The organism is Vibrio methylphosphonaticus, assembly GCF_023634655.1.
GTDB lineage: Bacteria > Pseudomonadota > Gammaproteobacteria > Enterobacterales > Vibrionaceae > Vibrio > Vibrio methylphosphonaticus.
The window spans coordinates 1-42,819 of sequence record NZ_JAMKMS010000027.1 but is presented as its reverse complement, the minus strand read 5'-3'; the positions used below and the strand labels follow the sequence as shown (position 1 = coordinate 42,819).

The following is a 42,819-nucleotide window of genomic DNA, read 5'->3' as shown; positions in this document are numbered from 1 at the left end:
TCACGTGATGCTACGGCATGAATTCGCTCTAAATTATCGTGATCACAGTGTTGACCTAATTTGGTAGAGAGAGGGTTACCGTTATATGGGCACTGTTTTCGCCTTGTATAGCTCGTTCGCCAAATGAAATCCGGATTTAGTATGAACTGTAAGGTTGCACCAGGTTTTGCTCTCTTCTCAATTAAGCCAAACTCTATTAGAAACTTGATTGCTTGATGAACGCTGGATTTGCTTACATTTAGGTTTTTTTGAATATCGACTTGTTTGATATGGACGACATTTTTGTAGTTGGTGTAACTACAGAGAAGAATAAGTACTTGAACAGCGATGGCACCACTGTGTTTTGCAACCTCTCGGATCGCTCTCAGTCCATAGTCGCTTTGGACTTGGTGAAAATTCCTGTTTTTTTCTTCGTATTCTAGCTGCTCTTTCTCTTCTTCTGCTTTGACTCGTAAGTCTGCTTGTTTTGCCTTTGTATCGGCGACTTTGAGGATTTTTTTAAAATCACTTTCCATAATATGCTCCTGATATGACGGAATGTTACAAAAGCTGAGCAGTCTTATTCAATTGAAATTTAGTTTTTACTTCTGAAGTTGACCTGGTTTGAAAGTGAGTTGCGATCACGGTCGAAAAGCTTTTATCGAATGTAGGTGAAGTAAAAGTTAGGAAAGTGCGGTGGCGAGGAGATAGTAGAAGAAGGTTCTATTAAGTAATTGAAAAGTAGCTGATAAATTTTGATTTAGGTTAGGTGGTGAAAACGTAGGTGGCTGGTAGATAACACCTTAAAACAGAGTCACGTTATACGGTGTTTTGGTAAATAGATATGGCTGAAGCGAAAAGTGAGTCAAGAAAGCTGTAAAGGGATACTAGTATATCGTAACTGATCTCTGTGACTCAGTTTTGCCCCATTAATTGTTTCGGAGATTTATCAGGTTCTGGCTAGAGCACCATTTGCCCCAAATAAAGCTCACGCGAATGGAATTGCCTAATATATCGATGATAATCGAGTGACAGTTGAAATCTCAAAGTTGGTTAAGAGTTACGATTAAACTAGCAAAAGTGAGCGGTCATTCACAGTTCTGAGTGAAATGCTCTCTATCAGAAATGCACTGTAAATCACTCGTAAACTGTCACAAAATTACAACCCATTTTATGGCAATCTGGTGAGGGTAAGTGTTTAAAAACGGCTCTACATACTATTAAGGGGCTGAAGGGGCGTTTTGAGGTTCAAAATTGGCTATTTACCATAATGGGCACAATCTACACCGGAAATATCGAGTGTCCATCTCAGTAAACCAAATGAGATTGTGATTTGATAGGTATAGATTTACTGGTTACTAGGCGGAAATAATCCGTCTAATAACTGTTATAGAGCTTCAATGGATTAGGTACATGGAAAAATTTACGAAATATTGGTTTAGCTTTTTTAGTTTTGCATTAGGCACTGCCGGAGTCATCATTTTAATGTCTACATATGTAGACGACCGAAAAGCATTTAGCCAAACATTATCTGACATTGGCGCATTTGGTAGCTTTCTCGGAGGTTGTGCGACAATTATCGCCGCGATAGCGGCAGTTATTGGTGTTAATAGTTGGATAAATCAAACTAAGCTGGGCCCTTATCTAGCTTATATATGGGATGCGAAAGTAACCTTAAGAAGAATTAATAGCCAAAACATGAACTGGTATATTTACAAATATCAGGCGAGGCAAGTAAGTTCCGTATCTCATGAGGGTAAAGAACAAATCACCCAGTTAATCACTGACTGCAAAAAACAATTAGAAATTGAGTTTTCCGCGTTAGAAAATCAATTTGATCATATAGACCAAATTATTGATAAAAAAGACTACCTTTGGGCAAATCGGTTTTCTCAGTACAAAAGAGCTTGGCAAAAGATCGATACTTACCTCACTGAAAATCCTCAGCCTGAGTTTGATGAAACAGACTTGAAAGAATTTCTGACGGATAATTCAGAGTTAGTTAAGTTAAATAATCAATTCAGCGAAGGTTACGACTTTCTGTGTAGCCAATTGGATGCATTAGAAGAGAAGCATACAAAAGCGCTATAACAATACTGTTTAAGCAGGTTCGTCAAACCTGGATTGAACATAACATCCGTTATGCGCATCAAAAAATAGTGCTCTAGCAAGCGTAAGCCTGTTGCTTTCGCTTGCTAACTAAAACTCACTTTGCAATACCTATACTTATTGATAGTTCACTAATTTAGCAAAATCACTAGCACGTTTCTGCCCCATTATAAGCTAGGGGTATCTTGTATCTAATTTGTTTGCACTGTTATTTGACCTACTTTTTCTTATAGATAAAAGAGTCGACAGAGTTGGTAGCTATTCCCCTCTTTTTTTCATATGACCGCAAATGTCATCTAGCCAGTTGTTTTTCCATGCTGCGCTGTAAGCACCGCGAGATGAAATGCGGAAGTTATTTCTTCGTTGATACTTAAGTGCTTCATTGTGGCAGTTTTTCTTTGTCCAGTAACCATATGATGTATCGTTACTCTTTCGCATATGAGCGCAGCAAGCCTCAAGCCAACCATTGTCATTTGCAGCGTTAAAGCCTGTATGACAGTATTTTCTGAACTCTGATTTAGTTTGGTACTTCTGTGCTTCAGTCATACAAGTTTCCTTTGTCCAACTTGCACGTCTCTGATTTTTTTTAGGTGGGGGCATATGTGAGCAAATGTCATCTAGCCAGTTGTTGTACGGTTTCTGTGAAGCGTTATATGCACTTCTGGATCCTCGCATGAATTCAGTTCTAGAGGAGTATTTTAGAGCTTCTTGAAGGCAGTTTTCTTTTTGATCCCAATGACCTTTGGGGTATTTTAAACGAGAAGGTGCCATATGCTGACATATCTCATCTAGCCAGCCTTTAACTCGGGCTCTGTGATAAGCAGAAGATTTACCTTTCTCGAAGTCAACTCGTTGAGAGTACAATGATGCGAATTTAGCACACTCTTTTTTAGTTAATGGTTCCTTCTCTCCACCTAAACCACCTAATGCACTTTTGTGGTTTAGCATTATAATGCCTTTAGATGAATAATACCGTTCCAGCTCAGCTTCCTTATCACTTGCTTCAAGGGCAGGAAGGTAAGGGGTAACTTGTCTAAATGTCACGTCTGATTGTTGTACTAGGGACTTTGTTGACTTTGTATCCCCTCGTTTGTGGGCAGCTATTCGCTTTTGATAGTTAGCCGTTAAACCAACGTACCCCTCGTTTTTTAGGGGGCTGTAAATGAAATAAAGGCACCGAAACTCCTTATTGCCAACAACCTCCATATGAGAGGATATATCATCTAACCAACCATTAATGTGTGCTCGTTTATATGCGCCTGCACTACCTCGCTGGAACTCGGTTCTTGTTTGGTACTTTAGAGCTTCCTTATGACATATCTCTTTATTATTCCAATGACTAGGTGAATAGCGAGGCTTTGATGTCATGTGTGAGCATATCTCATCCAGAAAACCTTGTTTTCTTGCTGCTTGATAGGCACCAGGTGCGTGCTTAATAAAGCTGTCTCTTGTAGTATACTTTTTGGCTTCTTCAGAGCACTTGGTTTTTGTCCATTTGCCTTTTTCTGAAGTCATATGGCTACAAACTATTTCCTGCCAGTTATGCTTGTATGTAGCATGGTATGCATCGGAAGCTGCGTTTCTAAAGGCTACTTTTGTTTCAAACTCTTTGGCTATGGAAATACATCTATCGAGAGTCCAATGACCGTTTTCTTTTTTCTTGTGTTTTAGATGTGAGCATACCTCATCCATCCAGCCATGTTTTACCGCAGCCTTGTAAGCAGCACTGTACTGCTTAATAAACTGTGTTCTTGAACCGCACTCTAGTGCCGCTGAGTGACATTTTTCTTTTGTCCAATAGTTTCTTGGGAATCGTTTTTTCGTCATATGAACCTCTATATTTAAAGATAATGCCATATGACGTGTTGGGTCTACAAATGCTGCTTGTGGGAAGTGAGGGAAGTCCTATGAACAAGAACATGACGAAGAAATGTGACAGTGTGGCACTTACAAATACAAAAACAGTGCCATACAAACGACTATGGCATCATTTCAGGGTACATATTCTAATGTAGAATTTTAACTCTAACGTATTTCTGCCCCAAAATCAGCTAGATCAAAGATTCTAAATCACTTTAGTCTACAAAATATTCGAGCTCTACCACTGAATAACCATTCAACCTGCTGCATCTAAACTTAATAAGGCCACTTTTAAAGTTAGACTGGAGGTCAATTATGTGGACGAAGAAAGGTCACCTAACTGGGCAGAAAAAGCCCTTCAAGCTCGAGGATATCTGGCGAATTCGCACTAGACTAGAAATCGAAGGCAATATCATGGAATTGGCCCTGCTCAATCTCGCTATCGATTGCAAGTTGCGTTCTTGTGACTTGCTAAGAATGAAAGTGAGAGATATTTCTTCCGGTGGTGTGATTCAAGATCGTGTGCTTTACAGCCAAAGTAAAACGGGCAGAGAGGTACAGTTTGAGATCACTTCACGCACTGCACAATCATTAACTCAATGGTTAATGCATAGCCAACTTTCGGCTCAAGACTATTTGTTTCCCAGTCCCCGTAAACAAGGGAGGCCTTTGAGTTATAGTTGCTATGCCACCATTATTCACCGCTGGGCAACGGAACTTGGCTACGATCCCTATCTTTATGGAACGCATTCCATGCGTCGCACCAAGGCGACATTGATTTACGCTCGAACTAAAAATATACGGGCTGTACAACTGTTACTAGGGCACGTGAAATTAGACAATACTATTCGTTATCTGGGTGTTGAAATTGAAGATGCATTGAATATCTCAGAAGGAATTGACTCATAGGACGATTAGATAGTGACGAATGGTATCTTACTGTTATCAACAATATTGATTTAATTCAATACTGTATAGTTTGATTTTGTCTAGTGAGTGGCGTATTTGTGCTTTCATGAAGGCTGTTTTTATACCAAACGCATCGACGTCAGTGGGTCATTTTTACATCGGCGTTGACACTGACTCTTGCGATCTCTATTACCTAAGCTTTCGGGACGAGTATAGAAACTTTCAATTCGTCCAAAACTGACTAGATGATTTAGGAAAAATGCTCAGTAATAATATAAAGGGCCACTAAAACTGAGTGGCCCAATATTTATGGCTATAAACAACACCATTCATCTACTTCAAGGCATTCTTCAGTCAAAATATGGCTGCGCTTGTCTGGAGTGACACGGCCTGTTTTAATGGCAAGATACATGTGCTTAACGAGTGGGCTTATGACGCCACTCTCGTACCGATGAAAAGTCCTTTTAAACTTCATGTTAAAAGATCAAGCACGGTGATGTGGGTATTGGGTTAGCAATGTCAATCTATGTTAGGTCTTGTTTTTTGAGTTTGAATTTCTGCATTCAGGAACGTGAGCAGTCAGATCATTTAAGTCAGTAAGAACTGCTAAGTATGGAGATTGATGCTTAAGGTTTTTATCTACCACACTCTTCTTGGTGTTAAGCAATTCGGTTTCATTTTTGATGTTATTGTTTGCAGCTTTAATTTTTGACTCTAAATTCAGATTGACAACATTGTACCCAGAGTCAGTGATTTTAAATCTGCCTGACGAAGAGAGCGAAGCCGAATCTTCAATCGAGAGCTTAAGTTTAAGCAATTCGGTTAATAACTTTCCTTTTGTCTCTGTATCGAGACTATCTTCAAAGGCATCTAAAGACGCAGTCAATTGCCTAACCTTAGTTCGAGCATTTACAAAGGAAATCTCATCTGCTGCAATAAGTTTTGTGACTACTTTCAGGTGTTTCATTTTATCTGTCAATTTAGCTACTGAAGGATCTAAACAGGTGTAGGAAAGTTCGTACACGCTAAAGCCATTTATAACAGTGAAGCCAGCTTCAGATGTTTCCTTTTTTGCTGAGTTAGACTCTTCGCCTGTACCTATCTTTGCTGATGACTGTTCGTTCCAATTGAGGATTCTGACATTTGGGCTATCCACTATCGATGTCACAGCTTCCTGTTTTTCATCTACAACCCTTTGTTGTGCTGCCATTTTAGAACTACACTCAGTGGTATTGGCGCAATCAAGCAGCGTATTTGTTGCTTGCTTTAGCGCTGTATTTAATTCAAAAATTTGTTTATTGAGGTTAATTCCTTTATTGGGCTCTGAAGGCTCAGCAGCATAGTGTTTATACTTTATGACGAACTCTGAGTTCTTCATAATGCTTGATCTTTCTGAAAGGCAATTTGCACTTAGGGGGGAGCGTAACCTTGAAGCATAACAAAGCTCTCCAATTGTATAAGGAAGTTGCCCATCTAGGCTGACTTGCGTGGTCTGAAGAGGGTATACACGAATTGGGTCATTGATTGCTCCTTCATTGGTTGCACTGTAAGTCATTCCATCAAAAACCGTCAGTTTATTAGAAGTACCACAACCTGATAAAACCAACACCCCCATGGCACTAGTTAGAAGCTTCCGTTTCATTGAGAACATCCTGTTAATCATTGGTTTAATTTTAAATAATGGTTCAACTTCAAACAGAAGTCAGTATTGAGTTGATATTTTTGTGATTTATATCATTTGGCTGTGAATCTGGAATTGATAGCAGTGGTATAAGTGAAGTTATGTGAGCTTTTCAACCCTCGGTTTTGTGGCTCCGTCTAAAAGTTCAATTGATCTTGTTTAATTGTGACAGCAATGGCGAACTTAAACTTTTCTCAAGACCCTCGGTTCGAAACTCCTCAACCATTCTCTACATGTCCTTTACATTTATGCAGCATGGATTTTGACACCATAGCTGAGTTGACATTGATTAGTGAGGACAAGTGATGAATCAAACGATTTTTATTACCAATCGTGCATTAAATAGAGGCAAGAATAAGAAAGTATCCCTATTTTCTGAAAAATTAGATGCGAATGGCGAGTTAAGATATGCCATAGCGACTCCTGTAGATAAAAAGAAAACTATCAGTCGCAAGATCTCTGGCGGCATGAGTCGTCCAACTAGAGTTACGAAAGTAGAACAAACCTTTGATTTAGAAGTGGTTGAAAGTAGTAATCTTCCAGTAACGATGCAGAATATTGTAGCGAATGATAACGGTTGTCCTTGGGTGTTTTTTCTGCATGGAAATAATCAAAGTCTCAAGAAGAACCTAATAAAAAGCCGAAAAATTCAGCAAGAGTACAACTGCAACTTGGTGATATATTCTTGGCCATCCAAATCTTATGAACCATACATGCTTCAAACTTTAGCTGTTGGTGCCGCGTTGACAGCTAACCCTACTACAGCTTTACTGGGGAAATTGGTACTCAAAAAGTCATTTAAAAGAAAGATTAAGCAGTATAAAGAAGCTCGAAAACATGCGGAAGCAAGTTACGCTGATTTTGCTAGAGCTTTTGAATATATTGCTCACAATATTTTCTCCGACTTTAAGCAGCGAGGTTTGCACATCTCACTGCTTGTGCATAGTTTAGGTCATGAGGTGCTTAAGCGTGCGATTCAAGAGCAACCTGAACAGTTAAGTGCGATAGAGCTTGATCGTGTTATGTTGCATCAGGGAGATGTTCAATATACAAACCACGGCGCTTGGGTCAACTCAATTCCATTTTCTAGTCAAGAGAATACCTATATTACGGCCAACAAATACGATTCAGTTTTGCTATTGTCAGGGTTGGTTAATAATAATGGTAATCCACTTAAAGTATTAACCAGATTGGGAAATTGTTTATCTGAGGAAAACAGAAGTAACGCCAAGTATATCGATTTTACGGACATGCCGAGCGTGAAATTTGGTCATGGCATTGCATGGGATGAAAATCGCAGTGAACAAGTTGATTCGATTTGTAAGCAAGCTTTGCTCGGTGCAAGTGATGGCTAGTGCGTTAGAAAAAGGAAAGTTCATGCAGCGCAGAATTCACTATTTCTTACCTAAGATTATTAGCGGATTATCGTCAATTAGGTGATGGATTTTTTCTCGCAAAGTAAAAAAGCGCCATAACCGGCGCTTAACTGAACTATTAGGGAAAGCTAAATCTTAAGCAAATCGCTCCGCTCGAGACGCAGCCTCGGCGGCATCGCGGGCGCTTTGCTCCGCATCTGAAGCTGAGCTTTTCGCCTCAGATACACTGCCCTCAATGCTGACCTTCAGGCTAATGGCATCATCCTTGCAGCTTTCCGCTTCGCCTTTGGCTTCGCCGGCCGCCTCCATAAACATTCGAGTTTGAGTGCAGTGGTTACCGGCTTGAATCATATGCTCACCTGCGTTTGTCATATAACTCTCAGCTTTGGCTGCGTGTTGCAGTGCATCTTGCACCGCGGCTTCACCTTGACTTCTCATCTGTTCCAAAACACCCACTAATTGGTTGGCAGCATCTCGTGCTTGAGCCAATAATTGTTCAGCCTCCTCTTTGGCTGCAAGGGCATCGGCTTTTGCTTGCATTGCAACAGCATTTGCTTGAGACGCTTCATTCCTAAGGTGTTGAATACTGTGCAGTGCGCTACTGGCTTGCTCTGCTTCATTATCTGCTAAAGAAGCACTTTCTGCGGCTTTACTCAGTTCAGCTTCAATCTGACTGGCGGTAGTTTGTGCTTGGCTTTGTGCACTTTGCGCCTCATTGTTAGCTGATTGTGCTGAACTTGACGCTGTTTGTGCTGAGGACTGTGCCGATTCCGCATTGCCTGCAAAATTTTGCGCTTGTGAGGCTGCGTTCGCAGCAGTGCTTTGGTCGCTGGATGCTTGCTGAGCGGCTTGATTGCTTTTCTCAGCAAACTCGGTGGCTTTTTCGTTGGCAGTTTGCGCCTGTTGCTGCTGTTCAGCCGCACCTTGCGCTGCGGCCTGCGCTGAAGCTTGTGCAGCACTGGTGGCTTCGCTGGCCGCTTCGGCCGCTGTTTGAGCAGTCAACGTATCGTCCTTGGCGGTTTCTGCTTCATTTTGTGCATCTTGAGCTTCAGAGCTGGCTTGCGCTGCTTGTTGTTGTGCTTGCTCTGTTTGACTTTGTGCCATTAAGGATGCGTCTTTCGCGGTTTCGCTTTGAGTTTGAGCCTGTGCACTGGCTTGACTCGCTTGCTGACTTTGTTGTTGCGCGGATTGCGCACTTTGGCTGGCCGAATCTGCGGAGGATTGGAATTGTTGCGCTTGTTGCAATGCAGTTTGTGCATCAGATTGAGCCGCTTGAGCGTGTTGATTTGCCCCTTCGGCTTGCGACTGAGCACTTTGTGCACCTTGGTTCGCGCTTTCCGCTTGCGATTGAGCGCTTTGTGCAGAAGTTTGCGCATGTTGAGCTTCGCTAGCAGCTTGTGCTGCTTGCGATTGTGACTGGCTCGTTTCACTTGCAGCTCGCCCAGCCATTGCGGCCGCTGCGGTTGTAGCAGTCAGCTCTGATTGAGCATCACTAGCGGCGCTTTGCGCCGTACGAGCTTCAGTTTGTGCTTCATTTGCCGCGCTGCCTGCTTGGCTAGATGCTTGGCGTGCTTCTGCCGCCTCACTGCTTGCGCTATCAGAGGCTCTTGCTGCACTCGCAGCTTGTTCTCGCGCATCACTTGCCGCTTGGCTCGCAGTATTAAAGTGTTGCTGAGCAGATTGACTTACCTGAGCGGTGTGTTCGACATGTTGTTGAGTTTGCACCACATTTTGATTGGTATTGTCGGCATCTTTTTGAGCCTGACTGCTTGCTTGGGTGGATACTTGTGCTTGCTGTTGTGATTGGCTCGCAGACTGCTGACTCGCTTCATTTTGTTGCTGAGCCAGCGAAGCTTCATTTTGTGCCCGCTGTCTATCAAGCTCAGAGTTTTGAGCCAGTTGTTGTATTTTCTCAGCCTGAGCTCTGGCTTGGGCCAGTTGCTGCTCTAGATTCGTTCGAATATCGTTATGTTCACTTGAAGGCATAGTGGTGACCTTTGTTTCCATCCAATGACATTTTGTATATCGCTGCTGCCATAATTTATTACGAAGCAGCTTCCCTGATTTGCTTAGTGTAGCGGAATTTATAACATTGTCATTCCTACTATTGTTGTTGTGAAATTGTTAAGTGCTATTTGCTTTGATATCTATCACTGACGTGAATGGAATGGCTGTAATGCTATTTGATGAGTAAATGGGTGTTAAATAAAAACGAGTCAGTCCCGTATTATATAGGGTTTCTGGGGTGGCAGGCCTCTTATCACACCTTGGAATTAAGAATGTTAATGAGTAGAATAGACGTAAGCAGTCAAAATTGATAATTAACATGATAGTAATATTTCTAGATTCGTGTGTATCACAAATTACTGATTTGCTGTGTCAAAATAAAAAAGTAAAGATTTGCACCTAGCAAGTTTATAAGGATAGGAATTACATGGAAAATTTGGCACTGCTGCGCCAACAGTTCAGTACATCTAGTCAACAGGCGACACATATAAGTCAAGCTTTGGAGCTTGGTCAAGCACAAACACCGCTTAGCGAGAAGTTTCAACACCTTGCTACTCAGTCCCAAAGTCAGGATTTCCACCTCACCCTAATCGGGCTATCCGGTGCTGCCCGAAATGCGGCAATTAACTGGCTCTATGGGCAAGAATATAGTGTTTTCGCCATTAATCACGAAAAAGCGATCGGTTTACTAGAAATTACTCTTAAAAAACAAGGTTACAGCCTAGAGCAGAACGGCACGCGTCAAGAGTTTGATGATTGGACAAGTTTAGAAAAGGTGCTGGGTGAAGGGCTCTCTTTTGGAGATACGCCTCAAAACCTCAAGTTGGATGTGCCAAGCGAAAAAGGTCTACAAAACTTAACGATTTATATTCCCGATAGTATCACCACTCTAAAAACCTACCCAGCGGCATTAACTCGGGTACTGATGAACAGTAACGTTCTGGCTATTGCGGGGGAAGCAGAAGCGGAATTAAGAGATGAAGATGCGAGAGAGTTGGAGCAATTAGCGGCTCAAATGCAAGGCTTTTGGCCGCTAATCCATGTGCCTGATCTCACCAAAGGGATACAGCTACCTGAAAATGGCTGGTTCAACCATTTTCGTTGCCCAATACGTTTGCCGGAACAGTTATTAACGGATGTAGCAGAAACCTCAATTCCAGACATTCTAACTAACCCAAATGACCCTATGCGTCAAAAGCTGAACTTACTAAGTCAAAGTAATGCGCTGCTTCAAGGGGTTGATGCGTTAAATGATGAATTTGAGCAGCAAGCGAAAAAACTCACCAATCGTAAAAAACGTGAAAGTCGCCAAACAGAGCGTGCTGACAATGGAAATGGCTACTCCATTATGCTTGATAGTGCGTTAAAACAGCGCATTAATGATGAGTTTAATGATCTAAATAAGAATCTAGCGGAGCTGAGCCGCAAGCGCGAAACGCCTAACGCAACCAACGTTGTTAACTTAGCGGCGTTTGTTGAACAGTTGGATGTTGATGGACTTGACCAACACAAGCAGCACAAAATTATCAAACTTGGCTTAAGCGATGATTATCAGCAGCAATTACTGGCAGTGATTAAACAGCAAAGTGACCAGTTTTTGATTCAAGATGTGTTAACTCTTGAACAAGGCTTGGCGAATATCACCATGCTAATCAAGAACCACCCACAAACTGAGCAGTATCAATTATCATCACACACGTTTTCAAAATCTCGCCTTCAACAAGAGCTGCAAGAAGTGCTGGGGATAGAAATTCGTTACCAAGGCGAGTTGCCGCACCAAGGTTTTTTGGCGCGATTAGGCGCTGGCCGTCAGGCGATGATGGGCTTGATGTTTGTCGGTATGGTGCTGGGGGCGTTTAGCCCTAACCTTCGTTCGGTACTGATGTTGCTAGGCTTGCCACTATTTTTTGCTGGTGTGATTTACTCATACATTTCTTTTCCAAAAGAAGAAGCGGCAAGAATGGAAAAAGAGCTGCATAAAGTTCGTGGGGAAGTGAATAACATCGCTAAGCGATTGGTCTCTGAAACGAATCGTTTGAAAGTTAATCAAATTAATCGCTTTTTAGATCAGCAAAAACGCCATTGGCTCAGCGAGCTAGAGAGTCAACACAAAACCCACGTAGAAGAAAAACGCCAGCAGCAACAGTTTGAGGCCAAACAAGCCAACCAGCGTATTGCGGTTGTTGAACAGCAACTTCGCCAACTGAAGATGCAGACGCAACCCATCAATCAATTGCAGCGTCAGGTAGAAGCCCTGATCAATCAGTTACAAACATCCTAGAATCAAGAATTAGGCGATACAATATGGATATCAATCAAGCAAAGCAAAAGCTTGGGCTAACGGATGAAGCCTTAGCCAGTCAGCCAGAAACCACAATCAAAACTGCGTTAGCGGAAAAGCAGCGGTTGTTGGACGAAAAAATCAGCTCAGCACCCACGCCAGCATTAGCGGACAAGTTTCGACAATCAAAAGTAGACCTAGAGCAGGTTACTCAATGGCTATTAAGTGAATTCGCTAATGAGGCCAACAACCAGCCAGAGACAACACAATCGACTCGTTCCGCTAGTTCATCACTGAGCCAAACTATGATGGCGGATATGCCGTTATCTGGAACTGCGTTTGATACTGGTTCTTCGATGACAACAAGTCAAGTGACAGCCTTACCCATCGGTCATAAGCTAGCTAACCGTTACCGCATTACCGAAGTTCTCGGCCATGGCGGAATGGGTGTGGTTTATGCTGCTTTTGATGAAGTGAAGGAACAAGCTATAGCGATTAAAATGGTGTTGCCGCATTTATCACAAAGTGAGCGTGCCAAACAGCGTTTTATGGACGAAGCCAAGTTATCGAGCAACTTGTCTCATCCAAGTATTGTTAATGTATTCGACGTGCAGCAAGACGGTGAGCACCTGTTCTTAACCATGGAGCTGCTCGAAGGACAAGAGCTGCGTGCTTTGCTCAGCAATCAGCAGCAACTCAACCAGCAAATGGAAATCGACGATGCCCTAGACATCATCAACAAGCTTTGCGATGCCCTTGAATACGCTCACCGGCACACGGTGCATCGTGACATTAAGCCAGAGAACATCTTCTTATGTGAAGATGGCAGCGTAAAGCTAATGGACTTTGGCATTGCTCGCGTGCTCAGCAACACCCAGCGCACCCAAACAGGCGCCGCTACAGGTACTGCTTACTATATGGCACCCGAGCAACTCAAAGGAATGGGAACGATTGATGGTCGTGCCGATCAATACGCTTTAGCGGTCCTTTTATATGAAATGCTGACAGGTGAAGTGCCAACAGGTCGAATTGAAAGTTTATGCGAAGTAAGAGCAGATGTGCTTCAAGGTCTGTCTGATGCTGTAGACCAAGGGTTATCGAACAAGCCAGACCAACGCTTTGCTGATATCACCACTTTTAATCGGGCTCTAACTAGCACGGCTAAGCCTGCTAAAGCTCAAATCACCCAAATAAGCAAGCGCAGCAGTCATACCAGCAACAAGTTTGTTCCTGTGGCGCTCTCCATTGCACTTTTGACAGGCACTGGCTTTGCTTATCAACAAGGGTTACTCGATGGCATTATTGCTGATTTAACTCCTGTCGATAAAGCCCTTATTGCCGAGCATCAAGCCCAAGCAGGGCGCTTGCAAGGTGAGATTAAAACTATCGCTCGCCGCTTCGATAATGGAGTGCGTGATTTAACTTCAGAGTTGCGCGATGCCGAGCGCAATAACAGTAACAACCTTGAACTGCTGCGCCTTGCCCAGCGCCTGACGAAAGATTACTTGGTTGATGGTAATCTCATTCCAGATCTAGAAGGTAAGCTTGCGCAAGCGCAAACTTTGTTACGTACTCAAAACCTTAATGAACAGCGAAGTGCTCAAACACTATTGCTACTTGAAGAAGTTAAGGCCGGCTATCAAAACTTATGGCAAGAATTTAATGCCAGCAAAAGTCTTTATGCCAGCCAAACCAAGGCGACCAGCGCGAAAGCCCAGCTTGAAGTCTATCTAGCGAAACAAGGCTATGGTCAATCTGAGAAAGTAAAGCAAGGGCTATCCGCTTATCAAATGGCAATGCAAGCACGCAGTGAAGGGCATTTTACTCAAGCAAACAAGGTGTTTTCTGAGAGTGAACCGCTACTGACACAGGCGCTGGTGCAAGCTAAACAGGTAGAAGTTCTAAAAACTAAAGCTAAAAGCTCGAAAACTCAGTTAGAAGCTTATTTAACCAAGCAGGGCTACGGTCAGTCAGAGCAAGGAAAACAAGGCGTATCTTTGTATCAAGATGCGATAGAAGGCGCAGGAGAAGGGAACCTTGTACAGGCGAGTAAATCTTTTTCTAATAGTGCAGCGTTAATGAAACAAGCCTTATCCCAGGCAAAACATGTTAACTCTGCCTTCCGTATAGCACAGAAATCGCAAGTTAATTTGTATGAAGCAATTGAAAAGTACTCTTTACAGACACCAGAGCAAGTTGAAGCGAAAGCTTTTCTTAAACAAGGGAATAGTTTTGCCCGCCACGGTTTGTATTCAGAAGCTATTCAAAGAATTGACAATGCAGCTCAAAGCTACGAAAGCCTCCTTAATGGATTGTCTGGTGATATTGACAAGGTAAAAGAAAGGAGGGTTCAAGCATCAAAAATCGCGCGTGAAAAAGCTGCTCGTGAAAAAGCTGCTCGTGAAAAAGCTGCTCGTGAAAAAGCTGCTAGAGATAAAGCCCTTAAAATCAAAAGCTTGATTGGTAAGATGGTGGTTATACCATCAGGAAGTTTTTTGATGGGTGCATCTGGTACGTATTTTTTGGATGACCGTCTTAAGATGCGTCATAGTAAGGACGTTCAACCAGTTCATAAAGTATCGCTACCAAGCTTTAAAATGATGGAACATGAAGTGACTTTTGCTTTGTGGGATGCTTGCGTGGCTGATGGTGGCTGCAGTCACAGGCCTAGTGATGAAGGGTGGGGACGAGATAAGCGCCCAGTAATCAACGTGAGTTTTAAAGACATTAATGAGCAATTTATTCCATGGATTTCTAAAATTACTGGTAGCGAATATAGCTTACCAAGCGAAGCTCAGTGGGAATATGCCGCGAGGGCAGGAGGACGCGGGTTATTTAGTTGGGGCAGTAGTACTGGCTTCGCCCGCGCTAATTGTGAAGACTGTGGTAGTCGGTGGGATGATCGTAAAACCGCACCTGTAAAAAGTTTTTCTAGTAACCGCTGGGGGTTATTTGATATGCATGGTAACGTTTCAGAACTGACAAATGATTGCTGGAACGATAATTATTTAGGGGCACCAACTAATGGCAATGTTTGGAGTTCTGGTGATTGCACTATGCGAGTACTCCGCGGTGGCAGATTTTCAGCCAAATCGTGGCATATGATGTTGATGCAGCGCCAAAAATATTATGTTTTATTTTCCCGTTCAACTACAGTAGGGTTTCGTTTAGTCCAAGATGACTAGTCTTCCAAACATTTGTAAAGTGATTTAAGGAAGAACTTTGGTGTTTAAGATACCTGAATCTATTTCGCAAATGACAGAGTAGCTACATTTGCACCTTATATGAAGAACCTACGTTCAGTTCTTTTGGCAATCACTTTGAAACTTACTGTTAAAGTAGTAAACCTCTACATGCGGCACCTTACTACTAAAAAATTGAACGATTAACACTAACCATAATGTATGGGAATAGACGCAAGATTATTGGAACGGTAGCTATCGTGGTGCCCCGAAAATGCCAAAGCTTAGAAGTCAGGCAAGTGTGGAAAACGGGTCTTTCGCGGCGGGCCTTGGTACTATAGTCCGAGTAATCTGCGCTCAGCCAGTCGCAGCTGCATTTTGCTTGGAGACCGTTACGACGATGTTAGCTTTTGCTTAGTCCAGAGCCAATAATTTCCCTTTACACTTTTTTCTTTTTCCTTTTTTGTGTGTTCACAGAGCTTGATAATAAACTCATAGTGCACAACAACGAGGGAATACTACGAATCAAACAAGGACAGTGATGTATATTGGCATTGATTTAGGCACCACTTTCTCCCTAGTGGCGTATGTGAATCCGCAAGGTGGGCCTGCTTTGTTTCATGACTTTCATGAGGTAGATGAATACCGTACCCCTTCTTGTGTGCACATTGGTGAAGCTGGCGTGCTGGTAGGCGGTGCGCTTGAAGAGTTGCTCGATGATGAACCAGAGATTACGCAAGCACGCTTTTTTAAGCTGGCATTAGGGCAATCTCAAGTCGTTTATCACGACGAGTTAGGGCGTGATTGGTCGCCACAGGGACTATCGGCGCTTGTACTCAAGAAGCTTTTAAAAGACGTGCAAGCGGCAACCCCTGAGCCGATTGAAGGTGCGTTGATTGCCGTACCCGCCAACTTTACTGATAGTCAAAGAAAAGCCACCAAAGAGGCCGCTAAGTTGGCCGGATTAAAGCACGTTAAGTTAGTGGAAGAGCCTGTGGCCGCGGCTACCTTTTATGGCTATCAGCAGCAAGGTGATAATACATATTTTGTCTACGACTTAGGCGGGGGTACTTTTGATGCTACGGTTCTACAGGTTGGAGATGATGGCTTGTATACACTTGCTGCACAAGGCAGCAATACCCATGGTGGCAAACATATTGATGATATAATCATCGCCTATGTGATGGATGAGTTTGAGCGTCGTTATGGCCAATGTGAATTGGACGCTGCCAATCAAACCAAGCTGCGCCGTTACGCTCAAGAGGTCAAAGTAAAACTTTCCAAACCAGGTAAAAGCCATCTATCAAAAACCTTGGTCATCGCAGGGCAAACTTTAGACTTTGTCCTTACGCAAGATAAGTTTAATCAACTGCTCGAACAGTTTGTTGAACAAACATTAGAAGTGTGTGAGCGCTGCTTGCAGGCCGCTGGTATGGATTGGTCGTTTATTGACACCTTGTTACTAACTGGCGGGTCATCGCTGTTGCCTTTGGTAAAGGATAGAGTAGCAATAGCCGCTGGGCGATCGCCTAATGACTTAGTGTGTCGCCAACCCCACCAAGCGGTGGCCTATGGGGCGGCTTTGCTGGCTGAGCAAGTGTTTACAACTTCACCAGTGAAAAGTAAAACGTTGCAAGGTGTATGTTCATACAACCTTGGTTTTCGTGCGATTGGTAGTGATGGTAAACCCAAAGTGAAAGTTCTCATCGATCAAAACAGCCCTGTGCCGGCTTTAGCGAGCCATACGTTCTATACAAATCGTGATGATCAAACTCGTATGGTGTTAGAGGTCGTACAACAACAAGATGATAAAGAGCCGATTAGCTTAGGTGTGAGCAGTTTTTTAATTGAAAATCCGAAGAAACACCATGGCATAGAAGTAACACTAGGGTATGACTTAGAAGGCTTGGTAACCATTAGTGCCAAAGACCCAGCTACCCAAAAAGTCATAGAGCATGTATTAGGGGAAGAATCTTTGGCTCTCAATGCGCAACTATTGCAAGAGCAACAATGGTTAGAGCAAATTGAGGTCAATGTTTAATGCTGGTTGATGTTGTTGCTTTTTCGCACGCAGGACATGTATATCAACACAATGAAGATGCTTACGTGCTTGATGAGGTGAACCAAAGTTATGTCATAGCAGATGGTATGGGTGGCCACAATAGTGGAGAGGTAGCGAGTGATATAGCGGTACAAAGCTACCAACAAGCTTTACTTGAGCATCAACCCATTGAACAAAGAGCGCACTATTGCCATCAAGCTATTTTGAATCATGCCAATGAACACCCAAAATACGAAGGCATGGGCAGTACCTTATTGGCAGTGCAATTGGTCGGTAACGCAGTAGAGTTTACTTGGGTAGGAGACTCACGACTGTATTGGTTCGCTAACGGAAAGCTGGTGCGTTTAAGTGAGGATCACTCATTCGTGCAAGACCTAATTGATAGAGGGATTTTGACTGAAGAAGAAGCATTAACCCACCAACAGCGCAATTTAATTACCCAAGGCTTAGGCATGAAAAAGCCTTTAAAGCCCAGCAGCGCTACGTTTTATCCATTTCACTCTGGGGTATTGCTGCTGTGCAGTGATGGCGTTAGTGATATGCTCAGTGATAGCCAAATCTCTCAAGCTTTTAAGTTGCCTTCCCTAAAAGACCAAGCCAATGCATTGAACGCCGCCGTTTTAGCTACAGAGGCGCGTGATAACTTTACTGCTATCTTAGTATCTATTGATGTGAGTCATTATGCGCTGTGAGTTAATATATATTCTTTTTTCTAAAGTTAGGCCTAAAGCCTTAAGATTTTTTCACTAAATAATAGTTGTCCAAAAACGATTTAGGTGGCTAACTGAATTTGTGTGATCACCGAGCGATTCTGTCGACTTTAATTACCAAGCGATTCTGATTTGTGATATCTGTTAGGTGGTGATTTTGTAGTAAGGATATGACAAGTGCTTTGCTGAAAGGTCTAAATCTTAAGCTAGTATCGGTGAGTATTAGATGCGCTGTTATAGAGGGACTTTTAGAGAATTTTAGGCGGCGCATCTGAAGTGATTCGTGAGGCATGTCACGTAACGTAAACAATGATAAAAAGTATGTGTAGATGTATAGGAAATTTAAAATCTGACTAATTTCCATTTAAAAACATATGGTTACTTATTATTGTTAATCTCTCACTCACCGCCACATTCTTTAAAAAAGACGTCTTCGGACGTCTTTTTTAGTTTATAAATCAGTGAATCACCTCAAATCAACGTCCATACTTCTCATTAAAATCCACGCATTTGATGTATAAGGAAAGGTATAGTTTACTTTCCCTGCCGGCATCGCTATACATTTTTTCTAGAAAATCTATACATCCGACCCATTTCCTCATGTCAGCGTGAGTTATTCAACTGTTTGTTATTAAGGCGTTTTTAGTAACGATGTATAGCCAGAAACTGGCTCAATAAGGCCATGAAGAACTTTATGTTCCAAGCCAATCACAAAAACTGTTATCCCCTTGAAAAAGGGGATCTCATTCAGCGCGTTGTAAACTGATTTACGTGACTTAGTCAAAATTTTTCAATTACCTACGCGATGTAAGAGATCCTCACTTTTGTGAGGATGACGAATTCATTGATGGTTGGGTATTGGGTTAACTAAAAATCTTCTGTCCAGAAACGTTATAGACAGGACTTTCTAAATCGAAAGTGCTGTCTGTAACTGGTGCTTTAAGCAATCAAGACAGTGCAATAATTTTTCAAGGTGGCTTGGATAAGGGAGCGAATTCTTGGTGGAGCTGTGGTCTCTAACTCGCTCGGTTGTTGTAGTCTTGGTAATATCGAGTTTGATTCGTGCTTTGGTCTGATGTTGATTGCGGTGCTCTAAAGCTTAAGCAAATGACATCGATACAAGTCTCTTGTGCTGCTTTGTGATAGGACTATATTAGTCGCAATAACTAGAATAGTCCTGACCAACTGAACTCATCCTTCACTGTTGAATGAACGTCCAATTTCAGATTTTATAACCCTGAAAGCAGCGCTAGAACTTCCCACCATTTACCCATTCTTTTTTAGGTGGTACAGGCTCTTGGTTTACCCATATCTCTTTAATCTGACCGCTCTCAATCCGGAAAAGATCGAAACGCGCAACCTCGAGATCATGTTCAATAACCCGGCTGTAAGCTGCTACGAAGTTACCTTGACCGATAATCTTAAACACATGGTCATAGCCACCAATATAGCCATCCAAAGGGCTCACATCTGAGGCTTGATAAACGGCTAACTCCTCGTGTTGGAGGTATGTTGATAGCTTGTCTTTCTGCCCTAGTACCATGACATCACATAAAAAATCACGGATAAGGTTTTTATTCTCTTCTGTTTTATCTAGATCAGTATGATTAGTTGGCCCTTGCAGTCGACCTTCCCCTTCGGTTGATTGAGCTTCGAAGGCAGAGATCACATCCCAATGTTCAATAATTTTATCGTCACTATCAGTATCGAATAAATCCGTAGTCACCCACTTGTACTCGCCATTATTAATGTCTTGGAATGCTTGAACAAACACGAATTGGCCATCGACTATTGATCGTATGATTTTTATGTCTCTGACAGGACAGCGTTTTAAGAACGGCTCAAAGAACTCAACAAAACCATCAATACCATTGCGCACCCCAGTGCTGTGTTGAGTATAACGTTGACCGGTGTACTTCGTTACGGCTTCTAATGCATGACCATCGCGGATACCTTCCATATACAGATTAGTCGCATTCGCTAGCTTATTACTCATAGATAGTTACTCCAAACTCAATAGTGCCAAAGTACGTTATTTGGCTCGTACGCTTTAAACCCTGATGACGACAATCTCAGGTGTCCTTTTTACCGCCAACTTTTTACTGACAAATTGTTGAATAGGCTCCACCATCGCATCGCTGTTCAAAACTCAGTTAAGCTCGATATACCTCTACAGAATATCGAGCCTTTACAGCTTAATTAGTCACTGTCGTTATTGTTTGGCGTGGTAAGCTTTAGATACTGCGTAGCTATCCTCAAACCAGTTCCAACTCTTCACTTTGCCATCTTCAACTTGAACTGCCCAGCTGAATTTACCGGTGTCTACACCAGATTCATTCGCGATAGCACTCATGCTACCCATGAATACTGCTTGGTCGCCGTTTACAAAACTATAGTCTGTCGACCAGCTTGTTACTTTCAAACCTGCGCCAAACAGAGGAAAGAAAGTGTTGAGCACTTTTTCTTTTGACTCCCAGTTACCAATCCAAGGGATGTCGGCGTCACCTTCGTTGTGCCAGACAAAATCATCGGCCATCAATGCCTCAAGTTTTTCCATATCACCAGAGCCTGCCGCCCATAAGAATGCTTGAGCCGTTTCTAGTGTCTTCGCTGAATCGACAGCTTTTGTTTCATCAGCAAGGGCTGGAGTAAGTTGAAAAAAAGCGAGAAGACTCGCTAGACCGATAAGTAGATTTTTCTTTAACATTGTCTTTCTCCTGATTGTCAATTTTGAAGCTATCGCTAGTAAGAAAGCCTCTCCTTTGATACCTCAACGCGATGGCGCAGCTTTTGGGGAGAAAGGACATCCTCGGAATCTGCCTGTTGATTGCCAAAAATACAACCACTTGCGGTGCCTAGCGCTTTGAACATGATTTCGGAAACAAAGCCGGTCAGATAGTGTTTTATTTACTGTGTTGTCAGCCAATATATTGGATAATATGGCAATAGTAGATTATGGAAGGAAAAATGTGATGAGTAAAAAAATGACCATGGCGGAGATTTCAAGACAGCTTGGGATTTCAACAATGACCGTGTCACGTTACTTTAATGACGGTTATGTGTCGGCTGAAAATCGCCTTAAGATTGATGCTATCGTCAAAGAAAGTCATTACACCCCTAATATATTTGCTCGTTCGATTCGTAGCCAATCTAATATTATTGGTTTCGTTGCTCCTCGTATTGATTCATATACAACGAGTTTAGTTATTAAAGGGGCGCTGGCTGCTGCCAATGAATCACAAGTACGAATGCTGTTTCACGCCTCTGGGTTCGACCATGAGGCAGAATGCCAAGCGGTTAGAGAGTTCAATGGCCTAAATGCATTAGGCACCATTATTATTGCTTCAAAGCACAGTGTCGAAGAGAAATTTTATCGAACCTTAGACAATGTGTTATTTATTGGCAAAAATACACCCCACCATTGCTGCTTATATTATCCAGACCAAGCCGCGATTAAAGCATTAGTGTCACAGACCATCACTCAGTTAAAAGAGCAGCAGGCCCCGCTTGCAGGCGTACATTATATTTATGATGAGCGTATGCTTTCAAGCCGTACCAAATCGATGCAAACCACCATTACTAACACCGCACCTGAGTTGAATTTTTCGTTACAAGCACTGGCCAACTCGGAGCAAAAAATCGGCTACCAAGCAATTCAATTACAGCCCAATAATATCTATTTTTGTGCCACCGATAATATTGCCATTCGTTTATATCGCCGCGCCAAAGAACAGCAGTTAAAAATTGGTCACAACGTGTGGATTGTAGGCATGGGAGACTATGACTACAGCGACTTATTAGTACCCAGCCTTACAACTGTCTCTTTTAATTACTATCAAGTGGGCTACCAAGCTGTTAAAAAATTGATAAAACGCGACTTCAGTTCGGTTGAAGGCACATTTGAATTAAAAGCGAGAGAAAGCTCACAGTTCCTTTAAAAGTACATTGTGTCGAGCGAGGTAATCTTTAATCCTATGTGTTAACGATAACACATAAGCCCAAATAGATGACACACACCGATCATATGCACTTAAAACCACTCGCGTGGTGGAAGAAAGCAACCGCCTACCAAATTTATCCCCGTAGTTTCTATGATACAAACCAAGACGGTATTGGTGACATTAAGGGAATCATTGCCAAGTTGGACTATTTTGCTGATTTGGGCATTGATTTGTTATGGATTTGTCCATTCTATGCATCACCGAATGATGACAACGGTTATGATATTAGTGACTATCAAGCCATTCATCCTGACTTTGGAACTCTTGAGGATGTGGATGAATTAATCACTGCTGCTCATGAACGTGGCATTCGCATCATCATGGATTTAGTGATTAACCACACCAGCGATGAGCATCCGTGGTTTATCGAATCGCGAGATAACAAAGATAGCCCTAAGCGTGATTGGTATATTTGGCGTGATGGCTGTGAGCCTACAGCTGAAAAACCGACTTGTGAACCAAATAACTGGGAAAGTATTTTCCATGGTAGTGCATGGGAATACGATAGCAAAACTGCACAATACTATTTGCACCTATTTTCTAAAAAGCAGCCTGACCTCAATTGGGAAAACCCTGAAGTTAAACAAGCATTATTCAAAATGATTCATTGGTGGCTGGAGCGTGGTATTGATGGTTTTCGTGTGGATGCGATTAGCCATATTCAGAAACAAGCTGGTTTACCCTCCTTACCCAATCCAAAGGGTGAAGATTATGTCTCTTCATTTGATTACCACATGAATGTTAAAGGTATTGAGAAGCACCTGTATGAATTAAAAGAGAAGGCGTTTTCTCCCTTTGATATCGTGACAGTTGGTGAGGCAAATGGGGTGACTGCTGACAACGCATTACCTTGGGTCGCCGAAGGTAACGAGCATGACCAAGGTGGTGTTTTTAACATGATTTTTCAGTTTGAACACATGAAACTATGGTCAGAAGAGCAAAGTAACGAGCATTTTGATCTAGTGGAATTCAAGCGCATTTTATCCCACTGGCAAGATGCATTAGAAGGCAAAGGTTGGAATGCGCTTTATTTAGAGAACCATGATCAAGCTCGTAGTATTGATACCTTTGCTGACCCTGACTATTGGTATAGCAGTGCTACCGCGTTAGCAAGTTGTTATTTTTTGATGAAAGGTACTCCGTTTATTTATCAGGGCCAAGAAATCGGCATGGTAAATCATCAGTTTACTTCTCTTAACGACTTTAATGATGTGTCTGCAAGAAATTTGATTCAAAAACTGGCGCAAAAAGGGCACAGCGATGCCAATATTTTAGCATTGTTAAATCAAGTATCCCGAGACCATAGTCGTTTACCAATGCAGTGGAATGACCGGGACTTTGCCGGTTTTTCTGAAGTACAACCTTGGTTTTCTGTCAATCAACAGCACGCAAATATTAATGTTGAGCAACAACAGAAAGACCCAAATTCGATTTTGAATTTTTATAAGCAGTTGATTGCTTTGCGCAAGTCAAATGAAAGCTTGGTGATTGGTCGTTATCAGTTACTGCTACCTAACGACCCTAGTATCTATGCGTATCAACGTATATCTCAAGATATGACATGGACCATTATTACCAATTTAAGTGCACAAGAGAGTGTCGTTAATATCGATAGTGCTCAATTAGGAGAGTTAATGCTTGATAACCAAACTCTCAATAATGAACACGTTCGTTCAGATTTTATAACGAGTAAAATAGCCCCCGCCTATGCAGCTTATGTATTCGTAAGAAAACATTAAGTTATATTTTTGGCAGGGCCGTTGATAGCGTTAGCCTGTATTTCAACAAAGGAATTATTTATGAGTAAGTTACTGTCGTTTGATTTTTGGCAACGATTTGGGAAGTCCCTTATCGTTGTGATCGCGGTGATGCCTGCCGCTGGTATTATGATATCACTAGGTAAAGTTGTCGCGATGTATGCGGGTGGTATCGGAGCCATTGAAACATTAGGCACTATTATGGAAAACATAGGCTGGGGGATAATTGTTAACCTTCACCTATTATTTGCTGTCGCTATTGGTGGCTCATGGGCAAAAGAGCGAGCTGGCGGTGCGTTTGCCGCGCTCATTGCCTTCATCTTAATTAACCGTACTACCGGGGTGATACTGGGTGTAGATAACGCTATGCTGGGTGACCCCCAGGCGGTTGTGATGAGCCTATTTGGCTCTGAGCTGCCTGTTTCTCAATTTTTCACTAATATTTTGGGCGCTCCTGCACTTAATATGGGTGTCTTTATTGGCATTATGTCTGGCTATTTAGGTGCCAACTTATATAACCGTTATTATGATTTCTCTCGGTTACCTCAGGCATTGGCATTTTTTAACGGTAAGCGTTTTGTACCTTTTGTTGTTATTTTCTATTCGGTGATCATTGCATTTGGTTTATCGGTAGTATGGCCACTAATTCAAAGTGCACTGAATGATTTTGGTCAATGGATTGCAACCTCTAAAGACACTGCGCCTATCACTGCTCCTTTCTTATATGGTGCGTTAGAGCGTTTATTATTGCCATTTGGTTTACATCACACCTTAACGATTCCAATGAATTACACCGAGTTGGGTGGTTCTTACGAGCTTTTGACTGGAACGAGCGCGGGTTTAAGCGTTCATGGTCAAGATCCACTATGGCTTGCTTGGATAAGTGATTTGAATAATCTTAAACTTAGCGATCCAGCAACTTATCAGCATTTATTAGATACGGTACATCCAGCACGCTTTAAAGCGGGTCAAGTCATTATTGCAGCATCGTCGTTGATTGGTATTGGGCTTGCGATGTATCACAGTGTTGATAGTGATAAACGAGAGCAATATAAACCGATGTTTTTATCAGCGTGTCTTGCCGTGTTATTAACCGGTGTGACTGAGCCTATTGAATTCATGTTTATGTTTATTGCTCCTGTTTTGTATGTTGCACACGCCGTGTTAACAGGTATCGCATTTGCATTGGTGGATGTGATGGACCTGCGTGTACATGCCTTTGGTTTGATTGAATTATTAACTCGTATACCAATGATGGTCTCAGCGGGCATCGGTGGTGATTTAGTGCGTTTCGCGTTGGTTTCTATTGTTTTCTTTGTTGTTAACTATGGATTATTCCGTTTGCTAATTGTGAAGTTTAAATTACCAACACCGGGACGTATGGGGAACTACCTAGATGAAAGTGCAGAAACCATGTCTGAAGATGAGAAGCTTGAAATTATTATTCAGAATCTAGGGGGACGTGGCAATATTTCTGAGATCGATGCTTGTATGACGCGCCTGCGTATTACTGTTAATGATCCGTTATTGGTTGCTGAATATGCTTTATGGAAGCCTACCGGAGCACTTGGTGCTGTGGTTAAAGAACAGGGAGTACAGGTTATTTATGGCCCTGGGGTTGATGTAATTAAATCTAAGTTATTAGAGAAATATTCAGCACAACCTGTGTAATTCGCTCTCTGTCTTAGATCGAATAATCTCGAGAAACGCAGCCTTAAAGCTGCGTTTTATCTCAGTACATTAAATGAGCGAATAATAAATGAAGTTAATGACGCTAAATACCCACAGTTGGCAAGAAGACAAACAGCTCGATAAGTTGGATATAGTAGCGCAAGCCATTATCGAACAAGGGTGCGATGTGATTGCATTACAAGAAGTTAATCAACATCAAGATAGCCCGGTCGTTGATGCCAATATATTAACTAATCACACTGTGTTAGCTAATAACTATGGTTATTTATTACAGCAAAAACTCATAGAATATGGTTATCACTACCAACTTACGTGGGATTTCGTTCACCAAAGTTATGAAGTATATCAAGAGGGGCTCTCATTTTTGACTCGACTGCCCATTCTGGAACATGAGGTCATTGACTTAAATGATAACTATGATGTGAGCTTTTGGAAACATAGGCGATCAGTGCGTATTAAAGTCGCTTCTCAACAAGGTGAACTCGATTTTTATAATTGTCATTGCGGCTGGTGGAATGACTCAGAGAGCCCATTTGAGGATCAGTTCAACCGAATCATGGCAACATTACCGACAGGGTTGAGTTTTCTATTAGGCGATTTCAACAACCCAAGCCAAATACGCAATGAAGGTTATGATTATTTATTGCAGCGCGGTCTAATTGATTGTTATGAAATGGCAGAAAAAAAAGATGCAGGAATCACCGTAATTAAAAATATCGATGGTTGGGAACAAAATAGCCAGGCGTTAAGGATTGATTTGGTTCTTAGTAACCAATCGGTGGCGGTAAAGCAGCATCAAGTGATATTTAATAGCGATTTCTATCCGGTTGTATCGGATCACTTTGGGGCGTTGGTGGAAGTAGAACTTGCTTAATTTTTATTAACTCATCGCTGTTTGTGATCTTGAAATGAGAAAGTTGAGTCAGTTAAGGGAGTTATTCTTGTGTCGAATTTATAGAGTTCGAACTGGCTCAATACTTTGAAATATGACAAAGTGAAGTGAAAAACCTATGTACAGCGATTGGTAGGACTAATCCCTTTAATAAAGCGTAATAAGATTAAAATGCAATGGAAGCTACAAACTTACGCAACCAATCCAAATTGTCACGCCCGAACTCTTCAAAGGTTTCAAAGTACTTGAATAAATTGAGCTCAGACATGGTTAACTCGGTTTCTTATCAAAAAGAAGTAGTTTCATGAACCCCAGTACTCCACAGTTTACACGAACCGGGGAATGCACATAGAAAGAGATCGAGTGACACCACTTAATTCCTCCCTCAGTGAGTAAGTCTGTCAGTGTAACAAATTACTAACATTATTCTTTGTTTGTAAATCAGAAACACCAGCTTTCAATCCCTTGTTTACCCTCACTTAGTTGTTTTGATCATCAGTCTGTAACAATTATTTTACAATTTGAAGGGGTTTCATCGAGATTACCCATTTTCTTCCCTCCATTTCAATCTGTCGGCTTGTGGGCCAAATTCAATTAAGGACAAAAAACACACAGCGCTCAATCGCGTTATAGAGAGCACGTAATAAAAACCGACAGGTACAAGGAGAAAGTTCATGGTGGAGTCATACAACCCGCTTGGCACGGATGGATTCGAGTTTGTTGAATACACGGCCGTTGACCACAAGGGAATTGAGCAACTTAAAGCGCTGTTTGTGTCACTTGGTTTTGCTGAGATCGCCAAGCACCGCTCAAAAGAGGCTTGGCTGTATCGACAAGGTGACATCAACTTTATCGTTAATGAGCAACCACACAGCCAAGCGGAAGCGTTCGCTAAGGTACATGGGCCATCGGTTTGTGGTATGGCGTTTCGTGTCAATGAAGCAACGGCAGCAATGGAGCAAGCCTTTAAAGGTGGTGGTGAAGAGTACAAAACAGAAATAGGGCCAATGGAACTGAGTATTCCTGCCATTTACGGCATCGGTGAAAGCCTGCTTTATTTTGTCGATCGCTACGGCAAACAGAGCATCTATGACGTCGATTTTCGATTCTATGACGATGCACAAGAGCGCATGGCCGAAGCCAATGTTGGCTTGTATGAAATCGACCACCTCACGCATAACGTGAAGCAAGGCAACATGGACGTGTGGTCTGGATTTTATGAGCGCATCGGTAACTTCCGTGAGATTCGCTACTTCGACATTGAAGGCAAACTCACAGGCCTTGTCAGCCGCGCCATGACCTCACCATGTGGCAAGATACGCATCCCAATCAATGAGTCTTCCGACGACAAATCACAAATTGAAGAGTTCATTCGCGAATACAACGGCGAAGGCATCCAACATATCGCGCTCGCCACCGATGACATTTACAAAACGGTGAAAACTCTGCGTGATCGCGGCATGGACTTTATGCCAACCCCCGATACCTATTACGAGAAAGTGGATCAACGTGTAAAAGGTCATGGGGAAGACACCAATAAGCTTCGCGAGCTGCGTGTTTTGATTGATGGTGCGCCGACTAAAGACGGCATCCTTCTGCAAATTTTCACGCAAACGGTAATTGGACCTGTGTTCTTTGAAATCATTCAGCGTAAAGGCAACGAAGGCTTTGGCGAAGGTAACTTCAAGGCGTTGTTTGAATCGATTGAAGAGGACCAGATTCGTCGAGGAGTATTAGACGATGCATAAATGGATCTCGTTTCCTCATCGGGAGGGGGTGTGCTCGAAACAAGCGCATGCCGACTTCCCCGAAGAGGCAATCTATGAAAGGGAAGCGGGCCGAAGTGGTTTCTTTGGACCTGCCGCTCACTTTCATCACCAACACGCCCCAACAGGTTGGTCGGAGTGGGAGGGCGATTTGCGTCCTCGCGCTTTTGATTTTACGCTGGTGGAAAAAGCCAGCCAGATAACCCCTTGGGCGGTGCCTCATCTTTTGCACAACGCGGACTGCAAAATCCGTGTATGGCGCATGGATGATAAGATGGATTTCTTGGTGCGTAACTCTGACGGTGATGAGCTGCTGTTCATTCACCAAGGCAGCGCCGATCTCTACAGTGATTATGGTCATTTAGAAGTGAGTGAAGGGGATTACGTGATGATCCCGCGCTCGACCAACTGGCGCTTAGAGCCTAGTGAGCCGATGTTCATTTTGATGATTGAAAACACAGACGCGGCTTACTCCTTGCCAGAAAAAGGCATGGTGGGTAATCACGCGGTGTTTGATCCTGCGGTTCTTGAGATTCCTGCTATTAATGATCAATTCCGCGCTCAGTACTCAGAAACTCAAACTCAGGTTCAGGTGAAGCGCCACGATAAAGTCAGTGTCATTACTTATCCGTTCAATCCATTGGACGCGATTGGCTGGCATGGCGACTTAGCCGTGGTGAAAGTGAATTGGCGCGATATCCGACCCCTGATGTCACATCGCTATCACCTGCCACCCTCTGCGCACACCACGTTTGTTGGTGCAGGCTTTGTCGTGTGCACCTTTGTGCCACGCCCGATTGAGAGCGATCCCGGTGCATTGAAAGTGCCGTTCTACCACAACAACGATGATTACGATGAAGTGCTGTTCTATCACGCTGGTGATTTCTTTAGCCGCGACAACATTGAAGCGGGCATGGTGACCTTCCATCCGGCGGGCTTCACGCATGGGCCTCACCCAAAAGCCTTTCAGGCGGGGCAAGCGCACAAGAAAAAGTTCACCGATGAAGTGGCGGTGATGATCGATACTCGTCATGCGCTGCAGTTCTCTGACGAACTCGATAGTGTTGAGAACAAAGAATATGTCTACAGTTGGCAAGACGCGGGTTCGCAAGAAACGGCTGACGATAAGAAGTAAGGGACAAGGATGAAATTAGCAACCAAGAAAAATGGCACTCGTGATGGCTTGTTGATGGTCGTCAGTAAAGATCTCAAACAGTGCGTGGCGGCCACAGAAATCTTCCATGCCATGCATCTTGCGCCCACCATGCAGGTGGCGTTGGATAACTGGGACCGTGTGGTTTCTCAGTTAGAAGCGTTATACGCCTCGTTAAACAAAGGGCATGTGACGGGTAGTGAAGGATTTGCACCTCAGCATTGTGAATCGCCTCTGCCGCGCGCTTATCAATGGGCAGACGGCAGCGCGTATGTAAACCATGTTGAACTGGTGCGTAAAGCGCGTGGTGCGGAAATGCCAGAAAGCTTCTGGGTTGATCCATTAATGTATCAAGGCGGCTCTGATGCGTTTATCGGCCCTTGTGACAACATCGAGTTTTCCAGTGATGAATGGGGGATTGATTTCGAGGGCGAGGTTGCGATAGTCACGGGTGATGTGCCAATGGGCGCGAATGCCATGCAGGTACAAGCGTCGATTCGCTTATTGATGTTGGTGAACGATGTGTCGTTACGTGGCTTGATTCCGGCTGAGCTGGCTAAGGGCTTTGGCTTTTTTCAATCTAAGCCGTCTTCAGCGTTCTCTCCGGTTGCGGTGACGCCTGATGAACTTGGTGAACACTGGAAGGGTAACAAGGTACATTTACCGCTGATATCGACGTACAACGACCAGCCTTTTGGCTGCCCGAATGCGGGCGTCGATATGACGTTCAACTTTGCCGATCTCGTGGTGCATGCTACGAAGACTCGCCCATTGTCGGCGGGAGCAATCATAGGTTCGGGTACGGTATCGAATAAACAAGGCACTGACCATGGCACCTCAATTGCCGAGGGAGGGGTGGGCTATTCATGCATTGCTGAAGTAAGAATGATAGAGACGATTCGAGATGGTAAACCGTCGACTCAATTTATGGCGTTTGGCGATTCCATCAAGCTTGAGATGTTTGATGCCGCGGGTGACTCCATTTTTGGTGCGATTGAGCAAAAAGTTAGCCAATATCGAACGTTATAATCCATAGTATAGATAGGCAGTTCAAGCGAGATTGTATGATGGATGAGGGCACTTATGAACGAGAATGTACTATGAATGAGGGAATGACACTTTATGGCTATTGGCGCTCGTCTGCGGCCTATCGGGTACGTATTGGACTGAACCTTAAGCAGCTCAGCTTTGAGTCCAAATCAGTGCATTTGGTACGCAATGGCGGCGAGCAGCATGATCCACAATATCGTAAGATCAACGCCAGTGGATTAGTGCCTGTGCTGGTGGATGGTGACGTTCAGCTTAATCAATCGTTGACTATTTTGCAGTACCTCGATGAAAACTACCCAGACATTTTATTGATCCCAGACCAAACCCCATTGCGCTATCAGGCGTTGGCAATGGCTCAGGATATTGCCATCGACATTCACCCGCTAAATAACCTACGTGTCATGCAGTATTTGGAGCGGGAACTGTTGTGTGATCATGAAGCGAAAACAGGCTGGATTCATCACTGGATGAGCCAAGGATTTACGGCGCTAGAAGAAAAATTGGCAAAGCACAGAAAAGTACACGGAGACTCGGTGTATAGCCTCACAGATTCGCCTTCTATCGTAGATATTTGCTTAGTGCCACAAGTCTACAATGCTCTGCGTTTTAGCGTTGATATGTCGCCTTACCCGTTGATTAATTCGATAGTTGAAGCGTGTAACCGGTTGTCCGCCTTTGTCGATGCGATGCCAGAGAATCAAGCGGATGCGAATGCACCGATGTAAACATAAATACTCACCTATTACGACACTAAAATCTTGTTGGGACATTATGCGTTACTGTTCTTGCTAATTTAGCTTATGACGAATTAGGAGTATGCAAAACCTCTAATCGAGAGGGAAATTATTATAGATAAATAAATAGATAGATAAATTGAGAAGGAGAGGCTTACAGGCTACCCCTCGTCAAAAAATAAAATCAAGTATGATTTTTGTCATTTTTAAGGCTTAGAAGAAGCTGTTTAATTAATCAGTCAACAGCCTACGTTGAAAAACTTGAGGCGTATTTTGATATTTTAATATTTGATTCAAGAACTTGCAATAAAACTGAAGCGTCGCATTCACATATCACTACTAATTTGTTTCACACTCGAAATAAATTAGGAAACGCGAAAAATGAAATCCTTTCACAAAAGTCCACTCATGTTGTCAGCAATGACACTGGCGGTACTTGCCGGTTGTAACGAAACTAACACTGAATACGTTGAAAGAGAAATTGCAGAAAGCATCGATTCTGGTCCTTTTGGATGTACTGATGCTGAAATTGCTGAAGCGCCAACTAAAGATTGTCGGCTTTACATTAAAGGCTCGATGAACAGTTGGTCGGCTCCACCTGAAGCACAGTTCCATTATCAAGGCGATGGTATGCATATAGCGCTGTTTAAAATGGAGTCTGGAAGCTATTCCTTTAAACTTTCCGACCCTGACTGGAGTGAAGAACGTGACCTCGCGATATCCCAAGAACAAGATAGCTTGGTCACCACTGACGTCTTGTATGAGCTTCAGCGCAAATACGGTGAGTTTGCAAACCAAAACATGGACATTGATGTTGATGGCCAAGATCAAACCTTCAAGTTCTCCCTTGACGCGAGTTCAGGCATCAACAACCCAACACTATATATTGAAAATATCACTGATTCTGACGTTGATGCACTAACTAGCCCTGTCTACCTTTCTGGTAGTTTTAACAATTGGGATACCCCTGATGCTTATCAGTTTGATTACGCTGGTGCAGGTAACTATCAAGTAACGGTGTCTTTCGACCAAGACCAAGATATCCAATTCAATTTAGTACAAGAGATCGACGGCAATGAACTGGTTTATGGTGCACTAAAAAATCAGCTCATCGATCTAAAAGAAGGTACTTCGGCACTCACCACCTACCCTGGCGGCGTAATACACTCTTCTGTAGTAGCAGGTACTTACGTCTTTGGTATCTCAACGTTGGGTGATGGACAACTGGCCGTGCCCGTGTCAATTTCGAAAGTACGTGCTAACTCAGGCTACGATAAGCTTACTGCTATTGATATGCCAATCAACCTTGGCGCAGACGGCAGTACGCATGCAGTGAGTTATGACTGGGAAACCGATTCAAGCTCTGTCGGTGTTGAGCTACAAGATGACACAAGACACGACAATGAACAGTTTCGCCAAATCGCCAAGGCGGATTCACAAGGCCGTTATCAAGTCACACTGACCACCAATAAAGGACTTGATTCTGAATCAGTCGATCAGCACGATGTTGATGTAGTTGAAATGGCGCCAACAAACAACGTGATTCTAATGATTGGCGATGGCATGGGTTACGCACAGCTTGATGTAACTCGCGCGTTCAATGGTCAAGCACTGTTTATGGATTCAGCGTCTCACGTCGGCCAAATTCATACTGCTAGTGCTGATACGCTCGGTTATGAAAAACTAGCTGGGCTTGGTATGCAATATTATACCGACTCAGCGGCAGCTGCGACAGCAATGTCTACTGGCGTGAAAGTGGTCTCTGGTACAATTGCACAAGCACGTCCAGGTGATGGTTCAGACTTAGAAACTATACTCGAAACCGCGCAAAAAATGGGTAAATCTGTTGGTGTCGTGGCGACTTCTCATTGTGTGCATGCAACGCCAGCGGCTTTCGTCGCCCATGGCCCAAATCGTAACGATTTCGAGCAACTTTCTGACAGCATGTTTGGTGATGTCCAGCCAAATCTTGCGATTTGTGGTAGCAAACAGGTCAAGGATGTTGACGTTATTAGCCGAGCGGCTTTAGACAATGGCTACACCGTAGTAAAAAATAACACTGAAATGCTAACAGCAGTAGAAGCACTTCCAGAGCAAGACCCTAATGCTTCAATCAAATTTGCTGCTATTTTTGGTGAAAATGAAATTCCTTACGTATTACCAACCGAGTATCAAGCGCAGCAAGGCTGGAGCTACGAAAGCCTTGATATTCCGCATGTCGAAGAAATGACGAAAGTCGCAATTGATATCCTATCGCGAAACCCAAATGGCTTCTTCTTAATGGTTGAAGGCTCACAAATCGATTTTGCTGGTCACATTAATGATGAAGAGCGCATGATACATGAGACGATTAAGTTCGATGAATCAGTAAAAAGTGCTATTGACTGGGCAGAGACTCGCGACGATACAATGGTGATTGTCACGGCTGATCACGAAACGGGCGGGCTAGAACTGCTTAAAACTAATGGCGCTGGCGAAGTACCAGAAGTAAGTTGGCTGTGGGGTAACCACACTAATGTACCAGTTCCAATGATGGCATGGGGTGTAAACAGTGAAGTTGTTCATGGTCGCTCGGTTGATAACACTTCCGTACACAGCATTATGCGTGGTGCTTTCTCTTCCAATTAATCACGTGGCAGTGAATAGCTTGTTTATATAAAGATTAGAACTTACACAGTCAGTATCGGCGTACCAAGCGATATTGACTGTGTTTGCGAAAAATTCGTTTCACTACGCTTTTGAGGTGCCCCCTGAAATATGGGGCCTTTTTTATGAAAATAATGAATAACTCCTTTGTCGTGCTAAGCCTAATGTTTAGTCACATTATACACGCCGAGCAAGAGATTTTGTCTTGGCTTGATATGGTTCCAATTGAAGAGCGCCACTCGTCAACGCCAGTAACTATAAACCACGAAGAATCGTTAGATGTACGGGCACCACAAAGTCTCGTCGGTAAAACAATTACTGCGTTAAACAATACTGAGCAACGTATTGCGGGTTTTGTTGTACCTTTAGAAATCAACGGGAACAAGATTGAGTCATTTCTGTTGGTGCCTTTCTTTGGCGCTTGCTTGCACGTTCCCCCGCCGCCGCCTAACCAAATTGTGTATGTCGAACAGACGATTGACTACATAGACCCGTGGGAGCCGATCGTGATCGGCGGTACCCTTAAAATAACAGCTCAGCAGCAACAAGAGATCAGCAGTGGCTACCAGCTTGTCCCAAGTGGAGGTGTTGAACTATTGAAAACATTATAAATATAAATCCATTAGGCTAAGAATCTAGTGGATTTGTGTTTAGTCCACGATAACCGTTTTAGATACGGAGTGCCGTGAATTGGACTGCCAAGAACCGGTATACATTTATCGCCTATTAGTAAGGAAAGTAAGTCAGATTGCTTGCCTTGTGAGGGCCGTACTCAGGTGTTTATCATGGTGGCTTGGTGGATGACGAGCAAACCTTTATAACCCGAATGGACGGAAAGCTATTCAGTCAGTTGAAATCGGCGAATTTGCGAATTGTCGCCCCGAATGAAGCCGAGTGAATTTGGGACAATCGGTTAGAACGAATAAAACCTTGAACCAAATAGTGACAGACGCGTCCTAGCTATTTTACTTAAGCACAACACGCTTAATCTCTTCCAAAACCTCGGCGTTAGCAATCGCGCCGAGGTTTTCTACACTCTTACCATTGACCACCTGTTTCACCGCCAATTCTACCAGTTTGCCTGAACGCGTTTTTGGCACCTCACTGATGGCAAATATCTGGTTGGGAACATGCCTCGGTGAACAAGAGGACTTGAGTTTACTCTTGATGATCGCCTGCAACTCGTTACTCAACGTCATGTCTTTCTGTAATTGAACAAACAGCCATATTTGTTCATTGCGGTCGATGTTTTTACCAACGGCGATTGAATCGATAATGCCTTCAATGGTGTTCACTTGCTGATAAATCTCAGCGGTGCCAATTCTTACCCCACCAGGGTTGAGTGTGGTATCGCCTCGTCCATAGAACAAATACCCACCATGTATGCTTTGTTCCACTTCGTCACCGTGGTGCCACACGTTGTCAAACTTGTCCCAGTAGGTGTTGTGATAGCGCTCGCCAGTGTCATTCCAAAAGCCAGTAGGGAAATTGGGAAGAGAATGGGTGCACACCAGCTCGCCACGTCCGCGATTGACCTTTTGGCCAGATGGATTGAATACTTTGATGTCGACGCCAAGCCCTGCTTGTTGGCATTCTCCGCGATATACGGGGGAGATGGGGTTACCTAGTACAAAGCAGCCACAAATATCGGTACCACCAGAAATAGACGCGAGATGCAGGTCTTGTTTGATGTGGTTGTAGACGTAATCGAACTGCTCTGGGTACAGTACCGAACCTGTTGAGCAGAGGGTTCTTAATTGAGAAAGCGAGTAACGGGCGATGGGAGAGAGCTTTGCTTTCTCAATCGCTTCTAAATATTTGGCTGAAGTCCCAAATGTCGATACCTCAGCACGCTGCGCTAAATCCCACAAAACGCTAGTCTGAGGATAAACCGGACTACCATCAAAGATCACCAAACAAGCACCGCTGGCGAGCGCAGAAACGTGCCAGTTCCACATCATCCATCCACAAGTGGTGTAGTAGAATACCCGATCTTTTGGCTTAACATCGCAATGAAGTTGGTGCTCTTTGAGGTGGTTAATGATGGTGCCGCCCACCGAGTGAACAATACATTTCGGTTTGCCTGTAGTGCCGGAAGAATAGAGAACAAACAGTGGGTCATTGAAGCGGACACGCGTAAAATTCAATGGCTGAGGTTGATAGTGAGTCATGATGCTTAGCCAACTATGGGTCGACACACTTGTCGCAGCACATTTTGGTGCGATACCTTTTGTCGCAGCACCTTCTGGTGCGACGCCGCTTGGCTTCCCTTGATCGTTTGGTTTTAAGTAGCCGATCAGACATACGTCATTTAGCGTGTCTAAGTGTTCAAGGATGTCGTGGTTTTTGTCCGTCATATCGAACGTTTTGCCATTAAAGGTGTAGCCGTCACAGATGAACAGCACCTTGGGTTTCACTTGACCAAACCTCTCAATGACGCTCTCTACGCCAAAGTCAGGCGACGTTGATGTCCAAATCGCACCCAAGCTGGTGGCGGCGAGCATTGCGATCACCGTTTGCGGCAGGTAGGGAGTATAAGCGGCGACCACATCGCCTTGTTGGACGCCACAGTTAATGAGCCATTGTTGAACGCTAGAGACTTCTTCAGACAGTTTTTTCCACGTGTACCGTTGTTGTTCGCCTCGCTCATTTTCAAACCAAATAGCAAGGTCGTCTGGCCACGTATTCGCAGGATGCAGTAAGTTTTCTGCGTAGTTAACTTTCGCTTCTGGGAACCAAAGCGCGTCTCGATTCGACTTTGGCCGCTGCCAGCGACTCTCGCCTTGTTGTAATACTTGCTTTCCTTGCCAACCAACCATTCCACAAAACTGCCATACGCTTTGCCAAAACAGTTCGGGCTGTTCCACAGACCATTGATGGAGCTCGGCGTAGCCTTGTTGCTCGGGCGCTAGTCTTACGCTTTGTGGTTTGAACCCTGACAAAGGAAGGGAGTGGATAAATCGGGTTACGTTCGCTTGCGTGATACGTTGCTCGCTTGGTCGCCAAATGGGTTGATTGCTGTCGTGCATTCGTCTGCCTTTAACAAATAGTTAACGTTTTCAGTCTGGTATTTAGGGTTTGCAAAGTCAAAAGATCAGCAAAAGAAGCATCTGGCAGGGGTGTGTAAATAAAATGTTACACGAGAGGTGGTTTCGAAAAGTGGCGTAAATTGGCGCTTATAAAGAGTGGAGATAGGCTTAAAGGGAGACATTCGTTAGGAGGTCTATAATGACTCAATATCATTCTAAGCCCGTGAGCCAAGAGGGATGGGTTGAGTGGAGCCTTGAAGAAGATGCCATTTGGCACGACTTGGTGAAAAGGCAGCTGAACGTAATCAATGATCGTGCTTGTGAGGCGTATTTGCACGGTTTGACGTTGCTTGATCTCCCATTCGATCGGGTTCCTCAGCTTGCAGAGATAAACAAAGTGTTAGAGGAAACAACCGGTTGGCAGGTACAGCCGGTTCCGGCACTGATCGATTTTGATCGTTTCTTTGATTTGCTCGCCAATAAACGATTTCCAGTGGCGACTTTTCTGAGAACCCGAGATGAGTTCGATTATTTACAAGAGCCGGATTTCTTCCATGAGATTTTTGGTCATTGTGCCATGTTGACCAATACCGATTTCGCCGCTTTTACGGAGTACTATGGAAAAATAGGGCAGGCGGCTACCCCCAAGCAACGCGCGTATCTTGCCCGTTTGTATTGGTTCACGGTCGAGTTTGGCTTAGTCAAAGAAGGTCAGAGTCTGAAAATCTACGGCGGTGGCATTCTCTCGTCTCCGGCGGAAACTATTTATGCGCTGGAAGGGCATGTGGCGATTCGTGATGAGTTTGATATACAAACCGTGCTAAGAACGCCTTACCGCATCGATATTATGCAGCCTAAATACTATGTGATTGATGAGCTATCTGAGTTATTTAAAATCAGTCAAATAAATCTGTTACAGCAGGCCGATCTTGCGATAGAAGCGGGATTGCTGCCACCACTTTTTGAACCCAAGGAATCAGTACATGTTGAATGAACAAAAATGCGAAGCCTGTAGTATCGATGCGATTGCGCTAAATAGAGATGAGCAACAAGCGTTATTACTGGAGTTGTCTGGTTGGCAGATCATGGAAAGAGACGGTATCGCGCAGCTTGAAAAGGTGTACAAGTTTAAGAACTTCAAACTCGCGTGGGCATTTAGCAATAAAGTGGCAGAGTTAGCGGAAGATGAGTTTCATCACCCTTCTATCTTATTGGAGTGGGGGAAAGTCACCGTGACTTGGTGGAGCCATTCGATTAAAGGCCTGCATAAAAATGACTTCATCTGCGCGTCACGCTGTGATGTTTTTGCGCTAGGTGAATGATTTTTAGTTTTAAAAGGAACGAGAGAAAGGATTGGCGGTGTATTTTAATGGACGTCGATCCGCCTCATTTCATTTTGAGTCAATGTGTATTGGAGTGGAATATTATGGAGATATATTTTGGTGGCATATTACGGAGGTGATGCAATTTTGCCGCTTAGTCAACTGCGGTGGCACTTAGGAACATAAACGAATGTGGATGTCATGCCGAGTTGTACTGCCAAGGTTACTTTTTGAAAATACTCAGTCCTTTGAGATAAGAGCCGCTTCCGATGGCTAAGTTATTAATCACGTGTAATACATCAGCAGAGTTTAACTAGAAAATATCTGTTGTATGACAGTGGATAGTGACTGATTTTATATATATGGGAATAGGCCGTGATCGTTCGCAATACTCAGATACATAGCGCTAAAACTAACGACTAGTGTAAATGTCATCATCTTGCTTTCCTTTGTTTGTGTTGATTCCGTGAAGTTGTCCTAGCATTCTTCAACACTCAAAAGTAATAATCCAATTAGCTCCCATTGAGTGATCGCATGGGTCATGCATGGTATTTTCGCAGTAGCTAGAACGCCGCCCTCAGGTTGATTCCTGAGTCGTTTCTTTATTGGAGGATGTGATGACGCTTTTAGTGCTGACAATAAAAATCGTCTTATTAACATACCGTTACTATCGGTAGCATCTCGACATTTGCGGTATCGACCCCAGTATAGTTAAATCCCCCCCCGCAGTAAGATTTACTAAAGTATTAAGGGGTTGTCAGTGAATAATTTTAAGTGGAATGCATTTGGTGTGTTAACTCGCGTAGAGAAAACAGACTCAATGGTGTTTATTGAAAATAGTGCAGGGAACGTGCGTAAGATGAGCGTGAAACGCTATAAAGACAGCGCCGACGCTGTGTATGAAAAAGCACAAAATCTAGTAGGGCAGAGCGTGTCCATACGCACCAGCCAAAACACCAATAATTGGAATGTGGATGAGTGGTTTAGTGAGATTTCGCCACTGTGAGTGAACTAGAAACATTACTCTTAGGCACCATCGCGATCCTATGTATGCTATTTGGGTACATAGCGCACCAGAAAAATAAGCACATAGCCGTGCTGGAAAGTGCCCTAAACGAGTCATTAAAGCAAACCTCTTCCAGCGCGATTCAAACCCAGTATTCGACGCCTCCGCTAACTTGCCCTAGGCAAACCCTACTTGAGGCATGCATTGATGTAGTGACCCAACATGAGCCCGATAATTTTGCATACTCAGTAAAGAAGGTGTTTCCAGAGCATTTTCAATTTCGCTTCGCGGTATACGGCGCCACAGTTGATGACTTGAGTTATTTCCTAGAGGTCAACACCGCCAATAGATTGGTACTGCTCAGCATGAATGGGCAGAGTGTGAGTAGTTTTGCGAATGTTGAGGAGTTTAGGGAATGGCTTCGGTAGTGGGGGATAATGCCGTTTGAGTATAGTTGAGCAACTAGCATCCCAATATGATGGACGAAAGATCAATGTGAACCGCTTAATGAACACAGCGCTAGCTACCCAACATATAACTACGCAAAATCGTGACTCATATCAAAACACCTCATACTTATATGGCACTTTCTAGCATTATGCAACCAAGCCTTATACTATGACCTTAATTCAGTCATAGGTTTTGAAAATGTCTATAACGTCCTCTTTCTACGAAGAAAATGCAGAGAGCCTTGCAGAGCAATATAACGCCTTGCTATCAACAAAGGTACATAATGTATGGAAAGAGTATTGGCCAAGTTCTGGCAATGATGTACTCGATATCGGCGCTGGTTCTGGAAGAGACTCTCTGTGGCTGACGACGCGAGGATGTCAGGTTATAGCTTGTGAACCTTGTAATAAGTTGCGTGAAATAGGCGAGACGCTCACTGGCAATGATGTCCATTGGTTCGATGATAAGTTGCCAAATCTTGATCGCATTTCGAAGCAGGGCCAGAAGTTTGATGCCATTTTATTGTCTGCAGTGTGGATGCATATTCCTATTAATTTGAGGAAAAGTGCATTTCAGGCACTGGTAAGCCTTATGAAAAGTGATGGAATAATTGTCATTTCTTTACGCCATGGCCCTTTTAGGGATCGCCGAGAATCTTGTCCTGTATCGGTGACCGAGTTAAAAGAACTCGCGAGTAACTCCAACTTGGCTGTGATTGACGTGTTTGATGGTGACGACATGCAATGCCGGCAAGAAGTAAGTTGGCAAACGGTTGTCATGCTGAATAAATAATGTATTAAGAGCGAGAGAAAGTATGGCGCTTGAACTGTACCTAGAAAAGTTCAGAAACCTCAACATGAATAGTACTGGTGGCAGAAAGAGCCCTCATAAGGTGTGTATGCTACTGGCGGTAATAGACCTTATTCATGTGGGTAGTATTGCGACAAATAAAATTCAGTTTAACCAAGCGCTAAAAGATCAATTTACTCACCATTTTAAGACCCTTGCACAAGGTAACGATAAAAATACTCCTGAGAACCCATATTTTCACCTTAGAAGTGAAGGGTTTTGGCACCTCAAATATAGTGAGGGTGCTACGGAGCAAGGCACTAAGCGTTATTCTTCAAAAGCGGTATCTTATGTTTATCTAGATGATGAGCTTTTCGATTTTATGAAAAGTCACATCGTGTCAAACGAGATAAAAGATGCTTTGGTTAGTAACTTATCCGACATAGCGTCGCTTTACTATCAATGGTTATTGGACCTCGGAAAATCGGAGAAAACAGCGAGTAATTATCTGGGGGCGGTTCGTGGCTCAATTTCAAACTGGCTAATGGATGCAAATGAGATTTGTGAGCCTTTAACTGAGGTTAAATCTTATAGAGAGTTCGTGCGATTGGAAGAGAGAGCTCGAATGCTTGAAACCTTTAAGCAACGCAATAGTAAAGGTAAGGGCATGTATAGCGCTGCGCTGGTTCATTACAATAACTTTTTGTCTGACTTAGCACAGGTCGATGTTAATGCGGATATAAGGCAGGTGATGTCAGATAAGAAGTTAACTGAAACTGAAAAAACTATACTTGTAAATACAAGAGTGGGGCAAGGCTACTTTAGGTCGCAGTTGATCCAGATGTGGGGCGGTTGTGCGTTAACAGGGTATAAGAATACCCAGCTTCTTCTTGCGTCGCATATTAAACCTTGGCGAGATTCCAATAATGAGGAACGTTTGGATAAATACAATGGATTACTGTTACTTGCGAACTTGGATAAGGCGTTCGACCTAGGTTTTATCTCGTTTGATAATCAAGGCAAGGTAATGATCTCTAAGTATCTTGAAAGACCTGAAGTTATTGGTCTTCATGAGTGTATGTCATTTCCGATTGTTAACCAGCACAAGCCTTACCTGGAACATCATCGTGGTATGTTGTTTAAAGGCTTCTAATTCGATACAGAGTATTTTTCCCTTTCAGAGTCGGCATTTTAAATGCGACTCTGGCCATCCTTTTCCGAATTAATCTTGGCTCTTAGCGCTTTGACTATAGTTATTGATATTGTATTTTCAATACCTTAAAAGGCGCAACCATGCTGCTTCTCTCACTTCTGTTCATCGCAATCATTGGCTTTCTTGCCCAAACCACAGGGCTTTGCATGGTGCGAGGCGTTAAAGAAGCCACAAACGGTAAGCCAATATTTTTAATTTCAATCCTACTGAGTGGGGCTTTTGTTTGGTTGGCAATAGGTGCGGCGTACTTACTTGGGCAGCCCGTTCGGTTAGCCAGTTATTATCCTACGCTGTTGTCTGCGGTTGGAGGGCTTATTTTTGGTTTAGGTGCAGCTTTTAACGGAGGATGTGGCGTATCAACAATGAGTCGCTTTGCCCGAGGGCAGGTGATGATGGCGGCCACCATGTTGGGGTGGTTGGTGTCATGGCTGTTATTTGCCGAGTGGCTTAGTGATGACCTTGGAAAAGGCTATGTGATTCCACCCATGCTGCACATGGCGATATTAATGAGCCTTTCCGTTTTGCTGCTAGTTGTTGCGTTTAAAAGTGATACCCAAGGGCGCACACTATGGTTATCTATGCTCGGAATTGGTTTGATGGCGGGTTTGGTGTTTATCTATGAGCCACATTGGACGCCAAGCGGCTTACTGAAATCGATGGGCCTGTCGGTCTGGAATGGCCATGACGATACTTGGCCCAGAGCCGAGAGATTCTATTTATTCTTTTGTCTTGTGTTAGGCATGGTTGTCGCGGCGCTCGTGACGAAATCCTTTAACGTTGAATTGGCGTCTCTTACTCGCTTGTTTAAGCATTTTCTGGCGGGCACCTTAATGGGAGTCGGCGCGGTAATGGCCAGTGGCGGAAACGATTCGCAGCTCTTAGTGGCATTGCCGGCGTTATCGCTTGCTGGGCTGGTGGCGACCTTGTGTATTGTGATGGGCATATTTATGGGTTTGAAACTTCAAACGAACCGATAGCGGCTCAATTTACGGGGTACTTAACGCAAAAAAGCGCCCAATGGGCGCTTTTTGATTACTCGCATCAGAATACGTGACTAAGTCACTTATTTAGCTGCTTTAACTTTCACAGATTTTGCTGCTTTCGCATAGCTAGGCGTTTTTGCTACTTTACGCTTAGATGGTGCTTTTTTTGCAGCGGGCTTA

31 protein-coding genes and 1 pseudogene are annotated in these 42,819 nt (G+C 43.4%); 25 read left to right on the top strand and 7 right to left on the bottom strand.

The window, feature by feature from the left end; genetic code table 11:
* The coding region (locus M9196_RS21505; RefSeq protein ID WP_250619553.1) for a replication/maintenance protein RepL at nucleotides 1–515 on the bottom strand (515 nt) is incomplete at its 3' end.
* Between the two features lie 877 nt (nucleotides 516–1,392).
* Between M9196_RS21505 and M9196_RS21500 the strand changes: the two genes are divergently transcribed.
* Complete coding sequence (locus M9196_RS21500) at nucleotides 1,393–2,070, top strand: hypothetical protein (protein WP_250619552.1); 678 nt, start codon at nucleotides 1,393–1,395, stop codon at nucleotides 2,068–2,070.
* Nucleotides 2,071–2,346: 276 nt separating this feature from the next.
* Here M9196_RS21500 and M9196_RS21495 read toward each other — a convergent pair whose 3' ends face one another.
* Nucleotides 2,347–3,915 carry a GIY-YIG nuclease family protein gene (locus tag M9196_RS21495; RefSeq protein WP_250619551.1) on the bottom strand — a complete coding sequence of 523 codons (1,569 nt, stop codon included), beginning with the start codon at nucleotides 3,913–3,915 and terminating at the stop codon, nucleotides 2,347–2,349.
* Nucleotides 3,916–4,263: 348 nt separating this feature from the next.
* Between M9196_RS21495 and M9196_RS21490 the strand changes: the two genes are divergently transcribed.
* The gene (locus M9196_RS21490; protein WP_250619550.1) at nucleotides 4,264–4,857 is read left to right on the top strand and encodes a tyrosine-type recombinase/integrase; all 594 of its coding nucleotides are present in this window, start codon (nucleotides 4,264–4,266) and stop codon (nucleotides 4,855–4,857) included.
* Nucleotides 4,858–5,386: 529 nt separating this feature from the next.
* Here the strand turns inward: M9196_RS21490 and M9196_RS21485 are convergent.
* A complete protein-coding gene (locus M9196_RS21485; protein WP_250619549.1) occupies nucleotides 5,387–6,499 on the bottom strand; it encodes a hypothetical protein in 1,113 nt (370 codons plus the stop codon).
* A 344-nt stretch (nucleotides 6,500–6,843) separates the two neighbouring features.
* Between M9196_RS21485 and M9196_RS21480 the strand changes: the two genes are divergently transcribed.
* Nucleotides 6,844–7,893, top strand: a complete 1,050-nt coding sequence (locus tag M9196_RS21480) for an alpha/beta hydrolase (protein ID WP_250619548.1) — start codon at nucleotides 6,844–6,846, stop codon at nucleotides 7,891–7,893.
* A 156-nt stretch (nucleotides 7,894–8,049) separates the two neighbouring features.
* Here the strand turns inward: M9196_RS21480 and M9196_RS21475 are convergent, their stop codons facing one another.
* Nucleotides 8,050–9,900: a coiled-coil domain-containing protein gene (locus M9196_RS21475; protein WP_250619547.1), complete on the bottom strand. Its 1,851-nt coding sequence runs from the start codon at nucleotides 9,898–9,900 to the stop codon at nucleotides 8,050–8,052.
* Nucleotides 9,901–10,348: 448 nt separating this feature from the next.
* Between M9196_RS21475 and M9196_RS21470 the strand changes: the two genes are divergently transcribed.
* From M9196_RS21470 to M9196_RS21455, 4 genes are all read left to right on the top strand, one after another.
* Nucleotides 10,349–12,202 (top strand): hypothetical protein, encoded by a 1,854-nt coding sequence (locus M9196_RS21470; protein WP_250619546.1) that lies wholly within the window; start codon nucleotides 10,349–10,351, stop codon nucleotides 12,200–12,202.
* Between the two features lie 23 nt (nucleotides 12,203–12,225).
* Complete coding sequence (locus tag M9196_RS21465; protein WP_250619545.1) at nucleotides 12,226–15,387, top strand: bifunctional serine/threonine-protein kinase/formylglycine-generating enzyme family protein; 3,162 nt, start codon at nucleotides 12,226–12,228, stop codon at nucleotides 15,385–15,387.
* Between the two features lie 538 nt (nucleotides 15,388–15,925).
* Nucleotides 15,926–17,425 carry an Hsp70 family protein gene (locus tag M9196_RS21460; protein WP_250619544.1) on the top strand — a complete coding sequence of 500 codons (1,500 nt, stop codon included), beginning with the start codon at nucleotides 15,926–15,928 and terminating at the stop codon, nucleotides 17,423–17,425.
* Nucleotides 17,425–18,138 carry a PP2C family protein-serine/threonine phosphatase gene (locus M9196_RS21455; RefSeq protein WP_250619543.1) on the top strand — a complete coding sequence of 238 codons (714 nt, stop codon included), beginning with the start codon at nucleotides 17,425–17,427 and terminating at the stop codon, nucleotides 18,136–18,138. The genes M9196_RS21460 and M9196_RS21455 overlap by 1 nt, the downstream gene beginning before the upstream one ends.
* A gap of 1,267 nt (nucleotides 18,139–19,405) precedes the next feature.
* Here M9196_RS21455 and M9196_RS21450 read toward each other — a convergent pair.
* On the bottom strand, nucleotides 19,406–20,152 hold the full coding sequence (locus M9196_RS21450; RefSeq protein WP_250619542.1) for a nuclear transport factor 2 family protein: 747 nt from the start codon (nucleotides 20,150–20,152) through the stop codon (nucleotides 19,406–19,408).
* A gap of 216 nt (nucleotides 20,153–20,368) precedes the next feature.
* On the bottom strand, nucleotides 20,369–20,863 hold the full coding sequence (locus tag M9196_RS21445) for a nuclear transport factor 2 family protein (protein ID WP_250619541.1): 495 nt from the start codon (nucleotides 20,861–20,863) through the stop codon (nucleotides 20,369–20,371).
* A gap of 265 nt (nucleotides 20,864–21,128) precedes the next feature.
* On the opposite strand from M9196_RS21445, the gene M9196_RS21435 reads away from it, so the two are divergent.
* From M9196_RS21435 to M9196_RS21390, 11 genes and pseudogenes are all read left to right on the top strand, one after another.
* Nucleotides 21,129–22,094, top strand: coding sequence for a LacI family DNA-binding transcriptional regulator (locus tag M9196_RS21435; RefSeq protein WP_250619540.1), 966 nt, complete (start codon nucleotides 21,129–21,131; stop codon nucleotides 22,092–22,094).
* Between the two features lie 68 nt (nucleotides 22,095–22,162).
* Entirely contained in the window at nucleotides 22,163–23,896 is a 1,734-nt protein-coding gene (locus M9196_RS21430) for a glycoside hydrolase family 13 protein (protein WP_250619539.1), read from the top strand.
* Nucleotides 23,897–23,956: 60 nt separating this feature from the next.
* A complete protein-coding gene (locus M9196_RS21425) occupies nucleotides 23,957–25,585 on the top strand; it encodes a PTS transporter subunit IIBC (RefSeq protein WP_250619538.1) in 1,629 nt (542 codons plus the stop codon).
* An 88-nt stretch (nucleotides 25,586–25,673) separates the two neighbouring features.
* The gene (locus M9196_RS21420; RefSeq protein ID WP_250619537.1) at nucleotides 25,674–26,480 is read left to right on the top strand and encodes an endonuclease/exonuclease/phosphatase family protein; all 807 of its coding nucleotides are present in this window, start codon (nucleotides 25,674–25,676) and stop codon (nucleotides 26,478–26,480) included.
* Between the two features lie 692 nt (nucleotides 26,481–27,172).
* Entirely contained in the window at nucleotides 27,173–28,246 is a 1,074-nt protein-coding gene (hppD, locus tag M9196_RS21415) for a 4-hydroxyphenylpyruvate dioxygenase (protein ID WP_250619536.1), read from the top strand.
* Nucleotides 28,239–29,399: a homogentisate 1,2-dioxygenase gene (locus M9196_RS21410; protein ID WP_250619535.1), complete on the top strand. Its 1,161-nt coding sequence runs from the start codon at nucleotides 28,239–28,241 to the stop codon at nucleotides 29,397–29,399. The genes hppD and M9196_RS21410 overlap by 8 nt, the downstream gene beginning before the upstream one ends.
* Before the next feature lie 9 nt (nucleotides 29,400–29,408).
* On the top strand, nucleotides 29,409–30,446 hold the full coding sequence (locus M9196_RS21405) for a fumarylacetoacetate hydrolase family protein (RefSeq protein ID WP_250619534.1): 1,038 nt from the start codon (nucleotides 29,409–29,411) through the stop codon (nucleotides 30,444–30,446).
* 71 nt (nucleotides 30,447–30,517) lie between these two features.
* Complete coding sequence (gene maiA, locus M9196_RS21400; protein ID WP_250619533.1) at nucleotides 30,518–31,192, top strand: maleylacetoacetate isomerase; 675 nt, start codon at nucleotides 30,518–30,520, stop codon at nucleotides 31,190–31,192.
* A 390-nt stretch (nucleotides 31,193–31,582) separates the two neighbouring features.
* Nucleotides 31,583–33,127 (top strand): annotated as a pseudogene (locus M9196_RS21395) (alkaline phosphatase); the annotation flags it as partial.
* Nucleotides 33,128–33,145: 18 nt separating this feature from the next.
* Nucleotides 33,146–33,829, top strand: coding sequence for an alkaline phosphatase (locus M9196_RS23650; protein WP_319946376.1), 684 nt, complete (start codon nucleotides 33,146–33,148; stop codon nucleotides 33,827–33,829).
* 143 nt (nucleotides 33,830–33,972) lie between these two features.
* Nucleotides 33,973–34,458: a DUF3299 domain-containing protein gene (locus tag M9196_RS21390; protein WP_250619531.1), complete on the top strand. Its 486-nt coding sequence runs from the start codon at nucleotides 33,973–33,975 to the stop codon at nucleotides 34,456–34,458.
* Nucleotides 34,459–34,812: 354 nt separating this feature from the next.
* Here the strand turns inward: M9196_RS21390 and M9196_RS21385 are convergent, their stop codons facing one another.
* Entirely contained in the window at nucleotides 34,813–36,876 is a 2,064-nt protein-coding gene (locus M9196_RS21385; protein WP_250619530.1) for an acetoacetate--CoA ligase, read from the bottom strand.
* A gap of 199 nt (nucleotides 36,877–37,075) precedes the next feature.
* On the opposite strand from M9196_RS21385, the gene phhA reads away from it, so the two are divergent.
* The 7 genes from phhA (at nucleotide 37,076) to M9196_RS21350 (ending at nucleotide 42,633) form a co-directional block, all read left to right on the top strand.
* Complete coding sequence (phhA, locus tag M9196_RS21380) at nucleotides 37,076–37,870, top strand: phenylalanine 4-monooxygenase (protein ID WP_250619529.1); 795 nt, start codon at nucleotides 37,076–37,078, stop codon at nucleotides 37,868–37,870.
* On the top strand, nucleotides 37,860–38,198 hold the full coding sequence (locus M9196_RS21375; protein WP_250619528.1) for a 4a-hydroxytetrahydrobiopterin dehydratase: 339 nt from the start codon (nucleotides 37,860–37,862) through the stop codon (nucleotides 38,196–38,198). Before phhA ends, M9196_RS21375 begins: the two co-directional genes overlap by 11 nt.
* Before the next feature lie 760 nt (nucleotides 38,199–38,958).
* Nucleotides 38,959–39,204 carry a hypothetical protein gene (locus M9196_RS21370; protein WP_250619527.1) on the top strand — a complete coding sequence of 82 codons (246 nt, stop codon included), beginning with the start codon at nucleotides 38,959–38,961 and terminating at the stop codon, nucleotides 39,202–39,204.
* Nucleotides 39,201–39,632, top strand: a complete 432-nt coding sequence (locus M9196_RS21365; protein WP_250619526.1) for a hypothetical protein — start codon at nucleotides 39,201–39,203, stop codon at nucleotides 39,630–39,632. Before M9196_RS21370 ends, M9196_RS21365 begins: the two co-directional genes overlap by 4 nt.
* A gap of 220 nt (nucleotides 39,633–39,852) precedes the next feature.
* Complete coding sequence (locus M9196_RS21360) at nucleotides 39,853–40,446, top strand: class I SAM-dependent methyltransferase (RefSeq protein WP_250619525.1); 594 nt, start codon at nucleotides 39,853–39,855, stop codon at nucleotides 40,444–40,446.
* A gap of 22 nt (nucleotides 40,447–40,468) precedes the next feature.
* Complete coding sequence (locus M9196_RS21355) at nucleotides 40,469–41,596, top strand: HNH endonuclease (protein WP_250619524.1); 1,128 nt, start codon at nucleotides 40,469–40,471, stop codon at nucleotides 41,594–41,596.
* 140 nt (nucleotides 41,597–41,736) lie between these two features.
* Nucleotides 41,737–42,633: a YeeE/YedE thiosulfate transporter family protein gene (locus tag M9196_RS21350; protein WP_250619523.1), complete on the top strand. Its 897-nt coding sequence runs from the start codon at nucleotides 41,737–41,739 to the stop codon at nucleotides 42,631–42,633.
* Nucleotides 42,634–42,819: the final 186 nt, after the last annotated feature.

Excerpts from the sequence above, each read along its gene's own strand:
- M9196_RS21435 (WP_250619540.1), top strand. The coding sequence starts at position 21,129 with ATGAGTAAAAAAATGACCATGGCGGAGATTTCAAGACAGCTTGGGATT.
- M9196_RS21390 (WP_250619531.1), top strand. The coding sequence starts at position 33,973 with ATGAAAATAATGAATAACTCCTTTGTCGTGCTAAGCCTAATGTTTAGT.
- M9196_RS21385 (WP_250619530.1), bottom strand. The coding sequence starts at position 36,876 with ATGCACGACAGCAATCAACCCATTTGGCGACCAAGCGAGCAACGTATC.
- M9196_RS21355 (WP_250619524.1), top strand. The coding sequence starts at position 40,469 with ATGGCGCTTGAACTGTACCTAGAAAAGTTCAGAAACCTCAACATGAAT.
- M9196_RS21350 (WP_250619523.1), top strand. The coding sequence starts at position 41,737 with ATGCTGCTTCTCTCACTTCTGTTCATCGCAATCATTGGCTTTCTTGCC.
- M9196_RS21495 (WP_250619551.1), bottom strand. The coding sequence starts at position 3,915 with ATGACGAAAAAACGATTCCCAAGAAACTATTGGACAAAAGAAAAATGT.
- M9196_RS21500 (WP_250619552.1), top strand. The coding sequence starts at position 1,393 with ATGGAAAAATTTACGAAATATTGGTTTAGCTTTTTTAGTTTTGCATTA.
- M9196_RS21420 (WP_250619537.1), top strand. The coding sequence starts at position 25,674 with ATGAAGTTAATGACGCTAAATACCCACAGTTGGCAAGAAGACAAACAG.
- phhA (WP_250619529.1), top strand. The coding sequence starts at position 37,076 with ATGACTCAATATCATTCTAAGCCCGTGAGCCAAGAGGGATGGGTTGAG.
- M9196_RS23650 (WP_319946376.1), top strand. The coding sequence starts at position 33,146 with ATGTTTGGTGATGTCCAGCCAAATCTTGCGATTTGTGGTAGCAAACAG.
- M9196_RS21470 (WP_250619546.1), top strand. The coding sequence starts at position 10,349 with ATGGAAAATTTGGCACTGCTGCGCCAACAGTTCAGTACATCTAGTCAA.
- M9196_RS21445 (WP_250619541.1), bottom strand. The coding sequence starts at position 20,863 with ATGTTAAAGAAAAATCTACTTATCGGTCTAGCGAGTCTTCTCGCTTTT.
- M9196_RS21455 (WP_250619543.1), top strand. The coding sequence starts at position 17,425 with ATGCTGGTTGATGTTGTTGCTTTTTCGCACGCAGGACATGTATATCAA.
- M9196_RS21465 (WP_250619545.1), top strand. The coding sequence starts at position 12,226 with ATGGATATCAATCAAGCAAAGCAAAAGCTTGGGCTAACGGATGAAGCC.
- M9196_RS21425 (WP_250619538.1), top strand. The coding sequence starts at position 23,957 with ATGAGTAAGTTACTGTCGTTTGATTTTTGGCAACGATTTGGGAAGTCC.
- M9196_RS21480 (WP_250619548.1), top strand. The coding sequence starts at position 6,844 with ATGAATCAAACGATTTTTATTACCAATCGTGCATTAAATAGAGGCAAG.
- M9196_RS21460 (WP_250619544.1), top strand. The coding sequence starts at position 15,926 with ATGTATATTGGCATTGATTTAGGCACCACTTTCTCCCTAGTGGCGTAT.
- M9196_RS21485 (WP_250619549.1), bottom strand. The coding sequence starts at position 6,499 with ATGAAACGGAAGCTTCTAACTAGTGCCATGGGGGTGTTGGTTTTATCA.
- hppD (WP_250619536.1), top strand. The coding sequence starts at position 27,173 with ATGGTGGAGTCATACAACCCGCTTGGCACGGATGGATTCGAGTTTGTT.
- M9196_RS21490 (WP_250619550.1), top strand. The coding sequence starts at position 4,264 with ATGTGGACGAAGAAAGGTCACCTAACTGGGCAGAAAAAGCCCTTCAAG.
- M9196_RS21430 (WP_250619539.1), top strand. The coding sequence starts at position 22,163 with ATGACACACACCGATCATATGCACTTAAAACCACTCGCGTGGTGGAAG.
- M9196_RS21475 (WP_250619547.1), bottom strand. The coding sequence starts at position 9,900 with ATGCCTTCAAGTGAACATAACGATATTCGAACGAATCTAGAGCAGCAA.
- M9196_RS21360 (WP_250619525.1), top strand. The coding sequence starts at position 39,853 with ATGTCTATAACGTCCTCTTTCTACGAAGAAAATGCAGAGAGCCTTGCA.
- M9196_RS21450 (WP_250619542.1), bottom strand. The coding sequence starts at position 20,152 with ATGAGTAATAAGCTAGCGAATGCGACTAATCTGTATATGGAAGGTATC.
- M9196_RS21375 (WP_250619528.1), top strand. The coding sequence starts at position 37,860 with ATGTTGAATGAACAAAAATGCGAAGCCTGTAGTATCGATGCGATTGCG.
- M9196_RS21410 (WP_250619535.1), top strand. The coding sequence starts at position 28,239 with ATGCATAAATGGATCTCGTTTCCTCATCGGGAGGGGGTGTGCTCGAAA.
- maiA (WP_250619533.1), top strand. The coding sequence starts at position 30,518 with ATGAATGAGGGAATGACACTTTATGGCTATTGGCGCTCGTCTGCGGCC.
- M9196_RS21405 (WP_250619534.1), top strand. The coding sequence starts at position 29,409 with ATGAAATTAGCAACCAAGAAAAATGGCACTCGTGATGGCTTGTTGATG.